This window comes from Pilimelia terevasa, from assembly GCF_014647915.1.
Taxonomy (GTDB): Bacteria; Actinomycetota; Actinomycetes; order Mycobacteriales; family Micromonosporaceae; genus Pilimelia; species Pilimelia terevasa.
On sequence record NZ_BMQC01000004.1, the window covers coordinates 115,344 to 173,014 of the forward strand.

At 74.4% G+C, this 57,671-nt stretch carries 49 protein-coding genes and 1 tRNA gene (2 of these 50 cut by a window edge); 32 read left to right on the forward strand and 18 right to left on the reverse strand.

From position 1 onward, the window contains the following. Together IEY75_RS07465 and IEY75_RS07470 are read left to right on the forward strand one after the other, a co-directional pair. A protein-coding gene (locus IEY75_RS07465) for a sugar O-acetyltransferase (RefSeq protein WP_308425685.1) crosses the window boundary here: on the forward strand, positions 1-325 show its 3' portion. Its footprint begins 239 nt before the window's first position; 325 of the gene's 564 nt are visible here — the last part of the coding sequence; its start codon lies beyond the left edge, outside the window; its stop codon occupies positions 323-325. Positions 326-380: 55 nt separating this feature from the next. Next, on the forward strand, positions 381-1,178 hold the full coding sequence (locus IEY75_RS07470) for a nitrilase-related carbon-nitrogen hydrolase (RefSeq protein ID WP_229789426.1): 798 nt from the start codon (positions 381-383) through the stop codon (positions 1,176-1,178). Between the two features lie 95 nt (positions 1,179-1,273). Here IEY75_RS07470 and IEY75_RS07475 read toward each other — a convergent pair whose 3' ends face one another. The 3 genes from IEY75_RS07475 to epsC form a co-directional block, all read right to left on the reverse strand. After that, positions 1,274-2,896 carry a methyl-accepting chemotaxis protein gene (locus IEY75_RS07475; protein WP_189113491.1) on the reverse strand — a complete coding sequence of 541 codons (1,623 nt, stop codon included), beginning with the start codon at positions 2,894-2,896 and terminating at the stop codon, positions 1,274-1,276. Positions 2,897-3,101: 205 nt separating this feature from the next. Continuing rightward, positions 3,102-4,022 carry a cysteine synthase A gene (gene cysK, locus IEY75_RS07480; protein ID WP_189113492.1) on the reverse strand — a complete coding sequence of 307 codons (921 nt, stop codon included), beginning with the start codon at positions 4,020-4,022 and terminating at the stop codon, positions 3,102-3,104. 58 nt (positions 4,023-4,080) lie between these two features. Further along, positions 4,081-4,617 carry a serine O-acetyltransferase EpsC gene (gene epsC, locus IEY75_RS07485; RefSeq protein WP_189113493.1) on the reverse strand — a complete coding sequence of 179 codons (537 nt, stop codon included), beginning with the start codon at positions 4,615-4,617 and terminating at the stop codon, positions 4,081-4,083. Positions 4,618-5,225: 608 nt separating this feature from the next. Between epsC and IEY75_RS07490 the strand changes: the two genes are divergently transcribed. Next, positions 5,226-7,520, forward strand: coding sequence for a putative bifunctional diguanylate cyclase/phosphodiesterase (locus IEY75_RS07490; RefSeq protein ID WP_189113494.1), 2,295 nt, complete (start codon positions 5,226-5,228; stop codon positions 7,518-7,520). 52 nt (positions 7,521-7,572) lie between these two features. Here the strand turns inward: IEY75_RS07490 and IEY75_RS07495 are convergent, their stop codons facing one another. The 3 genes from IEY75_RS07495 to IEY75_RS07505 all read right to left on the reverse strand — a co-directional run bounded on the left by IEY75_RS07495 (position 7,573) and on the right by IEY75_RS07505 (position 10,243). Beyond that, on the reverse strand, positions 7,573-8,424 hold the full coding sequence (locus IEY75_RS07495) for a DUF72 domain-containing protein (protein ID WP_189113495.1): 852 nt from the start codon (positions 8,422-8,424) through the stop codon (positions 7,573-7,575). A 90-nt stretch (positions 8,425-8,514) separates the two neighbouring features. Next, the gene (locus IEY75_RS07500) at positions 8,515-9,570 is read right to left on the reverse strand and encodes a dioxygenase family protein (protein WP_189113496.1); all 1,056 of its coding nucleotides are present in this window, start codon (positions 9,568-9,570) and stop codon (positions 8,515-8,517) included. Between the two features lie 178 nt (positions 9,571-9,748). Continuing rightward, positions 9,749-10,243 (reverse strand): hypothetical protein, encoded by a 495-nt coding sequence (locus tag IEY75_RS07505; RefSeq protein WP_189113497.1) that lies wholly within the window; start codon positions 10,241-10,243, stop codon positions 9,749-9,751. A gap of 170 nt (positions 10,244-10,413) precedes the next feature. Here IEY75_RS07505 and IEY75_RS07510 point away from each other — a divergent pair, with 170 nt between their 5' ends. Continuing rightward, on the forward strand, positions 10,414-11,880 hold the full coding sequence (locus tag IEY75_RS07510; protein WP_189113498.1) for a peptide MFS transporter: 1,467 nt from the start codon (positions 10,414-10,416) through the stop codon (positions 11,878-11,880). A gap of 134 nt (positions 11,881-12,014) precedes the next feature. Further along, positions 12,015-12,419 (forward strand): hypothetical protein, encoded by a 405-nt coding sequence (locus IEY75_RS07515; RefSeq protein WP_189113499.1) that lies wholly within the window; start codon positions 12,015-12,017, stop codon positions 12,417-12,419. A gap of 82 nt (positions 12,420-12,501) precedes the next feature. On the opposite strand, the gene IEY75_RS07520 is transcribed toward IEY75_RS07515, so the two are convergent. Continuing rightward, positions 12,502-12,575, reverse strand: a tRNA-Leu gene (locus IEY75_RS07520). Between the two features lie 330 nt (positions 12,576-12,905). On the opposite strand from IEY75_RS07520, the gene IEY75_RS07525 reads away from it, so the two are divergent. From IEY75_RS07525 to IEY75_RS07545, 5 genes are all read left to right on the forward strand, one after another. Beyond that, the gene (locus tag IEY75_RS07525; protein ID WP_189113500.1) at positions 12,906-14,072 is read left to right on the forward strand and encodes a branched-chain amino acid ABC transporter substrate-binding protein; all 1,167 of its coding nucleotides are present in this window, start codon (positions 12,906-12,908) and stop codon (positions 14,070-14,072) included. A gap of 107 nt (positions 14,073-14,179) precedes the next feature. After that, complete coding sequence (locus IEY75_RS07530; RefSeq protein ID WP_189113501.1) at positions 14,180-15,133, forward strand: branched-chain amino acid ABC transporter permease; 954 nt, start codon at positions 14,180-14,182, stop codon at positions 15,131-15,133. 77 nt (positions 15,134-15,210) lie between these two features. Further along, positions 15,211-16,314: a branched-chain amino acid ABC transporter permease gene (locus IEY75_RS07535; protein ID WP_189113658.1), complete on the forward strand. Its 1,104-nt coding sequence runs from the start codon at positions 15,211-15,213 to the stop codon at positions 16,312-16,314. After that, positions 16,307-17,080 carry an ABC transporter ATP-binding protein gene (locus IEY75_RS07540; RefSeq protein ID WP_189113502.1) on the forward strand — a complete coding sequence of 258 codons (774 nt, stop codon included), beginning with the start codon at positions 16,307-16,309 and terminating at the stop codon, positions 17,078-17,080. Before IEY75_RS07535 ends, IEY75_RS07540 begins: the two co-directional genes overlap by 8 nt. Continuing rightward, positions 17,070-17,780 carry an ABC transporter ATP-binding protein gene (locus IEY75_RS07545; protein ID WP_189113503.1) on the forward strand — a complete coding sequence of 237 codons (711 nt, stop codon included), beginning with the start codon at positions 17,070-17,072 and terminating at the stop codon, positions 17,778-17,780. The genes IEY75_RS07540 and IEY75_RS07545 overlap by 11 nt, the downstream gene beginning before the upstream one ends. A gap of 81 nt (positions 17,781-17,861) precedes the next feature. On the opposite strand, the gene IEY75_RS07550 is transcribed toward IEY75_RS07545, so the two are convergent. Then, positions 17,862-18,905: a M64 family metallopeptidase gene (locus IEY75_RS07550; protein WP_189113504.1), complete on the reverse strand. Its 1,044-nt coding sequence runs from the start codon at positions 18,903-18,905 to the stop codon at positions 17,862-17,864. Positions 18,906-19,068: 163 nt separating this feature from the next. Between IEY75_RS07550 and polA the strand changes: the two genes are divergently transcribed. Further along, positions 19,069-21,756 (forward strand): DNA polymerase I, encoded by a 2,688-nt coding sequence (polA, locus tag IEY75_RS07555; RefSeq protein WP_189113505.1) that lies wholly within the window; start codon positions 19,069-19,071, stop codon positions 21,754-21,756. 13 nt (positions 21,757-21,769) lie between these two features. Here polA and IEY75_RS07560 read toward each other — a convergent pair whose 3' ends face one another. Beyond that, positions 21,770-22,384 (reverse strand): Uma2 family endonuclease, encoded by a 615-nt coding sequence (locus IEY75_RS07560; protein ID WP_189113506.1) that lies wholly within the window; start codon positions 22,382-22,384, stop codon positions 21,770-21,772. A 36-nt stretch (positions 22,385-22,420) separates the two neighbouring features. Then, a complete protein-coding gene (locus tag IEY75_RS07565) occupies positions 22,421-23,263 on the reverse strand; it encodes a class I SAM-dependent methyltransferase (protein WP_189113507.1) in 843 nt (280 codons plus the stop codon). A gap of 244 nt (positions 23,264-23,507) precedes the next feature. Between IEY75_RS07565 and rpsA the strand changes: the two genes are divergently transcribed. After that, the gene (gene rpsA, locus IEY75_RS07570; RefSeq protein WP_189113508.1) at positions 23,508-25,022 is read left to right on the forward strand and encodes a 30S ribosomal protein S1; all 1,515 of its coding nucleotides are present in this window, start codon (positions 23,508-23,510) and stop codon (positions 25,020-25,022) included. Positions 25,023-25,071: 49 nt separating this feature from the next. Here the strand turns inward: rpsA and IEY75_RS07575 are convergent, their stop codons facing one another. After that, the gene (locus tag IEY75_RS07575; RefSeq protein WP_189113509.1) at positions 25,072-25,425 is read right to left on the reverse strand and encodes a hypothetical protein; all 354 of its coding nucleotides are present in this window, start codon (positions 25,423-25,425) and stop codon (positions 25,072-25,074) included. Positions 25,426-25,589: 164 nt separating this feature from the next. Here IEY75_RS07575 and coaE point away from each other — a divergent pair, with 164 nt between their 5' ends. The 3 genes from coaE to IEY75_RS07590 all read left to right on the forward strand — a co-directional run bounded on the left by coaE (position 25,590) and on the right by IEY75_RS07590 (position 30,595). Next, positions 25,590-26,720, forward strand: coding sequence for a dephospho-CoA kinase (gene coaE / locus IEY75_RS07580; protein WP_189113510.1), 1,131 nt, complete (start codon positions 25,590-25,592; stop codon positions 26,718-26,720). 428 nt (positions 26,721-27,148) lie between these two features. Beyond that, on the forward strand, positions 27,149-29,293 hold the full coding sequence (gene uvrB, locus IEY75_RS07585; protein WP_373290233.1) for an excinuclease ABC subunit UvrB: 2,145 nt from the start codon (positions 27,149-27,151) through the stop codon (positions 29,291-29,293). 294 nt (positions 29,294-29,587) lie between these two features. Beyond that, the gene (locus tag IEY75_RS07590; RefSeq protein WP_189113511.1) at positions 29,588-30,595 is read left to right on the forward strand and encodes a TerC family protein; all 1,008 of its coding nucleotides are present in this window, start codon (positions 29,588-29,590) and stop codon (positions 30,593-30,595) included. A 105-nt stretch (positions 30,596-30,700) separates the two neighbouring features. On the opposite strand, the gene typA is transcribed toward IEY75_RS07590, so the two are convergent. After that, positions 30,701-32,569 (reverse strand): translational GTPase TypA, encoded by a 1,869-nt coding sequence (typA, locus tag IEY75_RS07595; RefSeq protein WP_189113512.1) that lies wholly within the window; start codon positions 32,567-32,569, stop codon positions 30,701-30,703. A gap of 192 nt (positions 32,570-32,761) precedes the next feature. Here typA and gsmA point away from each other — a divergent pair, with 192 nt between their 5' ends. Beyond that, complete coding sequence (gsmA, locus tag IEY75_RS07600; RefSeq protein WP_189113513.1) at positions 32,762-33,823, forward strand: sporangiospore maturation cell wall hydrolase GsmA; 1,062 nt, start codon at positions 32,762-32,764, stop codon at positions 33,821-33,823. An 11-nt stretch (positions 33,824-33,834) separates the two neighbouring features. On the opposite strand, the gene IEY75_RS07605 is transcribed toward gsmA, so the two are convergent. Continuing rightward, entirely contained in the window at positions 33,835-35,631 is a 1,797-nt protein-coding gene (locus tag IEY75_RS07605; RefSeq protein WP_189113514.1) for an AfsR/SARP family transcriptional regulator, read from the reverse strand. Between the two features lie 255 nt (positions 35,632-35,886). Here IEY75_RS07605 and IEY75_RS07610 point away from each other — a divergent pair, with 255 nt between their 5' ends. The 4 genes from IEY75_RS07610 (at position 35,887) to IEY75_RS07625 (ending at position 39,549) form a co-directional block, all read left to right on the forward strand. After that, entirely contained in the window at positions 35,887-36,471 is a 585-nt protein-coding gene (locus tag IEY75_RS07610) for a hypothetical protein (RefSeq protein ID WP_189113515.1), read from the forward strand. A 200-nt stretch (positions 36,472-36,671) separates the two neighbouring features. Further along, positions 36,672-37,271, forward strand: a complete 600-nt coding sequence (locus IEY75_RS07615; protein WP_229789429.1) for an FKBP-type peptidyl-prolyl cis-trans isomerase — start codon at positions 36,672-36,674, stop codon at positions 37,269-37,271. Positions 37,272-37,454: 183 nt separating this feature from the next. Next, the gene (locus IEY75_RS07620) at positions 37,455-38,972 is read left to right on the forward strand and encodes a hypothetical protein (RefSeq protein WP_189113516.1); all 1,518 of its coding nucleotides are present in this window, start codon (positions 37,455-37,457) and stop codon (positions 38,970-38,972) included. Positions 38,973-39,051: 79 nt separating this feature from the next. Next, complete coding sequence (locus IEY75_RS07625) at positions 39,052-39,549, forward strand: DUF456 domain-containing protein (protein ID WP_229789430.1); 498 nt, start codon at positions 39,052-39,054, stop codon at positions 39,547-39,549. A 24-nt stretch (positions 39,550-39,573) separates the two neighbouring features. Here IEY75_RS07625 and IEY75_RS07630 read toward each other — a convergent pair whose 3' ends face one another. Further along, complete coding sequence (locus IEY75_RS07630) at positions 39,574-40,230, reverse strand: MBL fold metallo-hydrolase (protein ID WP_189113517.1); 657 nt, start codon at positions 40,228-40,230, stop codon at positions 39,574-39,576. 277 nt (positions 40,231-40,507) lie between these two features. Here IEY75_RS07630 and rsgA point away from each other — a divergent pair, with 277 nt between their 5' ends. The 4 genes from rsgA (at position 40,508) to IEY75_RS07650 (ending at position 46,106) form a co-directional block, all read left to right on the forward strand. Continuing rightward, positions 40,508-41,572 (forward strand): ribosome small subunit-dependent GTPase A, encoded by a 1,065-nt coding sequence (gene rsgA, locus IEY75_RS07635; RefSeq protein ID WP_189113518.1) that lies wholly within the window; start codon positions 40,508-40,510, stop codon positions 41,570-41,572. Between the two features lie 242 nt (positions 41,573-41,814). Further along, on the forward strand, positions 41,815-44,760 hold the full coding sequence (gene uvrA / locus IEY75_RS07640; RefSeq protein WP_189113519.1) for an excinuclease ABC subunit UvrA: 2,946 nt from the start codon (positions 41,815-41,817) through the stop codon (positions 44,758-44,760). Between the two features lie 115 nt (positions 44,761-44,875). Continuing rightward, the gene (locus tag IEY75_RS07645; RefSeq protein ID WP_189113520.1) at positions 44,876-45,349 is read left to right on the forward strand and encodes a Rieske (2Fe-2S) protein; all 474 of its coding nucleotides are present in this window, start codon (positions 44,876-44,878) and stop codon (positions 45,347-45,349) included. Positions 45,350-45,380: 31 nt separating this feature from the next. Beyond that, positions 45,381-46,106, forward strand: coding sequence for an SDR family oxidoreductase (locus IEY75_RS07650; RefSeq protein ID WP_189113521.1), 726 nt, complete (start codon positions 45,381-45,383; stop codon positions 46,104-46,106). 57 nt (positions 46,107-46,163) lie between these two features. Here the strand turns inward: IEY75_RS07650 and IEY75_RS07655 are convergent, their stop codons facing one another. Continuing rightward, entirely contained in the window at positions 46,164-46,640 is a 477-nt protein-coding gene (locus IEY75_RS07655) for an SRPBCC domain-containing protein (RefSeq protein ID WP_189113522.1), read from the reverse strand. Then, positions 46,637-47,089, reverse strand: a complete 453-nt coding sequence (locus IEY75_RS07660; RefSeq protein ID WP_373290229.1) for an ArsR/SmtB family transcription factor — start codon at positions 47,087-47,089, stop codon at positions 46,637-46,639. Before IEY75_RS07660 ends, IEY75_RS07655 begins: the two co-directional genes overlap by 4 nt. Before the next feature lie 120 nt (positions 47,090-47,209). Here IEY75_RS07660 and uvrC point away from each other — a divergent pair, with 120 nt between their 5' ends. The 8 genes from uvrC to secG all read left to right on the forward strand — a co-directional run bounded on the left by uvrC (position 47,210) and on the right by secG (position 55,825). Then, on the forward strand, positions 47,210-49,231 hold the full coding sequence (uvrC, locus tag IEY75_RS07665) for an excinuclease ABC subunit UvrC (RefSeq protein WP_189113523.1): 2,022 nt from the start codon (positions 47,210-47,212) through the stop codon (positions 49,229-49,231). 119 nt (positions 49,232-49,350) lie between these two features. Beyond that, positions 49,351-50,205 carry an RNase adapter RapZ gene (gene rapZ, locus IEY75_RS07670; RefSeq protein WP_189113663.1) on the forward strand — a complete coding sequence of 285 codons (855 nt, stop codon included), beginning with the start codon at positions 49,351-49,353 and terminating at the stop codon, positions 50,203-50,205. Continuing rightward, positions 50,202-51,173, forward strand: a complete 972-nt coding sequence (locus IEY75_RS07675; RefSeq protein ID WP_189113524.1) for a gluconeogenesis factor YvcK family protein — start codon at positions 50,202-50,204, stop codon at positions 51,171-51,173. The genes rapZ and IEY75_RS07675 overlap by 4 nt, the downstream gene beginning before the upstream one ends. A gap of 46 nt (positions 51,174-51,219) precedes the next feature. Beyond that, on the forward strand, positions 51,220-52,200 hold the full coding sequence (gene whiA, locus IEY75_RS07680; protein WP_189113525.1) for a DNA-binding protein WhiA: 981 nt from the start codon (positions 51,220-51,222) through the stop codon (positions 52,198-52,200). 210 nt (positions 52,201-52,410) lie between these two features. Continuing rightward, positions 52,411-53,409, forward strand: coding sequence for a type I glyceraldehyde-3-phosphate dehydrogenase (gene gap / locus IEY75_RS07685; protein ID WP_189113526.1), 999 nt, complete (start codon positions 52,411-52,413; stop codon positions 53,407-53,409). Then, positions 53,409-54,623 carry a phosphoglycerate kinase gene (locus IEY75_RS07690; protein WP_189113527.1) on the forward strand — a complete coding sequence of 405 codons (1,215 nt, stop codon included), beginning with the start codon at positions 53,409-53,411 and terminating at the stop codon, positions 54,621-54,623. Before gap ends, IEY75_RS07690 begins: the two co-directional genes overlap by 1 nt. Further along, entirely contained in the window at positions 54,620-55,411 is a 792-nt protein-coding gene (gene tpiA, locus IEY75_RS07695; protein WP_189113528.1) for a triose-phosphate isomerase, read from the forward strand. The genes IEY75_RS07690 and tpiA overlap by 4 nt, the downstream gene beginning before the upstream one ends. Positions 55,412-55,570: 159 nt before the next feature. Beyond that, positions 55,571-55,825, forward strand: coding sequence for a preprotein translocase subunit SecG (gene secG, locus IEY75_RS07700; protein WP_189113529.1), 255 nt, complete (start codon positions 55,571-55,573; stop codon positions 55,823-55,825). Positions 55,826-55,949: 124 nt separating this feature from the next. Here secG and pgl read toward each other — a convergent pair whose 3' ends face one another. Continuing rightward, on the reverse strand, positions 55,950-56,732 hold the full coding sequence (gene pgl, locus IEY75_RS07705) for a 6-phosphogluconolactonase (protein WP_189113530.1): 783 nt from the start codon (positions 56,730-56,732) through the stop codon (positions 55,950-55,952). Next, positions 56,729-57,671, reverse strand: partial view of a glucose-6-phosphate dehydrogenase assembly protein OpcA gene (locus IEY75_RS07710; protein WP_189113531.1) — the 3' portion only. Its footprint extends 44 nt past the window's final position; 943 of the gene's 987 nt are visible here — the last part of the coding sequence; the start codon falls outside the window, past its right edge; it ends in the stop codon at positions 56,729-56,731. The genes pgl and IEY75_RS07710 overlap by 4 nt, the downstream gene beginning before the upstream one ends.

Sequence of the window (57,671 nt, forward strand, 5' to 3'; positions counted from 1 at the left end):
CCGGGTGTTCGTCAACGTCGGCCTCGTCTGCCTGGACGTCGCCCGCGTCACGATCGGCGACGACGCCCAGCTCGGCCCGTACGTGCAACTGCTGACCGCGACCCACCCGCTGGAGCCGGCGGAGCGGCGGGCGAAGTGGGAGTCCGCCGCTCCGGTCACCGTCGGCGCCAACGCGTGGCTGGGCGGCGGCGTCACCGTCTGCCCCGGCGTCACCATCGGCCCGGACACCGTGGTCGGCGCGGGTGCGGTCGTCACCCGGGACCTGCCCGCGGGCGTGCTCGCCGTCGGCAACCCGGCCCGGGTGGTCCGCCGCCTCGCCCCCTGAGGCCGCCGCCGCGGTACCGTCGTCCGGCGAGCTGTTCCGGGGAGAGGAGGCGGCCGTGGCGAAGTGGCGGGTCTCGCTGGTGCAGCTCGACGTCGACCTCGCGGTACCGCCACCGGTGCGCCGCGCCCGGGCGGCGGCGCTGGTCCGCGCCCAGGCTGGGGCCGACCTGGTCGTGCTGCCCGAGCTGTGGCCGGTGGGCGCCTTCGCCGCCGCCGCCTTCGCCGCCGCCGCGGAGGACCTCACCGGCCCGACCGCCTCGGCGATGGCCGCGGCCGCCGCCGACGCCGGGGTGTGGCTGCACGCGGGGTCGCTGGTCGAGGCCGCCCCGGACGGCCGCCGCTACAACACCGCGCTGCTGTTCGGCCCCGACGGCCGCCCCGCCGCCCGCTACCGCAAGATCCACCGGTTCGGCTTCGACGCCGGGGAGGCGCGGGTGCTGGCCGGCGGGCGGGACGTGGTGACCGCCCGCCTGCCGGCCCTGACCCTGGGCTTGTCGACCTGCTACGACCTGCGCTTCCCCGAACTGTTCCGCCGGCTGCTCGACGCCGGTGCCGAGGCGCTGGTGGTGACGGCGAGCTGGCCGCGGCGGCGGCTGGCGCACTGGCGGGCGCTGCTGTGCGCCCGGGCGATCGAGAACCAGGCGTACGTGCTGGCCTGCAACGCCGCCGGCACCCACGCCGGAGTGCCGCAGGCCGGGCACAGCATGGTGGTGGACCCGTGGGGGCGGGTCGTGGCGGAGGCCGGCGCACCGGCACAGGTGCTCACCGCGGTGCTGGACCCCGCCGCGGTGGTACGGACCCGGGCGGAGTTCCCGGTGCTGCGCGACCGGGTCCTCGACCGCCCGCCGACCTGACCCGCCCCAGCGGCGACCCCACGTGCCGGCCACCCCGCCGTGGCGGCGAACCTCGTCGTGGCGGCGAACCCCGCCGTGGCGGCGGCCGCGCCGGCTCAGTGACGGAAGCTGCCGACCACGGCGGTCAGCTCGTTGGCGAGCTGGGTCAGCTCGTCGGCGGCCTCCAGGGTGGACCGGGCGGCGTCGGCCGTGGACGCGGCGTCCTCGGCGAGGCCCGCGACGGTACCGGCGACCGCGGCGCTGCTGCCGGCGGCCTGGCTCACGGTCCGGCTCATCTCGCCGGTGGTCGCCGTCTGCTGCTCGACCGCCGCGGCGATCGTCGTCGTGAAGTCGCCGATCCGCCCGATGACGACGGAGATCTCGTCGATCGCCCGCGCGGCGGCGTCGCTGGAGGACTGGAGGGCCGCGATCCGGGCCGTGATCTGGTCGGTGGCCTGGGCGGTCTGCTGCGCCAGCTCCTTGACCTCGCCCGCGACCACCGCGAAGCCCTTGCCGGCGTCGCCGGCCCGGGCGGCCTCGATGGTGGCGTTGAGGGCCAGCAGGTTCGTCTGCTCGGCGATCGAGGTGATCAGCCGCACCACGTCCCCGATCTCCGCGCTGGCCGCGCCGAGGGCGCTCACCTGGTCGGTCGTGCCGGCGGCGACGGTCCGGGCGTGCTGGGCGACCTGCGCGGCCTGGGTGGCGTTGGAGGCGATCTCGCCGATCGAGGCGGTCATCTCGTCGGCCCCGGCGGCGATCGCCTGGACGTTGGCGTTCATCTCCTCGGTGCCCCGGGTGGCCCCGGCGGCCCTGTCGGCCGCGCCGGTGGCGCTGGTGTCGAGCTGGACGCTCACCGTCGACAGCTCCTCGGCCGAGGCCGACAGGGTGAGCGCCGCGCGGGACAGCCGGCCGCCGATGACCTCCCGGAGGCGCCCGGTGGTGGCGTTCAGCGCCGCCGCCACGCGCCCGACCTCGTCCCGGGACCCCACGGCCACCGCCGCCGTCAGGTCACCCCGCTCCACCTCGTGCATCACCTCGACCACCCGGCCCAGCGGCCGGCTGATCGTGCGGGCCACCCAGAGGCCGACGGCCACCGACACCGCCAGCCCGACGGCCAGCAGGGTGAGCTGGATGGTGCGGCTGCGCCGGTAGGTCGACTCGACGCGCGCGGCGGCGTCGGCGGCCTGCGCCAGCTCCCGGTCTTCCAGCGCGCCCAGCGCCTCGCCCAGCGCGTCGAACGCCGGGTCGAAGCTGCGTGCCTCGGCCGCGACCAGCGCGGCGAGGTCGCCGCTGCGGCTGGCCGGCAGGAGCGCGTCGTCCAGCGCGGCGTACAGGGCGGCCAGCGCGGTGCCGAACCGGGCCTGGTCGGCCCGCGCCCCGGCCTCGGCCGGCGCGGCCGCGTACCGCGTCCACAGCGCGTCCAGTTCGGTGCGGAACCGGGTCAGCTCCCGTTCCCGCTCGCGCATCTGCGCGCGGTCCTGGGCGATCCCGTGGCGCAGCGCGGTCGCCCGGATGTCGTTGGCCTTGTTGTCCAGCTCGGCCAGCACGGTGATCGGCCGCACGTTGCGCTCGTACATCCCGCCGCCGACCTCGTCCACGGTGGCCAGGCTGGCGATGGCGACGACGCCGACGACGACGCCGACGACCGCGGCCACGCCCACCGCGCTGAGCACCTTGCCGCGCACCGGCAGGTCCGCCCACCAGCGCCGCCGCACCCCGGACCCGTTCCCCGTCGTCATGCTCGCGCTCCGCTCGTTCCCGCCGGCCCCGGTGGAGGGCGGCGTGGGGCCGTGCCCGGCGCTGTGCCGCCGCTGGCGGGGCGGCCACCCGGCCCCGGCGCCCGCGGCCCGGTCGCTCGGCGCCAATCTAACCGATCCCGGGACCCCCGCGGGCCGGGTTGCGCCACCCGCCCCGGGGCGGCCCGCGCCGCCCGCTCCCGGGCCGTCAGGGCGTGAACAGCGGGGTACTGAGGTAGCGCTCGCCGGTGTCGGGCAGGACCACCACGACGCGGCGGCCGGCGAACTGCGGCCGGGCGGCCACGTCGGCGGCCGCGGCCAGGGCCGCCCCGCTCGACACCCCGGCGAGGATCCCCTCGGTCCGGGCCAGCCGCCGCGCGGTCGCCCGGGCGTGCTCCACGTCGATGCGGGCCACCTCGTCGTAGGCGCCGGTGTCCAGGATCGCGGGTACGAAGCCGGCGCCCAGGCCCTGGATCCCGTGGGGGCCCTTCACCCCGCCCGACAGCACCGGCGACTCGGCCGGCTCGACCGCGACCACGTACAGCTCCGGGTTCTTCTGCCGCAGCACCCGGCTGACCCCGGTGACGGTGCCGCCGGTACCGACGCCGGACACCAGCACGTCGACCCGCCCGTCGGTGTCGTTCCAGATCTCCAGGGCCGTCGTGCCGGCGTGCACGTCCGGGTTGGCGGGGTTGTCGAACTGGCGCGGCAGGAACCACCCGTGCGCGGCGGCCAGCTCCTCGGCCCGCCGGATGGCGCCCGGCATACCGTCGGCGGCCGGCGTCAGGACCAGGTCGGCCCCGTACGCGGCCAGCAGCGCCCGCCGCTCCACCGACATGCTCTCGGGCATGGTCAGCGTCAGCGGGTAGCCCTTCGCCGCGGCCACCAGCGCCAGCCCGATACCGGTGTTGCCGCTGGTGGCCTCGACGATGGCGCCGCCGGGGCGCAGGACGCCGCCGGCCTCCGCGGCGGCGACCATGGCGTGGGCGATCCGGTCCTTGACGCTGCCGCCGGGGTTGGCGGACTCCAGCTTGGCCACCAGCGCGGCCGGGAGGTCGGCGCCGAAGCGGCGCAGGGCGACCAGGGGGGTGCGGCCGATCAGGCCGAGGACGTTGTCGTGGACGGTCACGGTGCTTCCTCACAGACGACGGGACGTCGCGCGCGGCGGCTGCCGCCCGCGGTCGGGGTCAGATGCCGGCGCCCTCGACGAGGGCGTCGGCGGGAGTGGTCGCGGCGGGTGCCGCGCGCACGCGGGCGCCTGCCGGCACGTCGCGGACGACGACGCTGTGCGCCCCGATCCGAGCGCCCGCGCCGACGGTCACCGGCCCCAGGACCGACGAGCCGGCGCCGAGGACGACGCCGTCGCCGACCGTGGGGTGGCGGGGCGCGGGGCCGTCGGAGCCGCCCCGGCTGCCCAGCGTCACCCGGTGGTACATCGTCACGTCGTCGCCGACCCGGGCCGTCTCGCCGATCACCACGCCGTGGCCGTGGTCGATGAACAGCCGCCGCCCGATCACCGCCCCGGGATGGATCTCCACCCCGGTCAGCAGCCGGGTGGCCTGGGCGAGCGCCCGGGGCAGCCACGGCACGCCCCACCGGTGCAGCCGGTGGGCCAGCCGGTGGCTCCACACGGCCCACAGGCCGGGGTAGAGCAGGACCTCCGCGGTACGGGCACCGCGCAGGGCCGGGTCCTGCCGGCTGATGTGGCGGATGTCGGCGAGCATCGGGAACTCCCGGGGTGTGGGCTGCCGCACCGGCGCGCGCCCGCCCGGCCCCGGCCACGCCGGCGGACACCCGGCGGCGGGTCGAACGGGGGCGCGGTCGGGAAGCGGACACACGGTGTCGGCGAGGACGGACGGGTCGGCGCGGACAGGCACGCCGGACAGAGCCGGGACGGCGCGAGGCAGGGCCTCAGCGACCGGGGCGACACCACTCGTCGAAGGTCCGGCGGCAGTGGCGGCCGGACAGGGGCAGCGCGAACCGCCGGCCGGCGAGCGGCCCGCAGATCACGGTGCGGTTCATGCGACCGACTCTAGCAGCGGCGCACCGGTATCGACGGCCGGAGATGGCCGCCGAACGGCTGGTGGGGCGCGCCGGCCGCGGGTCCGGCCACCCCGGGCGGCCGGGGCCGGACCGCCCCGCCCGGCGGCCCGGTCTCCTGCTGCGGAGGCGCACTGTCGGCGTGTCGCGGCACAATGAGCGCGCGGGCCGGTGCGGACCGGCCGCGCCCGACGGGCTCCCTCAACCCGCGACCGCGGGTGCCGAAGGGGCGTGGACGGAGGGCGACGGACGGATGGGCGGGGTCATGGTGACGCAGCGATGGAGGACCGGCGTGCCGTCCGGCCCTGTCCTCGTGGGCGCCCTGGCTACCGCGATGTCCGTTCTGTGGGTGCTGGTGATGGCGGCGGGCGCCCGCCCGCCCGTCGTCGTGACCTGGGTCACCACCACGATCCCGGCGACCGCCGTCGCCACCCTGTACTGCTGGCGCACGGCCGGCGGGCTGGCCGGCTCGGTGCCGCGCCGGTTCTGGCGGCTGGTCGCCGTCTCGCTGGGCGCCCAGGGCGTCGGCGGGCTGCTGAGTATGCGCGAGATGCTCAACACCGACGGGATCCCCACCACCGGCTCCCCGCTGACCATCGTCGTGTACCTGGTGGCGGTGTGCGTGACGGCGTGGGCGCTGCTCGGGCTGCCCGCGCGCGTCAAGCTGCCGCCCGCCGAGCGGCGCCGGTTCGCCGCCGACGCCACGATCGTCGTGCTCACCGTCGGGTACGTCGCCTGGCGGCTGTCGTTCAGCCAGACGGCGGCCTGGCAGCGGCTCGGCGGCGCCTTCGCGATCATGACCATCGTCCTGCTGGGCGCCGTCGTGGTGTTCACGATCGCCAAGTTCGCCGTGCTGGGCGTCGGCGGCGTCGACCACGGCGCCCTGCACCGGCTCTCGGCCTCCGTCGGGGTCGCCGCCGGCCTGGCCACGCTCGCGCCGCTGCTGGCCGCGCAGGCCCACGTCCACGCCGCCATGGTCTGCCTCCCGCCGGTCTCGTTGGGCGTGATCCTGGCCGCCCGCCGCCAGGCCGGGGTCGACGCCGCGGAGGAGCCGCCGCCGCGGCGCCGCCGGTTCAGCTACCTGCCCTACATCGCCGTGGCGGCGACCGACGGGATGCTCATCTGGGAGGCGCTGCGCCTCGGCGACCGGTTCGCCATCCTCGCGGCCGCGGTGGCCGTCGCCCTGACCGCGCTCGTCGTGTACCGCCAGATCAGCGCCCTCACCGACAACGCGCAGCTCCTGCACCGGGTGGACCGCACCGTGCGCGACCTCCAGGACGTCCAGCACCAGCTCAGCCACCAGGCCGAGCACGACGCCCTGACCGGGCTGGCCAACCGGCGCCTGTTCGCCGACCGGATGACCGCGCTGCTGGCCGCGGGCGCCACCGCCAGCGTGGTCCTCATCGACCTCGACGACTTCAAGACCGTGAACGACCAGCTCGGCCACGCCGTCGGCGACGAGCTGCTGGTGAGCGTCGCCCAGCGCCTGCAGGCGTGCGTCCGGCCCGACGACACCGTGGCCCGGCTGGGCGGCGACGAGTTCGCCATGCTGCTGCCGGCGCTCTCGGCCCAGCTCGGTACCGGCATCCTGGAGCGGATCAACGCCGCCATGGCCGAGCCGCTGCGCATCGCCGGCCACGAACTGCTGGTCCGGTGCAGTATCGGCATCGCCGACGTCGACGCGGGCATGGACGGCACGGAGGTGCTGCGCCGCGCCGACCTGGCGATGTACGCGGCCAAGGACGCCGGCAAGGGCCGGTACGCCAGCTACGACGCCGAACTCGACGCGCGCGCCCACCACGACGCGCAGCTCGGCGCCGAGCTGCGCCGGGCCATGGAGGACGGCGCCCTGAGCCTGGTGTACCAGCCGGTCGTGCGGATCGCCGACGGCGCCGCCGTCGGCGCCGAGGCGGTGATCCGCTGGAACCACCCCCACCGCGGCATGTTGCCGCTGGACGAGTTCGTCGCCACCGCCGAGCGCACCGGCCTGATCGTGCCGCTGGGCGACTGGGCGCTGCGCGAGGCGTGCCGGACCGCCGCCGGCTGGCTGCGCGGCGGGTCCGCCGACACGTGGACGGTCAGCGTCAACATCTCCGCCCGCCAGCTCCACGCGCCGGGGTTCGCCGCGAGCGTCGCCGAGGCGCTCGCGGACGCCGGCCTGCCGGCCGCGCGGCTGGCGATCGAGGTGACGGAGACGGCGATCTTCGACAGCCGGACCGCGGCGGGGGCGCTGGCGGAGGTGGCGCTGCTGGGCGTGACCGTCACGCTGGACCACTTCGGTGCCGGGCACTCGGCCCTCGGCGTGCTGCGCACCGCGCCGGTGCGCACCCTGAAGGTCGACAAGGCGTTCGTCGAGGGCGTCACGGGCGGCCCCGCCGACGCGACGATCGCGGCGGCGATGGTGGCGATCGCCGACGGACTCGGCCTGACGCTGGTCGCCGAGGGCGTGGCCACCGCCGCGCAGGCGCGGCAACTGGCGGCGCTGGGGTACCGGTTCGCCCAGGGCCAGCACTTCGGGGGCCTGCTGTCCGCCGACCGGACGCGCGACCTGTTCGTCGGCGAGGCGGCCGTGGCCCGGTCCGGCTGACCGCCCGCCCGGACGCACGCGACCGTTTCCGACGGCCGCCGGGGCGACCGGCTCAGAACAGCGTCGACGGCGCCGCCGGGGGCGGCTCCGGCAGCGGCGCGAGCGACGGCACCCGGGCGCGCACCTCCTCGTGGAACCGGCGGGCCAGTGCCGGGGCGTCCACGTTGTCCGGCGTGTGGACGAACACGGTGGGGGAGCGCCCCTCGGCCAGCCAGCCGGCGACGACCTCCAGCCAGGGCTGCCAGCCCTCGACGGTGGCCGCCGGGTCGTCGCGGCCGAGGTACCGGACGATCGGGTGGGCGGTGAGCGCCCGCGTCCGCCGCGGCAGGCGGGGCTTGCGGGTCCACGTCTCCCGCTCGGCGGCGGTGGCCGGCGGCGTGCGGAAGAAGGTCGTGGTGTCGAAGGGCACCCACTCGGCGTCGGCGTCGGCCAGCACCTGCTCCAGCAGCCGGGCGGCCCGCGGGTCGGCGAAGAACCCGGGGTGGCGGACCTCCACGGCGCGCCGGTGGGCGGCGGGCAGCCGGCGCAGGAAGCGGGCGAGCGCGGCCAGGTCCCCGGGGCCGAACGAGGCGGGGAGCTGCACCCACAGGGCGTGCGCGCGCGGGCCGAGCGGCGCGACGGCGTCCAGGAACGCGCGCATCGGCGCGGCCACGTCGGTCAGCCGGCGCTCGTGCGTGACCAGTTGCGGGACCTTGGGCACGAGGCGGAAGTCCGCCGCCGTCTGCGCCGCCCACGCGTGCGTGGTGGCCGGGGTGGGGGTGGCGTAGAAGGTGGTGTTCCCCTCGACGGCGTTGCAGTGGGCCGCGTAGGCGCGCAGCCGGTCCCGCGGCGGCAGGGGGTGGGGCGTGAACCGCCCCTGCCAGGACCGGTGTGTCCACATCGCGCAACCGACGTGCAGCCGCATCTGTCGCCCCCCAGCCCGGTGTCCGGCACCTGCGCGACGGCAGACCAGCCGGACCCGCCCGCGCCCGGGCAGACTACGGCGCCGGGCAGCTCACGGCGTGGCGGGCGGCGCGCCGCCGGGACGGGCGCCGCCGGGACGCGGCAGGAGGCCCGGCGCGCCGGGCGGCGGAGCACCGGGCGTCCCGCCGGGCGGAGGACCGGGCGCCCTGCCCGAGGATCCGCCGGACGGGGTGCCCCGGGGCGGGCCGCCGCCCGGGGTCTGGCCGTCGTGCGCGGGCTGCCCGCCGCGCGGCGCCGTGCGGGTGTCGACCCCGACGGCCAGGGCGACGGTGTACCCGGCGGCGGGGTCGCCGGTGACCGCGGCGAGCTGGCTGCGCGCGCCGTCGTCGCCGAACACGGTGTCGCCGCCGAGCGTGATCCCGGCCAGGTTCGGCACGGAGGCGCCGTACCCGCTCCGCCCGTACACCTGCCGGCAGGCGGCCTCCGGCAGGGCGAGCTGGGAGGTCGCGACGGCCTTGCCGGCGTCGGTGATGCTCGCCCGGTCGGGGTACACCTCGAAGTGGACGTGCGGCCACCGCCCCGCGTAGCAGGCGGGGAAGATGCTGGTGAACCGCACCCGGCCCTGGGCGTCGCTGAGCTGCACGCCGCGTAGGTAGTTCTGGTCGGTGACCCCCGCGGAGTACATCGAGTAGCGGCCCTCGCGGTCGCAGTGCCAGACGTAGACGGCGGCCCCGGCGAACGGCCCGCCGCCCCCGGCGAGGTCCCTGAGCGTCAGCTCCAGCGTCATCGGCACGCCTGCCGCGGTGCCGGCGGCGGCGCCGAAGCTGGTCCGCAGGTCGCTGCGCACGATGCCGCTGTGGTTCAGCGCGTCGGGCCCGTTGGAGCCGTCCCCGGGGTAGGGGCCGGCGGTCTCGTCGGGGATCTCCCCGGCCGAGGTGGCGGCGGGGGAGCCGGCGGCGCCGGGCGCCGTGGTGTCGCCGCCGCAGGCCGTCAGGCCGAGAGTGAGGGCGCCCAGGCCCAGGGCGCGCAGGACCTGCCGGCGGCCCGCCAGGGTCGCCAGGTCGAAGGCCAGGCCCTGGTCGACCACCTCCTCGTCGGGGCGCGGAAGGGCCCGACCCCGGTACCGGCGGCGCGAACTGCGTGGCATCGGCTGCTCCGATCGTGGCGTGGTACCCGGTTGTCCCTGCCCCGTCGACGATGGCGCGGGGAGCCGGCAGCGCCCTGTCAGCCGACTGGCGGGCGCCTGTGACCGCCGCTGCCCGCCGGGTACCCGTCCGCGGCCCGCCCACACGCCGGGCCCCGGGGGAGGGTGGGACAGCGCCACCTCACGGGAGGGGTCCGCCTGTCGTCCGCTCCGGTGCGGGCGGGCCGGGCGCGGCGTCGAGGTGGCGGCGGCGCAGCTCGTAGCCGGCGGCGGCGCAGCCGTAGAACACGAGGTCGGCGGCCAGCTTGCCGGCGAGCAGTCCCGCGGCGACGGGGGCGACCAGGTGGCCGCCCGCGTACATCAGGGCCGGCCGGGCGAGCAGGCTGTCCAACGCCTCGGCGGGTCCGAACTCGACCAGCAGGTCCCGGGCGGCCCGCCCGGCCGCCCGGGCGCGCCGGCCCGGCCGGGCCGCGAGGTGGCGGCGGGTCTCCCGGACGGCGAACCAGCCGTAGTAGCCGACGTTCTCGGCGACCGCGCCGGCCGCGGCCGCCGCGGCGACCTCCCCGGTGGCGCGGTGGGCGGCCAGGCCCACGAGGAGGGCGGTCGCGGTACCGAGCAGTTCGGCCGGAAGGTACCGGCGGGTCCATTCGCGCACTTTGCGGGGCGCATCGGGCATCGCGTTTTCCGTACGAGGGGGGACGGGCGCGCGCAGGTTAGCGGACGCCGCGGCCGCGGCGCGAGTGCGCGCGGCCCTGGCGCCGCAGGTCACGGAGCCCGGCGGATGACCCCGGTCACGTCCTCAGCGCGGCCCGAATCCGAGGTATCGACGTATGTCATAGTGCCCGGATGACCCAGCCACCCCGCTCCCCGGAGCGCACCTTCCTCGGCCAGCCGCGCGCCCTGGCCAACCTGTTCGGCCTGGAGCTGTGGGAGCGGTTCTCGTTCTACGGGATGCAGGGCATCCTGGTGCTGTACCTGTACTTCACCGCCGCCGACGGCGGCCTCGGCATCGACAAGGCCACCGCGACGAGCATCGCGGGCGCGTACGGCGGCTCGGTGTACCTGTCCACGATCCTCGGCGCGTGGCTCGCCGACCGGGTCCTGGGCCGCGAGCGGGTGCTGTTCGCCAGCGCCTGCGTGGTCATGGCGGGGCACGTGGCGCTGGCCGTCCTGCCCGGCCTGGCCGGCATCGGGGTCGGCCTGGTGCTCGTGGCGCTGGGCAGCGGCGGCGTGAAGGCCACCGCCACGTCGCTGGTCGGCTCGCTGTACCCCGACGGCGACACCCGGCGCGACGCCGGCTTCTCGCTGTTCTACATGGGCATCAACATCGGCGCCCTGCTCGGCCCGCTGCTCACCGGCTGGCTCCAGCAGGAGCACGGCTTCCACCTCGGCTTCGGCGTCGCGGCGGTCGGGATGGCCCTGGGCCTGGTCCAGTACCAGCTCGGCCGGGCCCGGATCCGGGCGCTGGGCGGCGGCGTCGAGCGCCCCCTCCCGCGCCAGCACCGCGCCTTCTACGTGGCCGCCGCCGTCGCCGCGGTGAGCGTGCTCGCCGCCCTCGTGGTGACCGGCGTCGTCACCGCCGACCGGCTCTCCACGATCGTCGTCGGGCTGGCTCTGGCCGCGGCCGTCGCCTACTTCGCCGTCATCCTGGGCAACCGGGCGCTGAGCCGGGTCGAGCGGCGCCGGGTGCTGGCCTTCATCCCGCTGTTCGTCGCCAGCGCGGCGTTCTGGGCGCTGTTCCAGCAGCAGTTCACGGTCCTGCCGATCTACGTCGACGAGCGGCTGGACCGGCATGTGTTCGGCGGCGAGATGCCGATCGCCTGGGTCAACTCGATCAATCCCGTTTTCGTGATCGTCTTCGCCGGGGTCCTGGCGGCGCTGTGGACCCGGCTCGGCCGGCGCCAGCCCTCCGCCCCGCTGAAGTTCGCGCTCGGCACGATCGTGATGGGCGCGGCGTTCCTGCTGTTCATCCCGCTCGCCGGGGGCGGTGCGGACAGCGTGTCGCTGCTGCCGCTGGTCGGCATCCTGTTCTTCTTCACGATCGCCGAGCTGCTGCTGTCGCCCGTCGGCCTGTCGGCGGCGACCACGCTCGCCCCGGCCGCGTTCCGCACGCAGATGGTGGCGCTGTTCTTCCTGTCGGTGTCGCTGGGGTCGGCGCTGGCCGGCACGCTGGCGGGGGCGTACTCGGCCGACACCGAGGTGCCCTACTTCGGCGTGATCGGCGCGGTGGCGATCGTCCTGGGCCTGCTGCTGGCGGCCGTGTCCCGGCCCATCCGGCGCCTGATGTCCGAGGCGGGCGACACCCCCGCCTGAGGGCCGCCGGCCGACTGTTAGCCCGGTTACATCTGCGCCGGCAGCGACTTCCTTCGATGGGGTGGGGGTACCCGAGTAGCGACCGGCACCCGTTGTCGTTCGTGAAAGCCGTGACAGCAGACATTGGAGTCCATATGTCAACGCGACTGCGTACCACCATCATGGCGACCGCCGCCGCCGCGGGCCTCGTCACCGGGGCGGCCCCCGCCGCCGCGGCCCCCGCGGCCGACCGGGCCGTGCCGTGCGTGCAGAAGATGTCGGTGGTGAACAACGCCGGCTTCGTGCTCTCCTTCACGCCGACCACCCGCACCGGCGTGCAGACCCCCGCCAGCGACCAGTACCCGATCAACCAGTACCGGGTCCTGGACCTCGCGTCGGCCGGCCTGCCCGCCGAGACGGAGCTGCGGCCGGTCGTCTCGGCCGTCGGCGGCGACACGGTGCCGGGCAACGCGTACGTGAGCTTCTGCGCCAACGGCCAGACGGCCACCTACACCGCCACCGGCACCACGCTGGACTACACGGTCACGCTGATCAGCTAGGTCATCCCGGTCGAGTCGCCCCCGCGGTGCCCAGGCGCCGCGGGGGCGACCGGTCGTTACCGGGCCGGCGCCGCGGCGTCGGTGCCCCCGGTGGGATTCGAACCCACACTGTATGGATTTTGAGTCCACCGACTCTGCCGGTTGGTCTACAGGGGCGCGCCCCTGCCAGGCGGCAGGGCGCGCCCAGCCTACATGTGCCCGGGTGCCCGGTTCCCGCCCGCCTGGCGGCGCGCGGGCGCGCGCAAGACGCCCGTTCGGCGCCGACGCGGCGGGTTGACCCCAGGTGGCGGCTGTTGTAACGGTTCGGTCAACCCCTGCGGTGCAGTCGTACTGATCTTGTGGGTGGTGGGATAACGTCCCCGCGCAGGCCACGAAACGGTCGGTGGTCCGGCCGTGCCGCAAGCAGCCGGTGTGGGGACATTTCGCCAGGTCAACGGCGTGCACCCCGTCCCCGCCGGCTGTGACTCACAGGAAAGGGTTCGAGCGTTGAAGCAGAAGCTCGTACGTGCGCTCGGTGGTGCGACTCTCGCCGCGCTGGTGTTCGGCGGCGCAGCCGCGTGCAAGGCTGGCGACGAGGGCGGCGGTGACAGCGGTTCGGCGGCGTGCGATCTGAAGATCGGCTTCTTCGGCGCCCTCACCGGCGACGCGGCTGGTCTCGGCATCCACATGCGCAACGGCACCCAGATGGCCATCGACCAGTACAACGAAAAGAACGCGGACTGCAAGGTCGGGTTCGAGCAGTACGACTCCCAGGGCGACCCGGCCAAGGCCCCGGCGCTGGCCAACCAGGCCGTCAACGACCAGAAGATCGTCGGCATCATCGGCCCCGGCTTCTCCGGTGAGTCCGAGGTCGCCGACCCGGTCTTCGACAAGGCCAACCTGCCGACGATCACCCCGTCGGCGACCCGGCCCAGCCTGAGTGAGAAGAACTGGAAGGTCTTCCACCGCGGCGTCGGCAACGACACCTCGCAGGGCCCCGCGGCCGGCCGCTACATTCAGGACACGCTGAAGGCCGAGAAGGTCTACGTCGTCGACGACCAGTCGGCGTACGGCGCCGGCCTGGTCGACGAGGTCAAGAAGGTCCTCGGCGCCAAGGTCGTCGGCGAGGACAAGGTCGCCGTCAAGCAGAACAACTTCTCGGGCGTCGTCACCAAGATCAAGAGCAGCGGCGCGACCGTCCTCTTCTTCGGTGGCTACTACACCGAGGCCGGCCTCCTGCTCAAGCAGCTCAAGGGCGCCGGCTGGACCGGCACCATGGTCGCGGGCGACGGCGTGAACGACGCCAAGTTCGTCCCGGTCGCGGGCCAGGCCGCCGCCGAGGGCACCATCCTCACCTGCCCGTGCGCGCCCGCCACCAAGGCCAAGGGCACGTTCTCGACGGACTACAAGACCAAGTTCACCACCGACCCGGGCACGTACGCCGATGTCTCCTACGACATCACGAACGTCATGCTGGAGGGCCTCAAGGCCGGCAAGACCGACCGCAAGGCGCTGCTGGACTTCATCAAGGCCTACGACAAGGTCGGTGCCGCCACGGGCGTGACCTACAAGTTCCAGCCCAACGGTGAGCTGGACCCGGCGCAGGTCGTCGTGTGGGCCTACAAGGTCACCGCCGGCAAGGTCGAGCCGGACACGGAGATCAAGAAGTCCTGATCCGCCCCAGCGCGGATCTGCACGTCGGACACATCCACGCGGGTACGGCCGGGAGCCTGCGCTCCCGGCCGTACCACGCTTAGCGCACACACCCCCTGGAGCACCACTTGGACGTCGCAGGACTGCTACGGGATTTCCCGGAGCTGACGCTGACAGGGCTGGAGCAGGGCGCAATCTACGCCCTCGTCGCCCTCGGTTACACGCTGGTCTACGGCGTGTTGAAACTGATCAACTTTGCTCACTCCGAGGTCTTCATGATCGGCTCGTTCGCCGCGTTGTGGACCTGGCAGGGGCTGGGCTTCGTGTACGACGCGGAAGCGGCGCCCCTCGGCAGCTTCCTCCTCGCGGTCCTGGTCGGCGTCATCGCCGCGGCCGGGGCGTCCGCCCTCACGGCGGTCACGATCGAACGGGTGGCGTACCGGCCGCTGCGTAAGCGCAACGCCCCGCCGCTGGCCTTCCTGATCACGGCCATCGGCGCCTCGTTCGTCCTCGCCGAGGGCATCGGCGTCTACACCCACCGCGCGCCCTACGGGATGCCCCGGCTGCTGCAGCCGGAGGTCGTGTTCCAGCTCGGCGGGTGGAAGTTCACGAACACCCAGCTCATCGTCATCACCGTCACGCTGCTGGCGATGGTGGCCCTGGATCAGTTCGTCAGCCGCAGTCGGCTCGGCCGGGGTATCCGCGCCGTCGCCCAGGACCCGGACACCTCGGCGCTCATGGGCGTCAACAAGGACCGGGTGATCTTCCTGGTGTTCCTGATCGGCGGGCTCATGGCGGGTGTCGCCGCCCTGCTGTGGAACATCCTCCCGATCGGTGTCGCCAAGTTCAACATGGGCTTCCTGATCGGGCTCAAGGCGTTCGCCGCCGCGGTACTGGGCGGCATCGGCAACCTGCGCGGCGCCCTGCTGGGCGGCCTCCTGCTGGGCGTCGCCGAGAACTACGCGGTGGGTCTGTTCGGCACGGACTGGAAGGACTTCGTGGGCTTCGTGCTCCTCGTCGTCCTGCTGATGTTCCGGCCGACCGGCCTGCTCGGTGAGTCGCTGGGGAGGGCCCGGGCATGACCAACGGAGAGCACGCGACCCCCGCGCGGGCCGCCAACGGCGAGCACGCGGCCCCGCGGGCCAGGGGCTGGCAGGCGATGAAGTCCCGCTGGAGCGAGATGCCCCAGGGGATGCGCTGGGCGGGTACGGGGGCGCTGGTCGTCTTCCTCTACCTGCTGCCGAACCGGTGGTTCTACGAGTACCTGTGGTATCTGCCGACGCAGGCCTCGGACATGGCCACGGTCCTGTTCGAGACCGCCTTCTTCGTCCTGCTGGCCGTCGGCCTGAACGTCGTCGTCGGCTTCGCCGGGCTGCTCGACCTGGGGTACTTCGGCTTCTTCGCCGTCGGCGCCTACGTCGTGGCGCTGGTGACCTCGCCGGAGAGCAAGGCGATCGTCGAGTACAACTGGCTGGCCGACCCGATCACCTGGGTCGCGGCGGTGCCGATCGCGGTCGCCATCGCGATGGTGTCCGGCGTGATCCTGGGCGGTCCGACGCTGCGGCTGCGCGGCGACTACCTGGCGATCGTGACGCTCGGCTTCGCCGAGATGATCCGGCTCTACGCCAGCCGCACCGAGGGCCTGCTCAACGGCGACCGCGGCATCCCGGACGTCCCGCACCCGGTACCGGGGGTCAAGGACGCCACCGGCGACTCGCTGTTCCTGTTCGACGCCAAGCCGTACTACTGGGTCGTGCTGACGATCATCATCGCGGTGGTGGTCCTGGTGCGGAACATGGAGCGCAGCCGCGTCGGCCGGGCCTGGGTCGCCATCCGCGAGGACGAGGACGCCGCCGAGATCATGGGCGTCAACACCTTCAAGTACAAGCTGCTGGCGTTCGCCATCGGCGCCGCCATCGGCGGCCTGTCGGGCGCGGTCTTCGCGGGCAAGCAGGGGTTCATCAACTCCGCGAGCTTCCAGTTGGAGTCCTCCATCCTGGTGCTGGCCGCGGTGATCCTGGGCGGCGCCGGCAACATCGGCGGCGCCATCGTCGGTGCGACCATCACCTGGTACCTGCCCGAGTGGGTCCGGGGCATGGGCAAGGTCTTCGGCCTGAGCTTCGACCCGTCCGAGTACCGTATCCTCGCGTTCGGCCTGGTCATCATCGTGATGATGATCTTCCGACCGCAGGGCATCTGGCCCAACAAGCGCAGAGCGTCGGAGTTCGCCGACCGCCGGAAGGAGGTGGCGGCCAATGCGTGAGGCGCTGCTGGAGGTAGACAACGTCACACTCCGCTTCGGCGGCGTGGTGGCGCTCAACCAGGTCGACTTCACCCTGTACAAGGGCGAGATCCTCGGTCTGATCGGCCCGAACGGAGCCGGCAAGACCACCTGCTTCAACGCGATGACCGGCGTCTACCGCCCCACCGAGGGCGAGATCCGGTTCGGCGGGCAGCGGATCAGTGGGAAGCGGCGTTACCAGATCACCAAGATGGGGATCGCCCGGACGTTCCAGAACATCCGGCTGTTCCCCGAGATGTCGGCGCTGGAGAACGTGATGGTGGGCGCCGACGCCCACCATAGGACCGGCGCCCTCTCCGCCATGCTGCGCCTGCCGCGGCACTGGAAGGAGGAGCGGTCCGGCCGGGACCGCGCCCACGACCTGCTGCGCTTCGTCGGCATCAGCCGGCCGGGCGAGCAGGCCCGCAACCTCTCCTACGGCGAGCAGCGCCGGCTGGAGATCGCGCGGGCGCTGGCCACCAACCCCCAGCTTCTCTGCCTGGACGAGCCGGCCGCCGGCTTCAACCCGGCGGAGAAGGACGCGCTGAACCAGCTCATCCGCAAGGTGCGCGACAGCGGCGTCACCGTCCTGCTCATCGAGCACGACATGCGGCTGGTCATGGGGGTCACCGACCGGATCGTGGTACTGGAGTTCGGCAAGAAGATCGCCGAGGGTACGCCCGCCGAGGTGCGGGAGAACCCGGCCGTGATCGCCGCGTACCTGGGGGTGCCGACCGATGCTTCTTGAGATCGAGAACATGACGGTCGCCTACGGCCGCATCGAAGCGCTGCACGGCATCAGCCTGACCGTCGGCGAGGGCGAGATCGTCTCCCTCATCGGCGCGAATGGCGCCGGCAAGACCACCACCATGCGGGCGATCTCCGGGATCCGCCCGCTGGCCGGCGGGTCGATCCGGTTCGAGGGCGAGGACATCTCCAAGCTGCGGGCCGACCGCCGGGTGGTCCAGGGCATCGCCCAGTCGCCGGAGGGCCGGGGCTGCTTCCCCGGCATGACGGTGGTGGAGAACCTGGAGATGGGCGCCTACACCCGCCGGGACAAGGCCGGGATCACCGCGGACATGAACCGGGTCTACGGCCTGTTCCCGCGGTTGGCCGAGCGCAAGAAGCAGGTCGCGGGCACCATGTCCGGCGGCGAGCAGCAGATGCTGGCCGTCGGCCGGGCGCTCATGGCCCGGCCCAAGCTGCTCCTGCTCGACGAGCCGTCGATGGGCCTGGCCCCGATGCTCATCCAGCAGATCTTCGACATCATTGTGGAGATCAACCAGCAGGGCGTGACCGTGCTGCTGGTGGAGCAGAACGCCCAGCAGGCGCTGTCCCGGTCGCACCGGGCCTACGTCCTGGAGACCGGCCGGATCGTCAAGTCCGGGACGGGCCAGGAGTTGCTGAACGACTCGTCGATCAAGGACGCCTACCTCGGCGTCGCCTGACCGGCACCCCGTACGACAGAGCGGCCCGGGCGATTCGTTCGCCCGGGCCGCTCTGTCGTACGACTCTGTCGTGCCGGTGCGCTACCGGTTCCAGAACTCCGGCTTGGTCGGCGGGACACCCGGCGCCTTGGCCTTGATGGCGTTGGCCATCTCCTCCAGCCCGACGAGGCTGAACTTGCGGTTCAGCGCCCGCATCAGCGAGTTGTCCGAGGGCCGGTAGATGCCCTTGCTGTACGAGGCGAAGCCGCCCTCGTAGGCGCCGATGACGCCGCCGTCGGGCGTCTCCTGGCCCAGGTACTTCGCCCACTTCCTGCCGTTGGCCTTCATCGCGGCCTCGTCGTAGGTGGACAGGTTGCCCGTCACCGGCTCGCCGCCGGTGTAGGTGCGCTGCTCGTAGAAGTACTCGTCGTACATGTCGGCGATGGTGTGGCCGAACTCGTGCACCACGATCTGGCCGGACTGCGCGTTGTTGCCCGCGGACGTGGCCATGTCGTCCTGGACGTACCCCACGCCGCCGTACTTGGCCGAGTTGGCCAGCGCGATCGCCTGGTCGGAGCCGGGCGCCTGGCGGGCGAACTCCTTGGCCTTGCCGACGTTGACGCACAGGGCGCGCTCGGTGCCGCCGCACCAGTACCCCATGTCCAGGGCGGTGTCCCGCTGCGTGCCCTTGGGGTCCTCGTCGACGCCGGACTCCTGGGAGACCACCTCGACGGCCCATACGTTGATCGAGTTCTTGTAGGTGGGGTACGGCTCGACCTTGAGCATCTCGGCCCACTGGAGCTTGACGTGGTCGAGGAACGCGCCCTGCTGGTCGGCGGTGTAGCCGTCGCCGACGAAGACGATGTCCAGGCGCTGCTCCGGCGGGCCGCTCTGGAAGATCGGCGTGACCGCGGCGGCGTCGGCGGCGCGGCGGGTGGCGGCGGTTACGGGGGCGTCGACCTGGGCGGGCACGACCTCGCGGGAGATCGTGCCGTCCTCGGCGAACACTTCGCGCTCGATGAGGGAGGGCGGCGGCGCGGCGGCGGCGTCGGCGCGCGGGGTACCGGTGAGGGGGCTGACGACGGCCGAGGCGGCGAGCACGGCGACGGCGACCGCCGCAACCTGCCAGCGGGTGGAGTGCGGCACTGGTCCTCCAGTGAATTCAGGTGGGTGGATGAATCCTAGGGGAGCGGCGCAGGGCGCGGAACCCACAGCGGGTGCCGGCGCCGACACGCTGCGGTCGACCCGTCCGCGCCGACCGGCACGGCCTCGCCCGCGCCGTCACACCGGGCCGTTAGAGTCGCCTGCTGTGACGGAAACTCCCCGGCTGCTGCTGCTCGACGGCCACTCGCTGGCCTACCGCGCCTTTTTCGCCCTGCCCGTGGAGAACTTCTCCACCACCACGGGCCAGCACACGAACGCCGTGTACGGCTTCACGTCGATGCTGATCAACGTCCTTCGGGACGAGCGGCCCAGCCACATCGTGGTCGCCTTCGACGTGTCCCGGCGGTCGTTCCGCACCGAGCGGTACGCCGAGTACAAGGCCAACCGCAGCGAGTCGCCGAGCGAGTTCGGCGGCCAGGTCAGCCTGGTGCAGGAGGTCCTCGCCGCGCTGCGGATCCCGGTGGTCGAGAAGCCCGGGTACGAGGCCGACGACGTGATCGCCACCCTGGCCCGCGAGGCCCGCGAGGCGGGCATGGACGTGCTCATCTGCACCGGCGACCGGGACGCCTTCCAACTGATCGACGACCGCACGACGGTGCTGTACCCGCGCAAGGGCGTCTCCGACCTCGCGCGGATGGACCCGGCCGCCGTCACCGACCGGTACGGCGTCGGCCCCGACCGGTACCGCGACCTCGCGGCGCTCGTCGGCGAGTCCAGCGACAACCTGCCGGGCGTGCCCGGGGTCGGCCCGAAGACGGCGGCGAAGTGGATCGGCCAGCACGACGGCCTCGACGGGATCGTCGCCCACGTCGACCAGATCAGGGGCAAGGCGGGGGAGAGCCTGCGCGAGCGCCTCGCCGACGTGCTGCGCAACCACGAGCTGAACCGCCTCGTCGACGACCTGGAGTTGCCGCTGCACCCGGCGGACGCCCGCTGGGCGGGCTGGGACCGCGAGGCTGTCCACCAGGTGTTCGACGCGCTGGAGTTCAAGATCCTGCGGGACCGGCTGTACCAGTACCTCGACGCCGTCGAGCCGGAGGCCGAGGCGGGCTTCGACCTGGCCGGCGAGGTGCTCGCCCCCGGCGCGCTCGCCGACTGGCTGGCGGCCCACGCCGCCGACGGCGCGCCGGTCGGCATGGCGGTGGCGGGCTCCTTCGGGCGCGGCACCGGCACGTTCGCGGGGCTGGCCCTGGCCGCCGCCGACGGCGCCGCCGCGTGGATCGACCCGGCGGCGCTGGACGCCGCGGACGACGGCGCGCTGGCGGCGTGGCTGGCCGACCCGGGCCGCGGCAAGATCCTGCACGACGCCAAGCCCGCCCTGCTGGCCTGTGCCGCCCGCGGTTGGTCCCTGGCCGGCCTGACCCGGGACACGGCGCTGGCCGCCTACCTGGCCCGCCCCGACCAGCGCACCTACGACCTGACCGACCTCGCGCTGCGCTACCTGCACCGCGAGCTGCGGGTGGAGGAGCCCGACGACGGCCAGCTCACCCTCGACGGCCTCGGCGACGACGACGGCCGGGCCGAGCAGGCGCTCATGCTGCGCGCCCGGGCCACCCTGGACCTGGCCGCCGCGCTGGACGAGGAGCTGGGCCGCGACGGCGACGCCTCCGCCCGCCTGCTCGCCGAGGTGGAGCAGCCGCTGCTGGAGGTGCTGGCGGGCCTGGAGCGCACCGGCATCGCCGCCGACACCGACTACCTGTCGGAGTTGGAGGCGCACTTCGCCGCCGAGGTCAAGGCCGCCGCCCAGGCCGCGTACGGCGTGGTGGGGCGCGAGTTCAACCTCGGCTCACCCAAGCAGCTCCAGGAGATCCTGTTCACCGAGCTGGCGCTGCCGAAGACCAAGAAGATCAAGACCGGGTACACCACGGACGCCGAGGCGCTGCAGAACCTGTTCGCGCAGACGGAGCACCCCGTCCTGGCCCACCTGCTGCGCCACCGCGACGTGGCCAAGCTCAAGTCGACGGTGGACGGCCTGCTGAAGTCCGTCGCCGACGACGGCCGGATCCACACCACCTTCTACCAGACCGTCGCCGCCACGGGCCGGCTGTCGTCCACCGACCCGAACCTGCAGAACGTGCCCATCCGCACGGAGGAGGGGCGTCGGATCCGCCGGGCGTTCATGGTCGGCGCCGGGTACGAGTCGCTGATGACCGCGGACTACAGCCAGATCGAGATGCGGATCATGGCGCACCTGTCCGAGGACGCCGCGCTCATCGAGGCGTTCCGGACCGGCGAGGACTTCCACACCACGACCGCGTCCTTCGTGTTCGGGGTGCCGATGCAGGAGGTCGTGCCGGAGCAGCGGCGCAAGATCAAGGCGATGAACTACGGCCTGGCGTACGGGCTGTCGGCGTTCGGCCTGTCCAACCAGTTGCGGATCGCCACCGACGAGGCGCGGGCGCTGATGGAGCAGTACTTCGACCGCTTCGGCGGCGTCCGCGCGTACCTGCACTCGGTCGTGGCGCAGGCGCGCCAGGACGGCTACACCTCGACGATGCTCGGCCGCCGCCGCTACCTGCCGGACCTGGTCAGCGACAACCGCCAGCGCCGGGAGATGGCCGAGCGGATGGCGCTGAACGCGCCCATCCAGGGCTCGGCCGCCGACATCATCAAGGTCGCGATGCTGCGGCTGGACGGCGCGCTGCGGGAGGCCAACCTGCGCTCGCGGATGCTGCTCCAGGTCCACGACGAACTCGTCCTGGAGGTCGGGCCGGGCGAGCGGGCCGCGCTGGAGGAGGTCGTGCGCCGCGAGATGGGCGGCGCCGCCGCGCTGTCGGTACCGCTGGAGGTCTCGGTGGGCGTGGGCCGGGACTGGGACACCGCCGCCCACTGACCGCGGCCGCCGGTCAGGGTGTGATCTGGGCGATCGGCAGCCGGATGGCGAACGGCTCGCCGAGCTTCAGGACGTCCGCGCTGTCGCCGACGAGCGCGTACTCCCGGAAGCCGCTGCGCCCCGGGTGGTCGCTGAGCCGGTACGCGTAGACGTGCACCGGGTCCTGCTCGACGCGCCAGTAGTGCCGGATGCCGGCGGCGGCGTACTCGCCCGGCTTGGCGAACCGGTCGGTGCGCCGGGTGCCCGGCGAGACGATCTCCACGGCCACGACGACCTGGTCGGCGGTGAGGAAGTGGCGGCTGCCGTCGCCGCCGGCCAGGCGGAGCACGACGTCGGGGATGCGGACGTCGCGCTCGCTGAGCGCGACGCCGACGGCCAGGGCGGTCTTGTACCCGGCCGGCGCGTGCGCCCGCAGCCAGGCCCAGAGCAGGGCGGATATGTCCTGGTGGTCTTCGCTGGGGGAGGGGGCCACGTGCAGCACTCCGTCCACGAGTTCGACGCGGGGGGCGTCGGCAGGGAGATCCAGGAGATCTTCCAGGGTGTGGTCGGCGCGGATCTGACGGAGCGGATCGGGCTGCCAGGGCGCCGCGCCGACGACTGCGGCGGACGGCGTCTGCTCAGCGGTCACCGGAGGAGTGTACGTCTGACGCACCCGCACCGGACCTCACATGCTCGGCGGCTTCTGGCTCAGGAAGACGGCCGTACCCGGGAAGATCCGGCCGCGCAGCGGGCTCCACTGGCCCCACACGCCGTCGTGGTCGGCCGGCCACTCCGGCTCGACGAGGTCGGTGAGGACGAACCCCGCGGCGACCAGCTCCCGGATCCGGTCGCCGAGGGTGCGGTGCTGTTCGACGTAGGTGGCCCGGCCGGCGCGGTCGTGCTCGACGTAGGGACGGCGATCGAAGTACGAGTGTACCGCCGTCAGTCCGTTTTCACCCGGGTCGTCCAGGAAAATCCAGCGGAACGGATGGGTGACCGAAAACACCCACCGGCCACCTGGTCGTAACACCCGCGCGACCTCCCGCGTGAGCGCCCCGGAGTCGGCCACGAACGGGACCGCGCCGAACGCCGTGCAGACGATGTCGAAGCTGGCGTCGCGCAGCGGCAGCGCCAGCGCGTCGGCCTGCACCAGCGGCACCCGCACACCGGTCCGCGCCGCGGCCTGCGCGGCGTGCCGCAGCATCCCGGCCGACAGGTCCAGCGCCGTCACCCGCGCGCCCTCGCCGGCCAGCCAGCGGGCCGCCGCCGCGGCGCCGCAGCCCAGCTCCAGCACCCGCCGGCCGGCGACGGGGCCCAGCAGCCGGGCGTCGGCCTCCCGCAGCCGCTCGGGGCACCAGACGAAGTCCGCGTCGCCCAGGAAGGCGCCGTGCGCGGCCTGGTACGCGTCGGCGTCGCCGTCCCACCAACGGCGGCTGGCCCGGCGACTCTCGGTGTCGGTCACCGCCCGCCGGGTCACCCCCGCCGTGCCGGTCGCCGCGGCCGGGGGCGGGTCGGGGAGGCTGTCCATGGCCGTACGGTACGGCGCGGGCGCCGGCCGGCCCGGATCCGCCGGGGCGTGTGGTGGCCCTTGCGTGCTGTGGTATTAGGCACGGTAAGCTGTCCGGTGCGCTTGCGGTTCGCGCACCTCGGCAGGGAGTAGGTGTGACGCGCGAGCCGGAACCACCCGCGGTGCCGCCGCGCGTGGGGCCGGCCATCGCCCCCAGGCGCGGCAAAGGTCACCGCTACACCATCCGTTCGGAGCAACCGCCCACATGACGAGCAGCATCGAGGCCCCCTCGAGCGCCAACAGGGTCACCATTGACGATCTCGGTTCCGAGGAGGCTTTCCTCGCCGCGATCGACGAGACCATCAAGTACTTCAACGACGGCGACATTGTCGAAGGCACCGTCGTCAAGGTCGACCGGGACGAGGTCCTGCTCGACATCGGCTACAAGACCGAGGGAGTCATCCCCTCGCGCGAGTTGTCGATCAAGCACGACGTCGACCCCGCCGAGGTGGTGTCGGTCGGTGACCACATCGAGGCCCTCGTCCTCCAGAAGGAGGACAAGGAAGGCCGCCTGATCCTCTCGAAGAAGCGGGCGCAGTACGAGCGCGCGTGGGGCACCATCGAGAAGATCAAGGAGGAGGACGGCGTCGTGCGCGGCTCCGTCATCGAGGTCGTCAAGGGTGGCCTCATCCTGGACATCGGCCTGCGCGGCTTCCTGCCCGCGTCGCTGGTCGAGATGCGGCGGGTCCGCGACCTCCAGCCGTACGTCGGCCGGGAGCTCGAAGCCAAGATCATCGAGCTGGACAAGAACCGCAACAACGTGGTCCTGTCCCGCCGGGCGTGGCTGGAGCAGACGCAGTCCGAGGTGCGCACCGAGTTCCTCAACAAGCTCCAGAAGGGACAGGTCCGCAAGGGCGTCGTCTCCTCGATCGTCAACTTCGGCGCGTTCGTGGACCTCGGCGGCGTCGACGGCCTGGTGCACGTCTCCGAGCTGTCCTGGAAGCACATCGACCACCCGTCCGAGGTTGTCGAGGTCGGCCAGGAGGTCGAGGTCGAGGTCCTGGACGTCGACCTGGACCGCGAGCGGGTCTCCCTGTCGCTGAAGGCGACGCAGGAGGACCCGTGGCGCCAGTTCGCCCGGACCCACGCGATCCAGCAGATCGTGCCGGGCAAGGTCACCAAGCTGGTGCCGTTCGGCGCGTTCGTGCGCGTCGACGACGGCATCGAGGGCCTGGTGCACATCTCCGAGCTGGCCGAGCGCCACGTCGAGATCCCGGAGCAGGTCGTCCAGGTCGGCTCGGACGTCATGGTCAAGGTCATCGACATCGACCTGGAGCGCCGGCGGATCTCGCTGTCGCTCAAGCAGGCGAACGAGGGCTTCCAGGAGGGCGAGGAGCACTTCGACCCGACCCTCTACGGCATGGCCGCCACGTACGACAACGAGGGCAACTACATCTACCCCGACGGCTTCGACCCGGAGACCGGCGAGTGGATGGAAGGCTTCGACAAGCAGCGTGAGGAGTGGGAGCGGCAGTACGCCGAGGCCCGCACCCGCTGGGAGGCGCACACCAAGCAGGTCGTCGCCTCCCGCGCCGCCGAGGCCGAGGCGGAGGCCGCTCCGCCGGCCGCCGCGTCCTCGACCAGCACCAGCGGGCCGGCCGCGGCGACCTCGTCGTCGTCCTCGTCGACCCCCGCCCGCACGTCCCAGGAGCCCAGCGGCACCCTGGCGACGGACGAGGCGCTCGCGGCCCTGCGCGAGAAGCTGGCCGGCAACAAGTAGGCACCACCCGCTTCCCCACTGAGGGCGCAGCCGCGACGCGGCTGCGCCCTCAGTGCATGGCCTCGGCGAGAGCGGCCGCGCCGGACAGGCCGTACCAGGCGGCCGGCGCGGCCACGGCACCCAGCACGGCCACCGTGAGCCGGACAGCGTGCGGGCCGCCGCCGGGCGCGCGGTGCGAGCGGATCGGATCGGGGTCCACCCCGACGGGCCGGAACGGGGTCGCCGCCGCCGGGTCGGCCTCCGGCGAGGTGCGGCGCTGGGCGGCCGCCCGCAGGGCCGCGGTGGCGAGCAGGACCGCGCGCTGGGTGACCGGGGCGACGGTCCACCGCTGGCTCTCGCGGTGCCGCGCCGTGTGCCCGGGCTCGGCGAACGGCGCCAGGAGCGGGTGGGAACGCGGTGTCACGGGCACCTCCGGTGTCGCGCGGGCCAGGGCTGCCGCCCACCGCGTACACCGGCCGCGGCACGCCGCTCTGCGCAGTTAATCCCGTACGGGGTGCCGGCGGTCATCATGTCCGGGCGCGTCACCTGTTCGGGTACTTGCCGCCCGGGTGCTGTTTACTGGTACCCGTGTTGCAGATCGCCCTGACCGGCGGGATCGGCGCGGGAAAGAGCGCGGTGGCGGCCCGCCTGGTCACCCGCGGCGCGGTCCTCGTGGACGCCGACGTGCTCGCCCGCGAGGCGGTGGCCCGGGGCACCGACGGCCTCGCCGAGGTGGTCGCCGCGTTCGGGCCGTCCGTGCGCGCCGCCGACGGCGACCTGGACCGGGCGGCGCTGGCCGGCCTGGTGTTCACCGACGCGCAGGCCCGGCGCCGGCTGGAGGGCATCGTCCACCCGCGGGTCCGCGCCCGGGCCGCCGCGCTGGTCGCCGCGGCGCCGCCGGACGCGGTCGTCGTGCACGACATCCCGCTGCTGGCGGAGTCCGGGCAGGCGGCCGCCTACCCGCTGGTGGTGGTCGTCGACGCGGCCCGCCGGGTCCGCCTGGACCGGCTGGTCGCCACCCGCGGGATGAGCGAGCAGGACGCCGCCGCCCGGATCGACGCCCAGGCCACCCGGGCGCAGCGGCTGGCGGTCGCCGACGTCGTACTGCCGAACGAGTCCACCCCGGCCGCGCTGCACGCGGCGGTCGACCGGCTCTGGGACCGGCGGCTGCTGCCCTTCGCGGCGCACCTGCGCACGGGGACGCCGCCGCCGCGGGCCGCGCCGACGGTCGTACCGCCGGATCCCGGCTGGGCGGCGCAGGGCGACCGGCTGTGCGCCCGGCTCCGGCACGCGCTGGGCACGGCGGCCGGCCGGGTCGCGCACGTCGGCCCGACCGCCGTACCGGGCCTGCCGGCGCCCGACGTGCTGGACGTGCAGGTCGTGGTCGACTCGTCCGCGGCTGCCCGCACCGCGGCGGCGGGCTGCGGCCCGGCCGGCCTGGTGGTCCCGCCCCGGCGGACGGAGGCCGCGCGGGGCGAGGCGTGGGCCGTCGAGGCGGACGCGCTGCGGCCGGTGACCGTCCGCTTCACCCCGGCGGCCTCGCCCGCCTGGCGCCAGCGGCTGCTGCTGCGCGACTGGCTGCGCGCCGACCCAGCCGCCCGGAGTGCCTGGACCGACCTGCAGGGCGCCCGCCCGCCCGGTGGCGGGGCGTCGCCGGATGAGGCGCTGGGGCGGGCGGCGGGGGAGTGGGCGGCGCGGACGGGCTGGACGCCGACGTGAGCGCTCGCGGCGGCCGGGGGTGCGCTCACCGGACGGACCGGGGCTGCTACCGCGCCACAGGCGGCGTGTCCCGGCCGCGCCCGCCGCCGGTCGTGAGAGCGGCCGCGGGCGGCGGCGCCGGAGCCGCCTGACGGCCGCCGCGAGCGGCCACGGCCCACCGTAGCGACGCCGGGTGGCCGGCACAATCAATATCCCGGCCACCCGGTGTGCGCCATCCGCACGCCCGGCGGGTTGTCGGACCCGCGGCGTAGGTTGGTCGCATGGCTCCTGACGTCCCCGCCGCCCGCCCATCACCCGGGCCGACACCATCCGGGCCGACACCATCCGGGCCGACACCGTCCGAGCCGACACCGTCCGGGCTCGCCGCTTCCGGCCCGGGGTCGTCCGGGGCCGGGTCGTCCGGCGGCGCCGCACCCGGGGTGCCCGCGCTGCCGCACCTGCCCGGACTGGTGATCCCCCGGATCGCCGGCGAGTTCCGGGTCGTCAGTGACTTCCAGCCCGCGGGCGACCAGCCGGCGGCGATCGACGCCCTCGCCGCGCGGGTCCGCCGCGGCGACCGGCACACCGTCCTGCTCGGCGCCACCGGCACCGGCAAGAGCGCCACCACCGCGTGGCTGATCGAGCGGCTCCAGCGCCCGGCGCTGGTGCTGGCGCCGAACAAGACGCTGTGCGCCCAGCTCGCCAAGGAGTTCCGCGAGCTGCTGCCGCACAACGCGGTGGAGTACTTCGTCTCGTACTACGACTACTACCAGCCCGAGGCGTACATCCCGCAGACCGACACCTACATCGAGAAGGACTCCTCGATCAACGAGGAGGTGGAGCGCCTGCGCCACTCGGCGACCATGTCGCTGCTCACCCGTCGCGACGTCGTCGTGGTGGCCACCGTCTCGGCGATCTACGGCCTGGGCACCCCGCAGGAGTACCTGGAGCGCGCGGCCCGGGTTGCCGTGGGGGAGGAGGTCGACCGCGACGCGCTGCTGCGCCGGCTCGTCGAGATCCAGTACACCCGCAACGACATGGCGTTCCAGCGCGGCACGTTCCGCGTCCGCGGCGACACCCTGGAGATCATTCCAGCGTACGAGGAGCTGGCGATCCGGGTCGAGTTCTTCGGCGACGAGATCGAGCGCCTGTCCTACCTGCACCCGCTCACCGGCGACACCGTCCGGGAGGTCGACCAGCTCCTCATCTTCCCGGCGAGCCACTACGCCGCGGGCCCGCAGCGGATGGAGCGGGCCATCGGCGGCATCGAGGCCGAGCTGGCGGCCCGGCTCGACGAACTGGACCGGCAGCAGAAGCTGCTGGAGGCGCAGCGGCTGCGGATGCGGACGACGTACGACATCGAGATGATGCGCCAGGTCGGCTTCTGCTCGGGCATCGAGAACTACTCCCTGCACATCGACGGCCGGCAGCCGGGCGACCCGCCGCACTGCCTGCTCGACTACTTCCCCGACGACTTCGTCACCGTCATCGACGAGTCGCACGTGACGGTCCCGCAGATCGGCGGCATGTACGAGGGCGACGCCTCGCGCAAGCGCATCCTCATCGACCACGGCTTCCGGCTGCCGTCGGCGGCCGACAACCGGCCGCTGCGGTTCGACGAGTTCCTGGAGCGGGTCGGCCAGATGGTCCTGCTCTCGGCGACACCGGGCTCCTGGGAGCTGGAGCGCAGCGGCGGGGAGTACGTCGAGCAGGTCATCCGCCCCACCGGCCTGGTCGACCCCGAGGTGGTCGTCAAGCCCACCAAGGGCCAGATCGACGACCTCATCCACGAGATCCGGCTGCGCGTGGAGCGCGACGAGCGGGTCCTGGTCACCACCCTGACGAAGAAGATGTCCGAGGACCTCACCGACTACCTGCTGGAGCACGGCATCCGGGTCCGGTACCTGCACTCCGAGGTGGACACCCTGCGCCGGGTCGAGCTGCTGCGCGAGCTGCGCAAGGGCGACTACGACGTGCTCGTGGGCATCAACCTGCTGCGCGAGGGGCTGGACCTGCCGGAGGTGTCGCTGGTGGCGATCCTCGACGCGGACAAGGAGGGCTTCCTGCGCAGCGGGCGCTCGCTGATCCAGACGATCGGCCGGGCGGCGCGCAACGTCTCGGGCCAGGTGCACATGTACGCCGACAAGATCACGCCGTCGATGCGCGCGGCGATCGACGAGACCGACCGGCGCCGGGCCCGCCAGGTGGCGCACAACGCGGCCCACGGCATCACGCCGGAGCCGCTCCGCAAGAAGATCCACGACATCCTCGACGACATCTGGCGCGACGCCGAGGACACCGCGGCGGCGCTCGGCGGCCACGGTCCCGGCGGGGCGATCGTCGGCGGCGCGGGCCGGCAGATGAGCCGCGGCAAGGCCCCGGTGCCGGAGACCCGCTCGAAGGCGCGCGGCGCGGTGGTCGCCTCGTCGGCGGGGATGGCCCGCGCCGACCTGGCGGCGCTGGTGCAGGAGTTGAACGACCAGATGCTCGGGGCCGCCCGTGAACTGCAGTTCGAGCTGGCGGCCCGGATCCGCGACGAGGTCGCGGAGCTGAAGAAGGAGCTGCGCGCGATGGACGCCACCGGCGTCCGCTGACGCCTAGCTTCCTAGGCCGGCGTCCGGGGTGCGGGGTTCGTCACCATCGGGCGGATCGCGTGGTCCCGAAGGTGCGGATCTTGGCCGACTGGGTAACAATGGCGGCGACAGGGAGGGGAGTATTCCCTCGCGGCGGAGTCGTCAGCACGGCGCCTGGTCGGTACGTCGACCGGGTGCCCGGCCCCGCCGGTCGCCCGGCCGGGGCGGCGGGAGAGACCTCCGCAGTCAGGTGTACCCGTACTTCGGGCGCGTCGCCGACGTGCCCGGGTGGAGCCGTGTCTGCCGGAGGCCTCGTTGAACGTGCCCGTCTGGGTGTGGATCGCCACACTCGCCGCGACCATCGCCCTACTCGTCGTCGACCTGCTCATCGTGGGACGGCGGCCCCACGAACCGAGCCTCCGCGAGTCCACGAGCTGGGTCCTGTTCTACGTCGCGCTCGCCCTGCTGTTCGGCGGGGGGCTGTGGTTCACCTCGGGGGGCGTGGTCGCGCAGGAGTTCTACGCCGGCTGGCTCACCGAGTACAGCCTGTCCGTGGACAACCTGTTCGTCTTCGTGATCATCATGAGCCGGTTCGCGGTGCCGCGGGAGTACCAGCAGAAGGTCCTGATGATCGGGATCATCCTGGCGCTGGTGCTGCGCGGCGCCTTCATCGCCGCGGGCGCGGCGCTGATCAGCCAGTTCGTCTGGGTCTTCTACCTGTTCGGCGTGTTCCTCGTCTACACCGCCGTCGGGCTGGCCCGGCACGGACAGGACGACGCGGGGGACTACAAGGAGAACATCGTCATCCGCTGGTCCCGGCGGGCGCTGCGGGTGGGGCCCGACTACGACGGCGCGCGCCTGACGACCGACAACGGGCGCGGCGGCCGGATGTTCACGCCGATGCTCATCGTGATGATCGCGATCGGCACGACCGACCTCATCTTCGCCCTGGACTCGATCCCGGCGATCTTCGGGCTGACCAAGGAGCCGTACCTGGTCTTCACCGCGAACGTCTTCGCGCTGATGGGCCTGCGCCAGCTCTACTTCCTGCTCGGTGGGCTGCTCGACCGGCTCGTGTACCTGTCCCTGGGGCTGGCGGTCGTGCTGGGCTTCATCGGCGTGAAGCTGGTGTTCGAGGCGATGCACGGCAACAACGTGCCGTTCATCAACGGCGGCGAGCCGATCGGCTGGGCGCCGCACATCGACATCAAGGTGTCGCTGGGCGTCATCATCGGCACCCTGGTGGTGGCCGCCGCGGCCAGCCTCGTCAAGACCCGCCGCGACAACAGCCGCGCCGTCCCGCCGGTACCGCCGGCCCGGTGAGGTGACCGGCGCGCGGCCGGCACCGCGCGCGGAAACGGCCGCCAGGCCCCGCCCCGGAGGGCGTCCTGGCGGCCGCTGCGCGTGGGCGTCCCCGTGAGGGGCGCCTCAGCTCTGGTGCTTGCGGCGGGCGGTGAGCCGGGCGCGCTGGCTGGCGTCCAGCACCACCTTGCGGATCCGCACGGCCGCCGGGGTCACCTCGACGCACTCGTCGTCGCGGCAGAACTCCAGCGCCTGCTCCAGCGACAGCCGCCGCGGCGGGATGACCTTCTCGGTCTCGTCCGCGGTGGAGGAGCGCATGTTGGTGAGCTTCTTCTCCTTGGTGATGTTGACGTCCATGTCGTCGGCGCGGGAGTTCTCGCCGACGATCATGCCCTCGTACACCTCGGTGGTCGGCTCGACGAAGAGCTGGCCCCGCTCCTGGAGGTTCAGCATGGCGAACGGGGTCACCACGCCGGACCGGTCGGCCACCAGCGAGCCGTTGTTGCGGGTGCGCAGCTCGCCGAACCACGGCTCGTAGGTCTCGAAGACGTGGTGGGCGATGCCGGTGCCGCGGGTCTCGGTCAGGAACTCGGTGCGGAAGCCGATCAGGCCGCGCGCCGGGATCAGCCACTCCATCCGGATCCAGCCGGTGTTGTGGTTGGTGTACTGCTCCATCCGGCCCTTGCGGGTCGCCAGGAGCTGGGTGATCGCGCCCATGTACTCCTCGGGCGCGTCGATGGTCAGCCGCTCGACCGGCTCGCAGGTCTTCCCGTCGATCTCCCGGGTGACGACCTGCGGCTTGCCGACGGTCAGCTCGTAGGACTCGCGCCGCATCTGCTCGACGAGGATCGCCAGCGCCAGCTCGCCGCGGCCCTGGACCTCCCAGGCGTCGGGGCGCTCGGTGGGCAGCACGCGCAGCGAGACGTTGCCGACCAGTTCCTTCTCCAGCCGGTCCTTCACCATCCGCGCGGTGACCTTGCCGCCCTTGACCTTGCCGACCAGCGGCGAGGTGTTGGTGCCGATGACCATCGAGATGGCCGGCTCGTCCACGGTGATCAGGGGGAGGGCGACCGGGTTCTCCGCGTCCGCCAGCGTCTCGCCGATCATGATCTCGGGGATGCCGGCGATGGCGATGATGTCGCCCGGGCCGGCGGACTCGGCCGGCCGGCGCTCCAGGCCGTACGTCATCAGCAGCTCGGCGATGCGGACGTTGGCGATGGTGCCGTCGGTCTTGCACCAGGCCAGGCTCTGGCCCTTGCGGATCTCGCCCTGGCGGACCCGGCACAGCGCCAGCCGGCCGAGGAACGGCGAGGCGTCGAGGTTGGTCACGTGCGCCTGCAGCGGCGCGCCCTCGTCGTAGGCGGGGGCGGGGATCGTGTCCAGCAGCGTGCGGAACAGCGGCTCCACGCTGTCGCTGTCGTCGGGGACCTTGCCGTCCTCGGGCTTGGTCAGCGAGGCGACGCCGTCGCGGGCGCAGGCGTAGACGATCGGGAAGTCGATCTGCTGCTCGTCGGCGTCCAGGTCCAGGAACAGCTCGTACGTCTCGTCGATGACCTCGGCGATCCGCGCGTCCGGCCGGTCCACCTTGTTGATCACCAGGATGATCGGCAGGCGGGCCTTGAGGGCCTTGCGCAGGACGAACCGGGTCTGCGGCAGCGGCCCTTCGCTCGCGTCCACGAGCAGGACGACGCCGTCGACCATGGTCAGGCCGCGCTCCACCTCGCCGCCGAAGTCGGCGTGCCCGGGGGTGTCGATGATGTTGATCGTGACGGGGTCGGAGCCGTCGGCGGGGGCGTACGTGATGGCCGTGTTCTTGGCCAGGATCGTGATGCCCTTCTCGCGCTCCAGGTCTCCGGAGTCCATCACCCGGTCGGTCAGCTCGGCCCGCGCGGAGAAGGCACCGCCCTGGCGCAGCATCGCGTCGACGAGGGTGGTCTTGCCGTGGTCGACGTGGGCGACGATGGCAACGTTTCTCAGGTCCGTGCGGGTCTGCATAGACATCATCTTCCCGGAATCGGTCCGCTGACGCGTCGGTGGGTGCCCCAGTTCACGGCGGCGGCTGCGCCATCGTGCCGCGGTTCAGCGGTAATTCCGCGAAATCTGACGATATGCCCCAAGCGCCCCTAACATCGACGCCGCAGGGGTGGGCGGCAGAAGGGGAACCGCGTGCGGAGGCTCGGCTCGGGAATGGTGACCGTACTCGTGGGGGCGGCGACGCTGGTGGTGGCGGCCCCGCCGGCCGGGGCGGTGGTCCGGCGGACGGCGACGCTCCACACGACCGGGGCCTACGTCTACGTCCGCAACGGCCCCACCAGCACGAACCGGATCGTCGCCGCCGTCCGGCAGGGAACCCGGCTGAGCGTGAACTGCCAGGTCTTCGGCCAGGGGATGGCCGGGCGCGCGCGGACCACCGGCTACTGGGACAAGCTCACCTCCGGGGCGTACCTGTCCGACGCCTACGTGCGCTGGTACCCGAACCGGTCCGTCCCGTGGTGCAGCGCCAGCGGCCACCGCGCCGTCGCCGCCGTGTACAGCCGGACCGCCACCGTGACCGTCCACCGCGGCCCCGACACCCGGTACGCCGTGGTGGGCCGGCTGAGCAACCGGCAGCGGTTCGGCGTCGCCTGCCAGCAGTGGGGGCAGCGGGTCCAGGGGCCGCGGACCAGCAGTCCGATCTGGAACGTGCTGGCCACCGGCCGGCAGGTCCCCGACGCGCTCACCCTGTGGCGGCCGGGCCGCCCCGCGCTGCCGTGGTGCGGGCAGTCGCCGTGGAGCGGACCGGTGTCGCAGTCGACGTTCATCCGGCGGGTCGCCCCCGGCGCCCAGGCCGGCCAGCGCGCCTACCGGGTGCCCGCGTCGGTGACGATCGCGCAGGCCATCCTGGAGTCGGGCTGGGGCAGTAGCGGGCTGACCCGCCGGGACCACAACTACTTCGGCATCAAGTGCTTCGGCAACCCGGGCCAGGTCGCGGTCGGCTGCCGCTCCTACGCCACGCACGAGTGCGGCGGGGGGCGGTGCTGGAAGACCCGCGCGTCGTTCCGGGTGTACCGCAACCTCAACGGGTCGATGGTCGACCACGGGCGGTGGCTGGCCGAGCGGCCGCGGTACGCCGGGGCGTTCCGCTACCGCCTGTCGCCGGAGCGGTTCGCCATGGCGATCCACCGCGCCGGCTACGCGACCTCGCCGGTGTACGCGGCGAACCTGATCCGGATCATGCGTCGGTACCACCTGTACCGCTTCAACCGCTGACCCGGCGCCGGTCAGCGCCGGGAGTTGGTGTTCCAGCGCTCGGTCGGGGTGCTGCGGCGGCGCCGGCTCGGCACCGGCGTGCGGGCCTCGGGGACCGGCCCGCCGGCCGCCCGGGCGCGGACGGCGTCGCGCCGCTCCACCAGGTGCGCGCGGTGCGCCGCGGACACCTGCGCGTCGATCGCGGCGCGGATCAGCTCGGCGCGCAGCGCGACCCGGCCGTCGAGGTCCTCGGTGAGCAGGTGCGCGTGGACGAGCTGGTCCACGCCCGAGAGCACCTCCGGCAGGGCCAGGGCGGTCAGCTCGCGCACCTCGCCGACGGCCAGCGGGCCGACGGTCGCGCACAGGCGCAGGATCTCCCACGCCGAGGGCGGCAGCGCGCGGGCCCGGACCCGGGCCACGTGCATCGCCACGGACGCGGCCACCGGCGTCGGCGCGTCGACGACGCCCACCAGCGCGGGGACGCCGCCGGTCGCGGTCCAGCCGCCGTCGACCGGGGCCAGCTCGGCCTGCGTCAGCGGCTCCAGCCGCAGCACCAGGTCGGCGCCGAGGTTGGCCAGCGGCCGGCCGGCCAGCGCCGACGGGTACGGGTAGGCCAGGGCCAGCCGCAGCCCCGGGCAGTGGTCGCGCAGCCAGCCCAGCTCGGTGACGCTGTCGGCGTCCAGATCGGTGGCGTCGTCGACGGCCAGGACCGGCCGGTCCACCGCCCGCAGCGCGTCGGCGACGGCGGTCAGCTCGGCGACGCTCAGGCCGCGCTGGGCGCCCATCGCGGCCTCGACGGCCGCCCGCGCGGTCGACGCCGCGCCGAGGCCCTCCAGCGCGGAGCGCAGCCAGGTCAGGCGCAGGGTGTCGGTGGCGCCGGCACCCGGGCCGCGGCCCAGCCCGACCCGCTCCGGCGCCCGGCGCACGAGTTCGCTGAGCAGGGCCGACTTGCCGGCGCCGATCGGGCCGACGAGGTGCACCACGGCGGGGGCGCTGTCGGCGAGCAGCAGCTCCAGCTCCGTGCGCCGGCCGAGGAACAGCCGCGGCGGCGCGGCGGCCGGCCGGGCCGGCCGGGCGGCGGGACCCTGGCCGCGGCGGGCGACGATCTCGGCGCGCAGGTGCGCGGTCTCCACCGACGGCGGCACCCCCAGCTCCTCGTCGAGGGCCTGCTGGCACCGGTCGTACCAGCGCAGCGCGTCGTCGGTGCGGCCGAGGCCGGCGGCGGCGCGCATGGCCAGTCGGTACGGCGTCTCGGCGAACCGGTCCAGGGCGACGGCCTCGCCGGCCAGCCGCAGGGCGCGCGCCGGGTCGACCTCGACGGCGTCCCCCGCCAGCTCGCACAGCGCCAGCAGCAGCGCCTGGCGGACCTCGGCCCGGGGTCCGTCGGCCCACTCGGCGTACTCGTCGTCGCCGAAGGGCAGGTCCTCGGCCAGGTCCAGGATCCGCTGGCGCAGGGCGAGCCGGCCGGGGGTGCCGGCGGCGTGCTCGTCGGCGCCGCGGACGGCGGTCCGCAGCTCGGCCAGGTCCAGGTCGGCGCGCGCAGTGGCGAACAGGTACCCGCCCGCGCGGGTCACGATGAACGACTCGGCGGTCGGCCGGCCCGGCTGCAGGGTCCGGCGGATCAGGGAGATGTAGTGCTCCAGCGCGGCGACGTGGTTGCCGGGCAGCTCCTCGCCCCACACGGCGTCGGCCAGCGCGTCCTTGGACTGCGGGCGGTCGTGGCGGGCGGCGAGGACGCACAGCACCTGCCGGGCCCGCCGGGGCAGGCCGTCGGTGGGGACGACCTGGCCGTCGGGGCCGGCGACGCTGAGCCGACCGAGCACGGTCACGCGCACTGCGGTACCCCTTCTCACGCCGAACGAGGGCGCGACGGTGTCTCGCCAGGCGTCCCATCGGCGTCCCGGCGGGGCGCTGTAGAGAATCCCGGGGCCCGCTCAGCGGGGCTTCAGCCGGCCCACACGCCCGCCTCAGCGCGCGGTGGCACCCTGGGGTCGCAAGCCGCCGGACCGCGTGTCCCGGCGGCTTGCGCCACAGTTCGGGGAGGTGGGGACGTGGGTCGCGGATCAGTACTGCCGGAGCCGGCGGTGTCGCGTCGGGAGGCCGCCGCGGCGCGGCGGCCGGGGCTGCCGCCGCCGATCGGCGCGGTCCTGCTGGCGTGGGTGCGGGCGGCCCTGCTGCGCCCCGGGGTGGCCGACGACCCGCCCGCCCGCGGCGTCGCCGCGCTGCGCGCGCTGGACCGCAGGGTGGTGGCGGGTCTGGTGATGGTCACGGTGGGCGTGTGGCTGCTGGCGGTCACCCTGGCCGGCGAGCGGGCCGCCGACCCCCTCGACGACATCCCGGCCAACGGCCTGGTGCGGGTCGACCGGGTGGTCGACACCGCCGAGGCCGGCGTGCCGGCGGGGAGCCGCCGGGTGACGCTCAACGTCACGCTCGTGGCCGGTCCCCGGGAGCCCATGCGGTACGCGGGGGACAAGTTCGGCCTGTCGGTGGGGGGCGAGCAGCTCAGCCCGTTCCGCGTGGACCTGCCGGGCGATACGCTGCGTCCGCGGTCGCAGCTCTCCGGCCAGTTGGTCTTCGACGTGCCGGCGGCGACGGCGACGGCGGCGCTCACCCTGGGCGGCCGCCCCCTGACGACGGTGGACGTCCCGGTCGCCGGGGCCGCCCGCTGAGCGGCCGACCTGCCGCGGGGCCCTGGTGGGGTCGCTGTTCCCGGTTGGGTGGTTTAGTACGGTGGGGCGGCGCGGACCGGGCCGCCGGGCCGGCCGGCGCGTTCGCGGCGCCACGGGTGTGCACGGTGCCGCGGATGCCCGGGCGCCACGGGTGCGGGGCGCCGCAGCGGCGGGCTCCGACAAGACGTAGAGGCGGGAACGTGAGCGAGCACAACGAGCAGCGGGTGCGGTCGTCGATGTCGGGCGCCGCCCGGCGCATCGCCGAGGAGATGGCCGCCAAGCAGGCCGCGGAGGCGAAGCGGCGGCGGACGGCGTGGATCGGCTCGGCCATCGCCGTCCTCGTGGTCGCCGTCGGTGTCGTCGGCATCGTGGCGCTGAACACCGAGGACAAGCCGGGTTCGCCCACGGTCGAGGCGCCCGCCGCCAGCCCGGCGGCCCCGGGCCAGAAGCCGACCGTCACCGCCGGCACCGGCACCGTCACGAAGCTGGACGTCAAGGTGCTGCGGCCCGGTACCGGCCCCGAGGTCAAGTCGGGCCAGACGGTCACGGTGCACTACGTCGGCGTGACGCACAAGGACGGCAAGGAGTTCGACTCGTCCTGGAACACCGGGCAGCCGTTCGAGACCGCGATCGGTACCGGTTCGGTCATCAAGGGCTGGGACCAGGGCATCGTGGGCCAGAAGGTCGGCAGCCAGGTACAGCTCGACATCCCGGCCGCGCTCGCCTACGGCGAGAACCCGGGTCAGGGCCAGCCGGGCGGCGCACTGCGCTTCGTGGTGGACATCATCGCCGCGAAGTAGCGCCCGCGCACTGTCGGAAAGCGGACACGGGTGGTGCCGATCTCGGTCGGTACCACCCGTGTTCGGCGTCTCCGGCGGTGCCGAACTGTCCGTCCGGACGATGGCGTGCCCGGCCACCCGCTTGAGTAGCCTATCGGCGTCGCTCGATGGACAACGCGGGGGCGAGAGGGACGGGGTGACGCCATGGGAGACAGGCAGCAGCACGACCGGCAGCGTGGGGTGCCGCGCATCCGGGCGCGGCGGCGCGTCCGCTGGGCGGCCGGCGTGGGGGGCGTGCTGGCGCTCGCGCTGGGGCTGACCGCCGCGCCGTCGGCGGCCGCCGCGGACACCTACAGCTACCCGGTGCTGCCGGGTACGGCGCGCTGGGCGAAGTTCACCACGTACCAGCAGATGCTCGACGCCACCCAGCTTCCCGCGGCGACCGCCCGCCGGCTGTCCACGGCGGCCCTGGTCCGGGCGACGGTGGAGTACCCGCTGTTCAGCACGGTGCTGGCGTTCGACAACGCGCAGCACGGCTTCGCCCGGCTCGCGCAGCGGTTCCGCGGCGCCCAGGAACTGCTGCGCCGGCCCGACGCCGGGGCGGTGCTGCTGCACCGGTACGACGAGGCGACCGCGCGCGCCGCCACCCGCGGCCTGGCCGCGCCGTCGGCCGCCGCTGCGGACCGCACGCGGGTCGAGCTGTGGCAACTGGAGACCCTGCTCGGGCAGCCGGAGGTCCTGGGGGCGCTGCGCCCCGAGCAGCTCGACCGCGCGATGGCGCTGGGGGAGCGCGCGTACGCCCGCAAGGACGCCGAGCGGTCGCTGTACGGCCTCGGCGGCCTGGAGTCGACCGCGACCACCATGGGCCGCGCGCTGGCCCTGCGCGAGGGCTGGGACTGGCGCGCCGCCGCCCTGCTGCGCGGCGAGCCGCAGGCCTCCACGGCCTCGGTGGCCGAGGTCCGCGCCGCGGTCGCCGGCCACCGCGCGGGCCGGCCCCGGTCCCGCGCCCTGGCCGATCCGCCCCGCGACGGCGACGCCCCGCCCCCGCCGGCCGACCGCCCGGTGGAGCCCGGTACCGCCACCGGCCGGCCGACGGAGCCCGGCCAGCCGACCGTCCGCCCGACGGAGCCCGGTGGCGGCGGACGCCCCGACGACAACGGCAACGACGGCGGCGGCGACAACGGCAACGGCAACAACGACGGCGGCGGCAACGACAGCGGTGGCGACGGCGACGGCGACGAGGGCAGTGACGGCGGGGTGCCCGGCGGCGACCACGGCGACGAGGCCATCACCATCCGCACCCCCCGCGGCACCGAGGTCCCCGCGCAGCGGCAGGGCTCGGAGATGACGGACTCGGAGATGCGGGTCGTCGAGCGGGAGGTGGCGCGGATCTTCCCGCAGGCCGTGCAGGAGTCCAGCCCGACGCGGCGGTACAACTGCCACTCGTTCGCCTGGTACAGCCAGTCGCCGGCCAACGACGTCTGGCTCGACTCGCCGGGCGACGACGCGTTCTGGCTCGACGGCAGCTACCGGCAGTGGCAGAGCAACCAGCCCTTCCGCAGCGGGATGCGGGTGTCGTGGGCGTACGACGACCACAGCGGCATCGAGGTCGGCCGGACCGGCGAGATCCGGTCCAAGTGGGGCCGGATGCCGGTGATCCGGGCCGCCGCCGAGTACGACCCCTACGACGACACGGTCCTGAACCGCTACGTCCGCCGCTGAGCGCCGCGGGCGCGCGTTTCCGGCGCCGGGTCGGCCGGGCGGCGTGGCGCCCGCCGGCGGCGTACGGCACAGTGGGCGCGTGGACGAGACCGAACTGATCATCACGGTGGTGTGCGGCCTGGCGGTCCTCGCCGGCCTGGTCGGCGTGGTGGTGCCGGTGCTGCCGGGACTCCTGCTGTCGTGGGCCGGGGTCGGGGCGTGGGCGGTCTTCGCGGCCGAGGGCTGGCAGCGGTGGGCGGTGTTCGGCGCCGTGACGGTACTGGCGCTGGGCGCCACCGCGGCGAAGTACCTGTGGCCGGGCAAGCAGCTCAAGGACAGCGGCGTACCGAACCGCTCGCTGTTCGTCGGCGCGGCGCTGGGCGTCGTGGGCTTCTTCGTCGTCCCGGTGGTCGGCCTCCCGCTGGGCTTCGTCCTGGGCATCTGGCTGGCCGAGTGGACCCGGCTCGGCGACCGGGCGCGGGCCTGGCCCTCCACCGCGGAGGCGCTCAAGGCCGCCGGGCTGTCGATGTTGATCGAGTTCGCCGCCGCGATGGCGATCACCTTCGTCTGGATGCTGGGCGTGATCGGTCGCCTCTGACGGCCGCGCCGACCTGCGCGCCGCCTACCAGCCGCGCGCCCGCCACTGCGGGAGGTGGGGCCGCTCGGCCCCGAGCGTCGAGTCGCGGCCGTGCCCGGGGTAGAACCAGGTGTCGTCGGGCAGCCGGCCGAACACCTTGCGCTCCAGGTCGCTCATCAGGCTGTCGAAGTCCTCAGGGCTCGTGGTCCTTCCAGCCCCACCCGGGAACAGGGAGTCCCCGGTGAACAGGTGGTCGGTGCCCCCGGGCGCCGGGTCGCGGTAGTGCAGCGCGAGCGCCCCGGGCGTGTGCCCCGCGAGGTGGATCACCGTGAGGCCGCACTCCCCGACCCGGACGGTGTCGCCGTCGTCCACCGGCGTCGGCGGCCCGGGGACCGCCGCGGCGTCGGCGCGGTGGGCGAGGCTGGCCGCGCCGGTCGCCGCCACGACCGCCGCGAGCGCCCGCACGTGGTCGTGGTGCCGGTGGGTGGTCACGACCGTGCGCAGGCCGCCGTCGCCGGCCAGCGCGAGCAGCCGGTCGGCCTCCGCGGCGGCGTCCACGAGGAGCTGCTCGCCGGTGCGCCGGCAGCGCAGCAGGTACGCGTTGTTGTCCAGGTCCCCGACCGAGACCTTGGTGATCGTCAGTGCCGCCAGCTCCCGGACCGCGGGCGGCCCGCCCGGTGTCACGTCCCCGGTGTACGTCATGGAGGGGCTCCCTTCCCGATCCGGTGACCCTAGCGGCCCCGGCGGCCGGGCACCGGCCGAAATTCGATTGGCCGGCGCGCGCCCCGCCCCTAGCGTGGTGGGGGTCCGCGGCGCTCACCACGCCGGGACCGGTCCACGAGAGCCCGGCCGGGTCGGCCGGTCCACGACGGAGGGGGTGGGGTACGTGACCTGCGTGATCGTTCCTGCGCCGCGGCGCCCGGCGGGACCGCCGCGCCGACGCTGACCTCCCACCGCTCCCTGTCGCCGAAGGACTGACATGACCATCGATCTCGCGTCCCTGGGTTGGGACGCCACCCTGGCGTCGGCGCTGGCCGCCGACCCGGATCTGACCCCCGGCCGGGTGACGCGCGCCGACCAGGGGGTGTGCACCGTACTGACCGCGGCGGGCGTGCTGCGGGTCTCGCTGGGCGGCGGCCTGCTGGCCGCCGCGGGCGAGGACCCGGTGCAGCTTCCGTGTGCCGGCGACTGGCTGGGCGTCCGCGCGTGGCCCGACGGCCGCCGGACCGCCGACCTGCTGCTGCCGCGGCGGACCGCGGTCGTGCGGCGCACCTCCGACAAGGCGGCGACCGGCCAGGTCCTGGCCGCCAACCTGGACGCCGCGGCGGTCGTCGAGCCGATGGACCCCACGCCGGACCTCGGGCGGATCGAGCGGCTGCTCGCGCTGGCCTGGGAGTCCGGCGCCACCCCGGCGGTGGTGTTGACCAAGGCCGACGCGGTCGCCGACCCGGGCGCGATCGTCGCCCAGGTCGCCGACCTGGCGCCGGGCGTCGCCGTCCACGCGGTCAGCGCCCGGGACGGGTCGGGCCTGGACGCCCTGCGCCCCCTGGTGGCGCCGGGCCGGACGCTCGGCCTGCTCGGCCCCTCGGGCGCGGGCAAGTCGACGCTGGTCAACGCCCTGGCCGGGGTGTCGGCCATGGAGGTCCAGCAGGTGCGGCGGGTCGACGGCAAGGGCCGGCACACCACCACGTACCGGGCACTGGTGCCGGTGGCCGGGGGCGGCGCGATCGTCGACACCCCGGGCATCCGGGCGGTCGGCATGTTCGACAACGCCGACGGCGTGGACCGGACCTTCGCCGAGGTGGTGGAGCTGGTCGCGCAGTGCCGGTTCGCCGACTGCGGGCACGCCGCCGAGCCGGGGTGCGCCGTGCGCGCGGCGCTGGAGTCCGGGGACCTCAGCCGGCGCCGATTCGATAGCTGGCGCCGGCTGGAGCGGGAGGTCGCCTACGAGGCGCGGCGCCGCGACGTGCGGCTGGCCGCCGCGGAGAAGGCCAAGTGGAAGCGCGTACACCGGGAGCAGCGGGCGCACTACCGGCACCGCTGACCCCGCCGCGCGGCGGCGCGTCCGGTGCCGCGGGGGCGGCCGGGCGCGCCGCCCCCGCGGGCCTCGTCGAGAAATTGTCAGAGGTCGCGGCTACAGTTGCCGCGCGGCCGTTGGGTGGCCGTGCACCCTCCCCGACCTGCACAAACCTCCCGAGCGGTACACCTGTCCCTCGGCTGTACGCACTCCCCGAGCTGCACCCGGCCCGCGCCCCCGCGGGCCGCGACCCGGTTAGGACGGCACTGGTGGGCGACCGACTGATCATCCGCGGCGCGCGCGAGCACAACCTGCGCGACGTGCACCTCGACCTCCCCCGCGACGCGTTCGTGGTGTTCACCGGTCTGTCCGGGTCGGGCAAGTCCAGCCTCGCCTTCGACACGATCTTCGCCGAGGGGCAACGGCGGTACGTGGAGTCGCTGTCGGCGTACGCGCGCCAGTTCCTCGGCCAGATGGACAAGCCGGACGTGGACTTCATCGAGGGCCTGTCCCCGGCGGTCTCGATCGACCAGAAGTCGACGTCCCGCAACCCGCGCTCGACCGTCGGCACGATCACCGAGGTGTACGACTACCTGCGGCTGCTGTTCGCCCGGGCCGGCGAGCCGCACTGCCCGACCTGCGGGGAGAAGATCTCCCGGCAGAGCCCGCAGCAGATCGTCGACCGGGTGCTCGCCGCCCCGGAGGGCACGAAGTTCATGGTGCTGGCCCCGGTCGTGCGCGGCCGCAAGGGCGAGTACGCCGACCTGTTCGCCGACCTGCAGGGCAAGGGCTACGCGCGCGCCCGGGTCGACGGCGTCGTGCACCCGCTGACCGCGCCGCCGAAGCTGAAGAAGCAGGAGAAGCACACGATCGAGGTGGTCGTCGACCGCCTCGCCGTCAAGTCCTCGGCCCGGCGGCGGCTCACCGACTCGGTCGAGTCCGCGCTGGGGCTGGCCGCCGGCATCATCACGGTCGAGTTCGTGGACGTCGCCGACGGCGTCGAGATCGCGGGCGCGACGCCGGCCGGCGAGGGCACCTGGGAGCGCCGGTTCTCCGAGCACCTGGCCTGCCCGAACGACCACCCGCTGGCGATCGAGGACCTCGAACCGCGGGTCTTCTCCTTCAACTCGCCGTACGGCGCCTGCGTCGACTGCACGGGCCTGGGCACGCGCAAGGAGGTCGACGCCGAGCTGGTGATCCCGGACCCGGACCGCTCGCTGCGCGAGGGCGCCATCGCGCCGTGGTCCGGCGGGCACACCCTGGAGTACTTCCTGCACCTGCTGGAGGCCCTCGGCGAGGCGGCCGGCTTCGACCTGGACACGCCGTGGCGCAAGCTGCCGAGCAAGGCGCAGAAGACGATCCTGTACGGCGCCGCCGACCAGGTCCACGTGCGGTACCGCAACAAGTACGGCCGTTCCCGCTCGTACTACACCGGCTTCGAGGGCGTGGTGCAGTGGATCGAGCGGCGGCACGGCGACACCGAGTCGGACTGGTCGCGGGAGAAGTACGAGGGGTACATGCGGGAGGTGCCGTGCCCGGCCTGCGGCGGCGCCCGGCTCAAGCCCGAGGTCCTGGCCGTGACGCTGCACGGCCGCAACATCGCCGACGTGTGCGGGCTGAGTATCGGCGAGTGCGCCGCGCTGCTGGCCGAGATGACGCTGAACGACCGGCAGCGGATGATCGCCGAGCGGGTCCTCAAGGAGATCAACGCGCGGCTGCGCTTCCTGGTCGACGTCGGCCTGGACTACCTGTCGCTGGACCGCGCGGCCGGCACGCTCTCCGGCGGCGAGGCGCAGCGGATCCGGCTGGCCACCCAGATCGGGTCGGGCCTGGTCGGCGTCCTGTACGTGCTGGACGAGCCGTCGATCGGGCTGCACCAGCGCGACAACCACCGGCTGATCGAGACGCTGGTCCGGCTGAAGAACCTGGGCAACACGCTGATCGTGGTCGAGCACGACGAGGACACCATCCGCACCGCCGACTGGGTGGTCGACATCGGCCCCGGCGCGGGCGAGCACGGCGGCGAGATCGTGCACAGCGGCCCGTACGAGGCGCTGCTGCGCAACGAGCGGTCGGTCACCGGCGCGTACCTGTCGGGCCGCTCCCACATCCCGGTGCCGGCGACGCGCCGGCCCCGCGAGAAGGGCCGGGAGCTGGTGGTCGAGGGGGCGCGCGAGCACAACCTGCGCAACCTGACGGTGCCGTTCCCGCTGGGCCAGTTCATCGCGGTCACCGGGGTCAGCGGGTCGGGCAAGTCGACACTGGTGAACGACATCCTGTACACGGTGCTGGCCAACCAGCTCAACGGCGCCCGGATGGTGCCGGGCCGGCACACGCGGGTCCGGGGACTGGAGCACGTCGACAAGGTCGTCGGCGTCGACCAGTCGCCGATCGGCCGCACCCCGCGGTCCAACCCGGCCACCTACACCGGGGTGTTCGACCACGTGCGCCGGCTGTTCGCCGAGACCACGGAGGCCAAGGTGCGCGGGTACGGCCCGGGCCGGTTCTCGTTCAACGTCAAGGGCGGGCGCTGCGACAACTGCGCGGGCGACGGCACGATCAAGATCGAGATGAACTTCCTGCCGGACGTGTACGTCCCGTGCGAGGTGTGCAAGGGCGCCCGGTACAACCGGGAGACCCTGGAGGTCCACTACAAGGGCCGGACGATTGCCGATGTCCTGGAGATGCCGATCGAGGAGGCGGCGGGCTTCTTCGAGGCGATCCCGGGCATCCACCGGCACCTGCGCACGCTCAACGACGTGGGGCTCGGGTACGTGCGCCTCGGCCAGCCGGCGCCGACGCTGTCCGGGGGCGAGGCGCAGCGGGTGAAGCTGGCCAGCGAGTTGCAGAAGCGCTCCAGCGGGCGCACCGTGTACGTGCTGGACGAGCCCACCACCGGCCTGCACTTCGAGGACATCCGCAAGCTCCTGCTGGTGCTGGCGGGCCTGGTCGACAAGGGCAACACGGTCATCGTCATCGAGCACAACCTCGACGTCGTCAAGGCCGCCGACTGGCTCATCGACATGGGCCCCGACGGCGGCCACAAGGGCGGCACGGTGGTGGCCGCGGGGACGCCGGAGCAGGTGGCGGCCAACCCCGCCAGCCACACGGGACACTTCCTCAGGTCCGTCCTGGCCGGGGTGGCGCCGCCCGCCGGGGGCGCGCGGCGGGCGCCGGCACCGGCCGCCCGGCGACGTACCCGTACGTCTGATTAGGGTTCGCTAACTTCAATAAATCGGGACGTAGCCGGCGCCTGAAGCGCATATCGTGTGCGGCGACTGGCAGTGGCGGCGCGCGACGCCGCCGAGGGCGTACCGAGAGAGGCGACTCATGAGCGACGAGATGACGGCGGGCCGCACGAGTCAGACCGGCCGCCGCGCGGTCCTGTTCGGTGCCGGCGCGCTCGGTGCCGGCGCGCTCCTGGCCGGCTGCGGCGACGACGAGCCGGCCGCCACCCCGAGCACGGCCGCGCCGGCCACGAGCGCCCCCGCGGACGGGCAGGGCACCCCGGGCGCGCCGACCCCGCTGACCCCCGCCGCGGCGGTCCCGGTCGGCGGCGGCGTGATCCTGGCCGACCGCGAGATCGTGGTCACCCAGCCGGAGAAGGGCGTCTACAAGGGCTTCAGCGCCAAGTGCACCCACAAGGGGTGCGTGGTCAAGGACGTGACCGGCGGCAACATCCACTGTGCCTGCCACGAGAGCCTGTTCTCCATCAAGGACGGCTCGGTGCAGGGCGGCCCGGCGCCGGTGCCGCTGCCGGAGCGCCCGGTCAAGCTGGAGGGCGCCGACATCGTCCCCGCCTGAGGCGCCGACATCCGCCCGTAGGGTGGGTCGCATGTCCGTCGTCGTCGTCACCGGGGCGGGGCGCGGGATCGGCGCGGCCGCCGCCCGCCGCCTGGCCGCCCCGGACCGGGTCCTGCTGCTGGCCTACCGCCGGGACGCCGCGGCCGCCGCCGCGGTGGCGGCGGACGTCCGCGCCCGCGGCGGCGCGGCGGCCACCCACGCGCTGGACACCGCCGACCCCGCCCAGGTGGCCGGGCTGTTCGCCGCTGCCGACGGGCTGGGGCCGCTGGTCGGGCTCGTGAACAACGCCGGCATCACCTCGCCGGCGGGCCGGCTCGCCGACACTGACCCCGCCGACCTGCGCCGCGTGGTGGAGGTGAACCTGCTCGGCTACCTGTACTGCGCCCGGGAGGCCGCGCGGCGGCTGGGGGCCGGCGGCGCGATCGTCAACGTGTCGTCCGCGGCGGCGACGCTCGGCAGCCCGGGGGAGTACGTGCACTACGCCGCCACCAAGGGCGCCACGGACACGCTGACCGTCGGGCTGGCCAGGGAGCTGGCTGGTGCGGGCGTCCGGGTCAACGCCGTGGCACCCGGGGTGATCCGCACCGACATCCACGCGCTGTCCGGGGAGCCCGGCCGCCCCGACCGGCTGGCCGGCCGCATCCCGCTGGGCCGGCCGGGACTGGCCGAGGAGGTCGCCGAGGCGATCGCCCACCTGCTCGACCCGGCCTCGTCGTACACCACCGGGGCGGTCGTGCGGGTGGCCGGCGGCCTGTGACCCGCTGCCTCCTCCACGACTCCACGACGCGGGAGGCTGGTACGGGGTGTCAGTACCTCACTGCCGGGCGTCGGCCGCGGCGCAGGCGCGGGTGAAGTGGTCCAGCACCAGCGGCCAGTCGCGCGCGTACCGCTCGCGGGCCGCCGGCCCGTCCGGCCGGTTCGCCCAGCCGGCGTGCCGCAGGGTCACCTCGGTGGCCGCGTCGACCCGGGTGAACGTGACCTCGACGTAGGTCGCCTCCGGCTCCGGGGTGCCCGGGTGCCAGCTGAACGCCACCCGGTACGGGGGGTCCCACACCGTGACGGTGCCCCACAGCACCGGCGGGCCGTCGGCGACCGCCTCGACGACCTGCCCGCCCACGGAGTCGCCGAGCCGGACGGCCACGGCCCGGGGCCCGCCGACGGAGTGGGTGGACAGCGGCCACCAGCGCCCGAACCCGCCGGTGAACAGTGCGAAGGTGACGTCCGGCGGCCGCGCCACCGTGACGGTGTGCAGCAGTGGAGCGGGTGCCGGGCCGGTCCCGTACGGCGTCATGGCGATGCCCCTTCCTGGGCGCGCGCCGCGGCGTAGGCGGCGAGGTCGTCCCGGGCGGTGCTCCCGAACTCGTCCAGCCAGGCCCGCAGCGGCCGCAGGCCGGCGGGGTCGAGGCGGTACACGTTGCGGGTGCCGGCGGTCTCGAAGTCGACCAGGCCGGACTCGCGCAGCACCCGCAGGTGCTGGGAGACGGCGGGGCGGCTCACCGGCAGGCGGTCGGCCAGCTCGCCGACCGAGGCGGGGCCGCCGCGCAGGGCGGCGAGGACCTCGCGGCGGGTCGGGTCGGCGAGCGCGTCCAGGAGATGGTGAACGGCGGCGGTCGTGCGGTACCCGGTCTCCGGCGCGGGGGCGGGGGCGGGGGCGGCTGCCCCCGGCGCGCTGCGCTGCGGCGGCGCCTCGGCACCGGAGCGCGCGGCGGGGCGGCGGATGTCGTTCTGGTAAGTCGCCACGAACGGTAAGATAGCACTTACGAACGCCGAGGTGGCACTGACGAACGGGGGGGATGGCACTTACGCACGGCAGGTCGTCAACCCGCGGCCGGTGTCACACCCGTGCGTACGCTGGTAGGTATGGCCGACCCGGCGACCTACCGCCCCCCCACCGGCACGATCCCCGAGGCGCCCGGGGTCTACCGGTTCCACGACGCGCGCGACCGGGTCATCTACGTCGGCAAGGCCGTCAACCTGCGCGGCCGGCTCAACTCCTACTTCGCCGACCTCGCCGGCCTGCACCCGCGTACCCAGCAGATGGTCACCAGCGCCACCCGGGTCGACTGGGTGACCGTCGCCAGCGAGGTCGAGGCCCTCCAGCTTGAGTACACCTGGATCAAGGAGCACGATCCGCGGTTCAACGTCCGCTACCGCGACGACAAGTCGTACCCGTACCTCGCCGTGACCCTGCACGAGGAGTACCCCCGCCTCCAGGTCATGCGCGGCGAGAAGAAGCCTGGCGTGCGCTACTTCGGCCCGTACTCGCACGCCTGGGCGATCCGGGAGACCCTCGACCTGCTGCTGCGCGTCTTCCCCGCCCGCACCTGCTCGGCCGGGGTGTTCCGGCGGATGCGGCAGATCGGCCGCCCCTGCCTGCTCGGCGACATCGGCAAGTGCGCGGCCCCCTGCGTCGGGCGGGTCGACGCCGCGGCGCACCGCAAGGTCGTGGACGACTTCGTCGACTTCATGGCCGGCCGCACCCAGGGCCTGCAGCGGCGGCTGGAGCGCGAGATGCACGCCGCCTCCGACGCGCTGGAGTTCGAGCGGGCCGCCCGCCTGCGCGACGACCTGGCCGCGCTGCGGCGGGCGCTGGCCAAGCAGGCCGTCGTCCTGCCCGACGGCACCGACGCCGACGTGGTCGCGTTCGCCGACGACCCGCTCCAGGCCGCCGTCCAGGTGTTCCACGTCCGCGGCGGCCGGGTGCGCGGGCAGCGCGGCTGGGCGGTGGAGAAGACCGAGGACCTGAGCACCGGCGACCTCGTCCACCACTTCTGCTCCCAGGTGTACGGGGGCGGGTCGGGCGAGGGCGACGTGCCGCGCGAGCTGCTGGTCCCCGAGCTGCCCGGGGACGCCGCCGCCCTGGCCGACTGGCTGTCGGCGCACCGCGGCAGCCGGGTCCGGCTCCGGGTGCCCCAGCGCGGCCCGAAGCGGGACCTGATGGAGACCGTCGCGCGCAACGCGGGCCAGGTGCTGGCCCAGTACAAGCTGCGCCGGGTGGGCGACCTGGCCGCCCGCGGCCAGGCGCTGGACGAGCTGGCCGAGGCGCTGGGCATGGACAGCGCCCCGCTGCGCATCGAGTGCGTGGACGTCTCCCAACTGCACGGCACCGACGTCGTGGCGAGCCTGGTGGTGTTCGAGGACGGCGCGCCGCGCAAGAGCGACTACCGGACCTTCGCCATCCGCGGCGACCGGGGCGTCGACGACCTGGCGGCGCTCGGCGAGGTGGTCCGGCGGCGGTTCGCCCGCGCCGACGCCGCCCCGGCCGACACCTCGGCCGACCCCCTCGCCGACGCGTCGGCCGGGGGCGGCGGCCCGGCCCCGGGCGGGCGGCCGCGGCGGTTCGCGTACCCGCCGCAGCTCTTCGTGGTCGACGGCGGGCAGCCGCAGGTCAACGCCGTGGCGGCGGCGCTCGCCGGCCGCGGGGTGAGCGACCTGACGGTCGTGGGCCTGGCCAAGCGGATGGAGGAGCTGTGGCTGCCCGGGGAGTCGTTCCCGGTGATCCTGCCGCGGCAGTCCGCGGGCCTGTTCCTGTTGCAGCACATCCGGGACCAGGCGCACGACGTCGCCATCCGGTTCCACCGCAAGCGGCGCTCGCGGCGGATGACCGAGTCGGCGCTCGACGAGGTGGCCGGCCTCGGCGAGGCCCGCCGCAAGGCGCTGCTGCGCCACTTCGGCTCGCTCCAGCGGGTCAGCGCGGCCGACGTCGCCGAGATCATGGAGGTGCCCGGCATCGGCCGCCGGACCGCCGAGGCGGTGATCGCCGCGCTGCGCCCGGGGGAGCCGGCCACCCCCGCGCCGGTCGCGCCCGCCGCGCCCGCCGGGCCGGCTGCGCAGCGTGACGCGGCCGACGCCCAGCGTCCGACCGCACCCCTGGGTCGTTGACCGGTGGCCGGTGGCGGGCACGCAGTCGCGCCTAGGATCAAAGACGCCGGATGGCGGCGGAGGGAGCACGGAACGTGACCAGTGAGACAACGGCGGACGGCGCGCCGCCGCGCTCGGCGATGGCGCTGCTGGTCGTCACCGGCGTGTCCGGCGGTGGCCGCAGCACGGTGGCCCGGGCGCTGGAGAACGTCGGCTTCTACGTGGTCGACAACCTGCCGCAGGCGCTGATGGTCGAGATGGCCGAACTGGCGTACGCCGCGGGCGGCAGCACCCGGCACACCGCGATGGTGCTCGACGTCCGCAGCATGGCCTTCTCCACCGACATGACCGGCGCGATCCGGCAGCTCCAGGCGCGCGGCTTCCAACCCAAGGTGATCTTCGTGGACGCCGCCGACGACACCCTGGTGCGGCGGTTCGAGAGCGTCCGGCGGGCGCACCCGCTCCAGGGGACGGGCCGGCTGCTGGACGGCATCACCACCGAGCGGGCGATGCTCGCCGAGGCGCGGGAGCTGGCCGACGTCCTCATCGACACCACGCACCTGAACCCCAACCAGCTCCGCGCCCGGGTCGAGGAGATGTTCGGCGCCGACGAGGCCCGCGCGCTCCAGGTGACCGTGCTGTCGTTCGGCTTCAAGTACGGCATCCCGCAGGACGCCGACTTCGTGGTCGACGCGCGCTTCCTGCCCAATCCGTACTGGGTGCCCGAGCTGCGCGAGCTGACCGGCCAGCGGCCGGAGGTCAGCCGGTACGTCCTCACCCAGCGCGGCGCGGGCACGTTCATCGAGACGTACGCCCGCATGGTCAACGCCACGGCGTCGGGCTTCGCCCGCGAGGGCAAGCGGTACGTGACGGTGGCCGTCGGCTGCACCGGCGGCAAGCACCGCAGCGTGGCCCTGGCCGAGGAGCTGGCCACCCGCCTCCAGCAGGTCGGGCTGGTCGCCCACACCCAGCACCGGGACCTGGGGCGCGAGTGACGGCGCCGGTGAGGGTCGTCGCCTTCGGCGGCGGGCACGGGCTCTCCGCCGCCCTGCGCGCCCTGCGCACCTGCGCCGCCAAGATCGAGCTGGACCTGACGGCGGTGGTAACGGTCGGCGACGACGGCGGCTCCAGCGGCCGGCTGCGCCTCGAGCGGGGCGGGCTGCCGCCGGGCGACCTGCGCAAGGCGCTGACGGCGCTGGCCGCCGACGACCCCGACAGCGCGCGCACCGCGGCGCTGCTCCAGCACCGGTACGGCGGCGACCCGGCCGCCGACGGCCCGCTGACCGGCCACGCCGTCGGCAACCTCGTGCTGTGCGGGCTGACGGAGCTGCTCGGCGACCCGGTCGCCGCCCTCGACCACCTGGCCGTCCTGCTGCGCGCCCGGGGCCGGGTCCTGCCGATGTCCCGCGAGCCGGTCGGCATCGAGGCCGACGTGGTGGGCCTGGACGCCGCCGACCCCACGGCGGTGGCCACGGTACGCGGGCAGCACGCCGTGGCGGTGACCCCCGGACGGGTGGTCGCGCTGCGGCTGGCGCCCCCCGCCCCGCCCGCCTGCGCCGAGGCGGTCGCCGCCGTCGCCGCGGCCGACCACCTCATCTTCGGGCCGGGAAGCTGGTACACCAGCGTCCTGCCGCACCTGCTCGTGCCCGAGCTGGCGGCGGCCATCGTGGCCAGCCCCGCCCGCCGGATCGTGACGCTGAACCTGGCCGCCGACACCGAGACCGCGGGCCTCTCGCTCGCCGGGCACCTGGCCGCGCTGCGCCACTACCTGCCGCCGCTGCGGGTGGACACGGTGCTCGCCGACACCCGGGCGGTGGGCGATCCGGGGTCGGTGGCCGGTGCGGCAGAATCGCTCGGGGCGCGCCTGGTGACGGCGCCCGTCGCCGTCGCCGACGGTGACCCGCGGCACGATCCCGCAGCTCTCGGGGCGGCGCTGGTGCCCCTGCTCGTCCCCGCTCGTTAACACTGTCGAACCACGTCCCCACCGGCCCCGCGAGGTGAAGTACCAGATGGCGATGACCGCTGCGGTCAAGGACGAGCTGAGCAGGGTCGACGTACCCAAGCCCTGTTGTCGCAAATCCGAGATGACCGCCCTCCTGCGCTTCGCCGGGGGCCTGCACATCGTCTCCGGCCGGGTCGTGGTCGAAGCGGAGCTGGACACCGGCGCGGTCGCGCGCCGGCTGCGCCGGGAGATCTCCGACGTGTACGGCTACTCCAGCGAGATCCACGTGCTCGCCTCCGGCGGGCTGCGCAAGGGCAGCCACTACATCGTCCGGGTGGTCAAGGACGGCGAGGCGCTCGCCCGGCAGACCGGCCTGCTCGACGTCCGCGGCCGGCCGGTCCGCGGGCTCCCGCCGCACGTGGTGGCGGCGAACGTGTGCTGCGCCGTCGCCGCGTGGCGCGGCGCCTTCACCGCGCACGGCTCGCTCACCGAGCCGGGCCGCTCCTGCGCCCTGGAGATCACCTGCCCCGGGCCGGAGGCGGCCCTGGCGCTGGTCGGCTCCGCCCGCCGCATCGGCATCACCGCCAAGGCCCGCGAGGTCCGCGGCGTCGACCGGGTGGTGGTCAAGGACGGCGACGCGATCAGCGCCGTGCTGACCCGCATAGGAGCCCACCAGAGCGTGCTGTCGTGGGAGGAGCGCCGGGTCCGGCGCGAGGTCCGCGCCACCGCCAACCGCCTGGCCAACTTCGACGACGCCAACCTGCGCCGCTCCGCCCGCGCCGCCGTGGCCGCCGCCGCCCGCGTCACCCGCGCGCTGGAGATCCTCTCCGACGAGGCGCCCAACCACCTCACCACGGCCGGCCAGCTCCGCCTGGAGCACCGGCAGGCGTCGCTGGAGGAGCTGGGCGCGCTGGCCGACCCGCCGCTGACCAAGGACGCGATCGCCGGCCGCATAAGGCGTCTGCTGGCCCTGGCCGACAAGCGCGCCCGCGAGCTCGGCGTCCCCGACACCGAGGCCGCGGTCACCCCGGACATGCTGACCTGCTGACCGCCCCCGGTAGCGGGCCGCCTCCCGGCCGCGCGGCCCGGGCGTGCCCGCCCAGCCGCCGCCCCGGTGAGCTGCGTCACCCGGGGGTCGGATCGGGGCAGGTGGGAGCCGGTCTGGCTCGGGGGTACGGCGGGCGCTCCGCTAGGGTCGCAGGCAGAGCGACGGCGGCGACGCGTCGGTCGGGCACACCACGAGCGAGGAGACTGATCGGTGACCATCCGGGTTGGCATCAACGGCTTCGGCCGCATCGGGCGGAACTTTTTCCGGGCCGTACTGGCCTCAGGCGCGGACATCCAGATCGTCGGGGTGAACGACCTCACCGACAACGCGACCCTGGCGCACCTGCTCCGGTACGACAGCATCCTCGGCCGCCTGGGCCAGGAGGTGAAGTCGACGGCCGACGAGATCAGCGTCGGCGGCCAGACGTTCAAGGCGCTCGCCGAGCGGGACCCGGCCGCCCTTCCCTGGGGGGCCCTCGGCGCCGACATCGTCATCGAGTCCACGGGCATCTTCACCGACGGCACCAAGGCGAAGGCCCACGTCGCGGGCGGCGCCAAGAAGGTCATCATCTCGGCCCCGGCCAAGAACGAGGACGTCACGGTCGTGATGGGCGTCAACCACGACCAGTACGACCCGGCCCGGCACACGATCATCTCCAACGCCTCGTGCACCACCAACTGCCTGGCCCCGATGGCCAAGGCGCTGCACGACGCGATCGGCATCGAGCGCGGTCTGATGACGACGATCCACGCGTACACCCAGGACCAGAACCTCCAGGACGGCCCCCACTCGGACCTGCGCCGGGCCCGCGCCGCCGCCCTGAACGTCGTCCCCACCTCGACCGGCGCCGCCAAGGCCATCGGCCTGGTCATGCCGGAGCTGAAGGGCAAGCTGGACGGCTACGCCATGCGGGTGCCGATCCCGACCGGCTCGGCGACCGACCTGACCTTCACCGCCTCGCGCGAGACCTCGGTCGAGGAGGTCAACCGCGTGGTCAAGGCCGCCGCCGAGGGCCCGCTGCGCGGCATCATGACCTACTCGGAGGACCCGATCGTCTCCGCCGACATCGTCACCGACCCGGCCTCCTGCGTCTTCGACGCCCCGCTGACCAAGGTCATCGGCGACCAGGTGAAGGTGCTGGGCTGGTACGACAACGAGTGGGGCTACAGCAACCGCCTCGTCGACCTGGTGAAGCTGGTCGGCGCCTGATGCGTCCCCTCGACGAGCTGCTCGCCGAGGGGGTCAAGGGTCGGCGCGTCCTCGTGCGCGCCGACCTGAACGTCCCCTTCGCCGACGCCGACGGCGGGCGGGTCATCGCCGACGACGGCCGGATCCGCGCGGCCCTCCCGACGGTCACCGCCCTCCGCGACGCGGGCGCGGTCGTCGTACTGTGCTCCCACCTGGGCCGCCCCCCGGGCGCCCCCGACCCGGCGCTGACGCTGGCGCCGGTCGCCGCGCGCCTGGGCGAGCTGCTCGGCGCCGACGTGACCTGCGCGGGCGACACGGTCGGGCCGTCGGCCCGCAGCGCCGTGGCCGGCGCGGCGCCCGGCGCCGTGGTGCTGCTGGAGAACCTGCGCTTCAACCCGGGGGAGACCAGCAGGGACGACGGGCAGCGGGGCGCCTTCGCGGACGCGCTGGCGGGGCTCGCCGACGCCTACGTGGACGACGCGTTCGGCGCGGTGCACCGCAGGCACGCCAGCGTCTTCGACGTCGCCGCGCGCCTGCCGCACTTCGCCGGCGGCCTGGTGCTCGCCGAACTGGACGTGCTGCGCCGGCTGACCGAGTCCGCCGCGCACCCGTACGCGGTCGTGCTCGGCGGCTCGAAGGTCTCCGACAAGCTCGCCGTCATCCGCGCGCTGCTGCCGCGGGTCGACCGGCTGCTGGTCGGCGGCGGCATGTGCTTCACCTTCCTCCGGGCCCAGGGGCACGAGATCGGCCGGTCCCTGGTGGAGGACGACATGGTGGCGACGTGCCGCGACCTGCTCGACCAGGCCGAGGGCAAGATCGTGCTCCCGGCCGACATCGTCGCGGCCACGGCCTTCGCGGCCGACGCCGACCACGCGGTGGTCCCGGCCGACGCGATCCCCGCCGACCGGCTCGGGCTGGACATCGGGCCGGCGAGCGTCGCGGCGTTCACCGCCGCGCTCCAGGGGGCGCGGACGGTCTTCTGGAACGGGCCGATGGGCGTGTTCGAGATGCCGGCGTTCGCCGCCGGCACCCGCGGTGTGGCCGAGGCGGTCGCCGACCTGGGCGGCGCGTTCACGGTCGTCGGCGGCGGCGACTCCGCGGCGGCCGTGCGCGCGCTGGGGATCGCCGACGCGCGGTTCGGCCACATCTCGACCGGCGGCGGCGCGTCGCTGGAGTACCTGGAGGGCAAGTCGCTGCCCGGCGTGGCGGCGCTGCACGGGAAGGCACACGCGTGAGCACCCCGACCCGCCGGCCGCTGATGGCCGGCAACTGGAAGATGAACCTCAACCACCTGGAGGCCATCGCCCTGGTGCAGAAGCTGGCGTTCAGCCTGAACGAGCAGCAGCTCACCGACGTCGAGGTCGCCGTGCTCCCGCCGTACATCGACCTGCGCAGCGTGCAGACGATGGTCGACGGCGACAACCTGCTCCTGCGCTACGGCGCGCAGGACCTGTCGGCGCACGCCTCGGGCGCCTACACCGGCGAGATCAGCGGCGCGATGCTCGCCAAGCTCGGCTGCTCCTACGTGGTGGTCGGGCACTCGGAGCGCCGCGCGTACCACGCCGAGGACGACGCGCTGGTCAACGCCAAGATCAAGGCGGCGCTGGCCCACGACCTCACCCCGATCGTGTGCGTCGGCGAGGGCCTGGACGTCCGCGAGGCGGGCGGCCACGTCGCCCACACGCTGGCGCAGCTCGACGGGGCGCTGGCCGGGCTGGCCGCCGGCCAGGTCGAGAAGATCGTGGTGGCGTACGAGCCGGTGTGGGCCATCGGCACCGGCCGGACCGCCACCCCGGCGGACGCCCAGGAGGTCATCGGGGCGCTGCGGGCCCGGCTGGTCGAGTCCTACGACCCCGGGGTCGCCGCGGCGGTCCGGGTGCTGTACGGCGGCTCGGTCAAGGCCGGCAACATCGCCTCGATCATGGCGGAGGCCGACATCGACGGGGCACTGGTCGGCGGGGCGAGCCTCGACGCCGAGGAGTTCGCCACGATCGTGCGGTTCGGGGAGCACATTCTTCGCTGACGGCCCGGCGTCGGGGGCGGATCCGTCCGGGTCCGGCCCCGATGCCCGCCTCGGCGCCGGCCGGCGATCATCGGCCGGTAAGGTGGCGCCCAGGCAACCGCGACGCGCCGGCGGCCGGTATTCTTGCGGTGCTTTCGCTCGGAGAGGACTTCGTTCACCATGCCGATCTGGTTCGCATACATCCTGGTGGGCCTGCTGCTGCTCACCAGCATCCTGCTCACCCTGCTCGTCCTGCTGCACCGCGGCAAGGGCGGCGGCATGTCGAGCATGTTCGGCGGTGGCGTCAGCACGAGCCTCGCGGGCTCCTCGGTGGCCGAGCGCAACCTCGACCGGTACACGGTCCTGGTCGGCGTGGTGTGGTTCGCCTGCGTCATCGGCCTCGGCTTCTGGGTCAAGCTCGCCGACCTCTCCTGACCTGCTCCGTCCCGCACCCCGGCCTCCCGCGTGAGGCCGGGGTGTCACTGTCGGCCCGTGTTCTGCCGACCCGACCCGACCCGACCCGACCCGGCGCCGGTCCCGGTCCGGCCGGCGCCGCCGGTCAGCGCAGCTCGGCGGCCGCGTCCCGGTCGAGTAGCCAGCGGGTCCGCACGCGGCCGTGGACGGCGCCCGCGGGCGCCTTCGCCGCCGACGCGCCGGAGCGGGCGAGCCCGACGGCCCCGGCCTTCTCCCGCCCGGCGACGATCAGCCACACCTCGTCAGCGGTGTTCAGCGTCGGCAGCGTGAGGGTGATCCGGGTCGGCGGCGGCTTCGGACTGTCCCGCACCGCGCTGACCGTCAGGCCGGCGTCCAGCGGGTGGTCCGGGAACACCGAGGCGACGTGCGCGTCCGGGCCGATGCCGAGCAGCACCACGTCGAACCGGGGGAGCCGCCCCCCGCCGGCCGCCGCCAGCGCCGCCGCGTACCGGGCCGCCGCGGCCTCCGGGTCCTCGCCGTCCGGGCCGTCGCTGGCCGGCATCGCGTGGACCCGGCCCGGGTCCAGCGGCAGGCCGTCCAGCAGGGCGGCGCGGGCCTGGGTCTCGTTGCGGTCGGGGTGGCCGGCGGGCAGGAACCGCTCGTCGCCCCACCACAGGTCCACCCGTGACCAGTCCACCGCGGTGCGGGCGCGGTGGCGGGCCAGCGCGCCGTACACGTGGGCGGCCACGCTCCCGCCGGTCAGCACGAGGGCGGCCTCGCCGCGGGCGGCCTGGGCGTCCAGCAGCGCGACGACCAGCCGCGCGGCCGCCGCCTCGGCCAGCGTGGCGGCGTCGGGGTGGACGACCACGGTCGTCGCGCCGCCGGCCGGGTCGCCGGGGAGTGCGCCGGGGTCTGTCGGGGCGCTCACGCGTGGGCGCCGACGGGGTACGGGACCACCGGGTCGCGCCAGACGTGCACCCGGTGCCCGGCCCGGCCGTCCAGTCCGGTCTCGCCGGACAGGGCGCTCAGCGCGTCGGCGTACACCTGGTCGGCGTCCAGCCGGCGCAGCTCCTCGGCCAGCTCCTCGCCGAGCGGGCGGCGGGTCAGCGGCAGGTGCTGGTCCGGCTCGCCGGTGCGGCTGAACACACCGCGGTCGCCGTCGCGGGTGAGGACCAGCTCGTCGCCGTTGTCGCAGGTGAGGGCTACGGTGCGCATCCGCGGCGCGTCGGCGGCCGGCTCCAGCCGCGGCCGCACGCCGAGCCGGGAGGCCAGCCAGCCGCTCATCAGGGCGCCGGTCGGGTCGGCCAGGGGCGCCAGGATCCGCGCGCCGGTGATCCGGGCGGGCCGGGCGTCCAGCGCGCCGGCCACGAGGGTGCGCCACGGGGTGATCCGGGTCCAGATCAGGTCGGTGTCGCCCGGGGCGTAGTCGAGGGCGCGGTGGCGCAGCGCCGCGATCGGGTCGCCGGCCTGCGCGGCGTCGGTGATCCGCCGGTCGGCGACGACACCGAGGAAGTCGGTCGCGAGCTGCTCGGGCGCCTCCCGGTGCCACCAGGTGACCACGGGGACGTCCGGGACCAGCAGCGGCATGACCACGGACTCGGCGTGCAGGGCGAGCCGCCCGTACATCCGCATGACGACGGCCTCGCACGGGCCGAGCCGCCCGCCCACGACGATCTCGGCGTCGAGCCGGCTGGTGGGCCGGTCGATGTCGGAGCGGATCACCATCAGCAGCCGGCAGGGGTGCGCGGCGGCGGCGATGGTCGCCGCGGCCTCCGCCTCGTGCACCTGCGACTCGTCCACGACGACGATGAGGGAGAGGGCCATGCCGCTGGCCACGCCGCCGGCGCTGCGCCGCTCCGCGGCGAGC

Coding starts and splice junctions, on each gene's coding strand:
- IEY75_RS07650 (WP_189113521.1), top strand. CDS start 45,381: ATGTCCGTCGTCGTCGTCACCGGGGCGGGGCGCGGGATCGGCGCGGCC.
- uvrC (WP_189113523.1), top strand. CDS start 47,210: ATGGCCGACCCGGCGACCTACCGCCCCCCCACCGGCACGATCCCCGAG.
- rapZ (WP_189113663.1), top strand. CDS start 49,351: ATGGCGCTGCTGGTCGTCACCGGCGTGTCCGGCGGTGGCCGCAGCACG.
- IEY75_RS07545 (WP_189113503.1), top strand. CDS start 17,070: ATGCTTCTTGAGATCGAGAACATGACGGTCGCCTACGGCCGCATCGAA.
- IEY75_RS07495 (WP_189113495.1), bottom strand. CDS start 8,424: ATGCGGCTGCACGTCGGTTGCGCGATGTGGACACACCGGTCCTGGCAG.
- IEY75_RS07505 (WP_189113497.1), bottom strand. CDS start 10,243: ATGCCCGATGCGCCCCGCAAAGTGCGCGAATGGACCCGCCGGTACCTT.
- IEY75_RS07535 (WP_189113658.1), top strand. CDS start 15,211: ATGAAGTCCCGCTGGAGCGAGATGCCCCAGGGGATGCGCTGGGCGGGT.
- IEY75_RS07655 (WP_189113522.1), bottom strand. CDS start 46,640: ATGACGCCGTACGGGACCGGCCCGGCACCCGCTCCACTGCTGCACACC.
- IEY75_RS07565 (WP_189113507.1), bottom strand. CDS start 23,263: ATGGACAGCCTCCCCGACCCGCCCCCGGCCGCGGCGACCGGCACGGCG.
- IEY75_RS07510 (WP_189113498.1), top strand. CDS start 10,414: ATGACCCAGCCACCCCGCTCCCCGGAGCGCACCTTCCTCGGCCAGCCG.
- epsC (WP_189113493.1), bottom strand. CDS start 4,617: ATGCTCGCCGACATCCGCCACATCAGCCGGCAGGACCCGGCCCTGCGC.
- rpsA (WP_189113508.1), top strand. CDS start 23,508: ATGACGAGCAGCATCGAGGCCCCCTCGAGCGCCAACAGGGTCACCATT.
- whiA (WP_189113525.1), top strand. CDS start 51,220: ATGGCGATGACCGCTGCGGTCAAGGACGAGCTGAGCAGGGTCGACGTA.
- rsgA (WP_189113518.1), top strand. CDS start 40,508: ATGACCATCGATCTCGCGTCCCTGGGTTGGGACGCCACCCTGGCGTCG.
- IEY75_RS07500 (WP_189113496.1), bottom strand. CDS start 9,570: ATGCCACGCAGTTCGCGCCGCCGGTACCGGGGTCGGGCCCTTCCGCGC.
- IEY75_RS07515 (WP_189113499.1), top strand. CDS start 12,015: ATGTCAACGCGACTGCGTACCACCATCATGGCGACCGCCGCCGCCGCG.
- IEY75_RS07620 (WP_189113516.1), top strand. CDS start 37,455: ATGGGAGACAGGCAGCAGCACGACCGGCAGCGTGGGGTGCCGCGCATC.
- secG (WP_189113529.1), top strand. CDS start 55,571: ATGCCGATCTGGTTCGCATACATCCTGGTGGGCCTGCTGCTGCTCACC.
- typA (WP_189113512.1), bottom strand. CDS start 32,569: ATGCAGACCCGCACGGACCTGAGAAACGTTGCCATCGTCGCCCACGTC.
- IEY75_RS07540 (WP_189113502.1), top strand. CDS start 16,307: ATGCGTGAGGCGCTGCTGGAGGTAGACAACGTCACACTCCGCTTCGGC.
- IEY75_RS07690 (WP_189113527.1), top strand. CDS start 53,409: ATGCGTCCCCTCGACGAGCTGCTCGCCGAGGGGGTCAAGGGTCGGCGC.
- IEY75_RS07630 (WP_189113517.1), bottom strand. CDS start 40,230: ATGACGTACACCGGGGACGTGACACCGGGCGGGCCGCCCGCGGTCCGG.
- IEY75_RS07645 (WP_189113520.1), top strand. CDS start 44,876: ATGAGCGACGAGATGACGGCGGGCCGCACGAGTCAGACCGGCCGCCGC.
- gsmA (WP_189113513.1), top strand. CDS start 32,762: ATGGTGACCGTACTCGTGGGGGCGGCGACGCTGGTGGTGGCGGCCCCG.
- IEY75_RS07475 (WP_189113491.1), bottom strand. CDS start 2,896: ATGACGACGGGGAACGGGTCCGGGGTGCGGCGGCGCTGGTGGGCGGAC.